Consider the following 49,654-nt stretch of genomic DNA (forward strand, 5'->3'; position numbering starts at 1 on the left):
GTGCGCGCTATGACTTCGACACCGTCGTCGACCGCCGGGGCACCTGGTGCGTCCAGTGGGACGGGGTGGCGGACCGGTTCGGGGTGGACGGGCTCGAGATCGTCGAGGGCCTCTGGTACATCGCCCATCTGTTCGGCGAGGAGCGACGGGCGATGGCCGAGCTGGAGGCGCTGCTGCCGGGCACCACGAAGCCGTACGTCGGCTCCGCGGGCTTCCGCGAACTGACCGGGCCGGACGGCGAGTCGCTGCCCACCCGCGACCGGGCGAGCTGCTGCCTCTTCTACACGCTGCGCCCCGAGGACACCTGCGTCACCTGTCCGCGCACCTGCGATGCAGACCGGGTACGGAAGCTGACACCCGCTCACTGATCGACACCGCCCGCACAAGCGGTAAGATTCGAACGCAACTCGGCGGTCACGTGCGGACATTCGAGCGGATCCCCGTCATCCGTGCGCCCTGCCGACCCAATGGCGTTCTCTTGCCCCGAAACCCCCCTGCGCGCGACGGGGTTTCGGCAATCATGGCGCCCGAAATGCCCTACGCGATGCAAGGGACCGCGCATGAGACTGACCGACATATCGCTTAATTGGCTGCTTCCGGGCGCCGTGCTGCTCGTGGGAGTCCTGGCGGCGGTGGCGGTGGTCGCACGCGGCAAGCGCGCCGCTGAGACATCCCCGGCCGACGACAGCTGGGAACGCAGCGAGGAGCGTCGCAGACGCAAGGAGGCCCTGTACGCCACCGCCTCGTACGTCCTGCTGTTCTGCTGTGCGGCGGTGGCCGCCGCGCTCTCCTTCCATGGGCTCGTCGGCTTCGGCGAGCAGAACCTCGGCCTCTCCGGCGGCTGGGAATACCTCGTCCCCTTCGGCCTCGACGGGGCGGCCATGTTCTGCTCCGTGCTCGCGGTGCGCGAGGCCAGCCACGGTGACGCGGCGCTCGGCTCACGACTGCTCGTGTGGACCTTCGCCGGTGCCGCCGCCTGGTTCAACTGGGTGCACGCGCCGCGCGGGATCGACCACGCGGGCGCCCCGCACTTCTTCGCGGGGATGTCGCTCTCGGCGGCCGTACTGTTCGACCGGGCACTGAAGCAGACCCGCCGGGCCGCGCTGCGCGAGCAGGGTCTGGTGCCCCGCCCGCTGCCGCAGATCCGGATCGTACGGTGGCTGCGCGCCCCCCGGGAGACCTTCGGCGCCTGGTCGCTGATGCTGCTGGAGGGCGTACGCACCCTGGACGAGGCGGTCGACGAGGTACGTGAGGACAGGCGGGAGAAGGAGCAGAACCGGCTCCGCAGGAAGGACCAGGAGAAGCTGGACCGGGCCCACATCAAGGCGTTGAACCGGCAGAACCGGGCCTGGCACCGGGTCGGCCGCGGCGGCACCCAGGTGGACATCCAGGCCATCACCGCCACGGCGGGCGCCGCCCAGTCCGTCGCGGAGCCCGCCATATCCGAGCCGGGACAACTGCCGTTGCGCCCCCGGCCATCCCTGCAAGCCGTGACGGGACCGAGCGCCGGCACCCCGGACCGGCGCCCGGATGAACCCATCACCGTCGACCTCACCGCCGAGGACGACACCCAGGCACTGCCCCGGCTCGATTCGCTGGAGCAGAAGCTGAAGGATCTGGAGCAGCAGTTCGGCTGACGCCGCACGGATCGGCCGGGCGACCTCGCCCGGCCGGTCCGCGGCGGCCCCGCCGGTCCGCGGCGGCCCCGCCGGTCCGCGGCGAGAGGCCCTGACGGCCCGGTCACCTCCGGTGCGTCAGGGCCTCTCGCCGTCCAGCTCGAACCAGACGACCTTGCCCAGCGCATGGGCGCTGACTCCCCAGGCGTCCGCGAGACTCTGCACCAGGAGCAGCCCTCGGCCATGCGTACCGTCGTCGGCGTTCGGTACGTACGACAGGGGCAGTCCGGACACGAAGTCCCGTACTTCCACCCGCAGTTTGGCGGGCGCCACACTCACCGTGACGACCGCGCCGTGTCGCGTGTGGATCAGCGCGTTGGTCACCAGCTCGCTGAGCAGGAGCTCCGCCACCCGGGCCGGCTCGGCCCGCCACCGGTAGCGCAGGAACTCCCGTAAGTCACCTCTCACTTCACCCACCGCCGCCAGATCGGTGTGGGCCAGTCTGCGGTGCAGCCGGACCGGCTGCCGCCCTTGCGCCCCCGGCTCGTGCGAGGCCTCGCCTTTCATGGAATCGGCATCTCCCTGACGCTCCATCGTTTCCCCCGCCCGCACAGTCAATCGCCCCCTGCTCGTCGTCCCGTTTTCCCGTGGTGCCTGCTTCTCGCCGAACTCCTTCGCGGAACACGTTCACCGGATGCATGCCCCGCAGACGGGCCGCCACGCTTGTCGACTCATCAATAAGTGAACGGAGAACCGGAACCGGTCCGCGGGCTGCCGGACATCTGCCCGTCACATTTCCGCGCCTCGGGTTAACTTCCAAAAAATTCACATCGGTTGGCGTTGACGGGACCGTATCTACGCGCGTCATCATGGTGGCTATGCGAATCCCCCCACGGATCACCACGCTCGGTGGCGCAGCCGCCCTCCTGTCCGTTCTCCTCGTCGGCGGCCCGGTCACCACGGCCACCGCCTCCCCCGCGTCCATCGACTCGGTCGGCAGCATCTGCTATTCGGCGCTGCCCTCCCAGGCGCACGACACCCTCGACCTGATCGATGCGGGCGGCCCGTTCCCGTACTCGCAGGACGGCTCCGTCTTCCAGAACCGTGAAGGCGTCCTGCCCGGCCAGAGCACCGGCTACTACCACGAGTACACGGTCATCACCCCCAACTCCCCGACCCGCGGCGCGCGTCGGATCGTCACCGGTGAGCAGGCGCAGGAGGACTACTACACCAGCGACCACTACGCCACCTTCGACCTGATCGACCAGGGCTGCTGAAGCCCGGCCCCTCCGGACCGATCCGCGCCGTAGCCCCCCACCTGCGGCGCGGATCACGGACCGGGGGAAGCGAACGGACTTGTACGCTCCACCCATGACCGTGACCTATGTGATCGACGGCTCCCGGGTCACCGGCCTGGAGCGGTTCTGGCAAGTGATCGGCGAGGCGGTGAACGGGCCGGGCGGGTATTTCGGCCGCAACCTCGACGCCCTCGCGGACTGTCTCGGCGGCGGGATGGGCACTCCTGACGACGGCGATTTCGTCTTCGAGTGGCGGGACCACGCGTCTTCCGCACAGGCCCTGGGCCATGAGGAGACGGCGCGCTGTCTCCGGGAGAGCCTGAGCCGGGTGCATCCCACCAACCGGGCGGCCGTCCAGCAGCGGCTGGAGGAGGCCCTGGCGGGGCGTGGGCCGACACTCTTCGAGCTGATCGTGGAGATCCTGACGAGCGGCACGGCGCCCGGCGGGCTGCGGCTGCTGTGAGCCGGTGAGGTTCGGCTGGGCCGGCCTGCGGAGGGGCATCCCCTCCGCAGGCCGGCCGTTGTCGTGTGTGGTGCTCAGTACTTGGTGGAGACGGTCACACCGTCGAATCCCTCAACGGCGTGCAGGCTGATGAAGCGGTCTCCGGCTTCCGGGTGGTCGATGGTCAGCGTGTGCTCGTTCCCGGCACCGACGGCCCGGCTGGTGTAGGCGTCGGTGGTCGCCCACTTTTCCGCGTTGTAGTAGAGGTCGGCGTCGCCCGAGCCGCCCGTCACGGTGATCTGCAGCTGAGCGGTCCCCGCCGGAATGCGCACGTACAGATAGGCGTAGTCGTCCTTGACCGCCTTCAGCCCGCTGCGCTTGCAGTCCTTGCCCAGCTCCCTGGTGTCCTTCCCGGGGCACTCGCCCCCGGGCTCGGTGGGCGTGCCGCCGCCGCAACTGCCGGCCGCGCAGGCGGTCAGCCAGGTGTTCCAGTCGGTTTCGTAACGGTCGCCGATGGTCGATGTGAGCAGGGTGCGGGCACCGTCCCAGTCACCCTTGCGGTAGAGGCCGAGGAGCGTGTCGATGTCCCCGCGGTGGGACTCCAGCATGTAACGGACTGCCAGATAACCCCAGTTGTAGACACGGGTCTGGTCGGCGTTCTCGTAGGTGGTGTCGAACAGGGTCCGCAGGGTGTAGGTGCGGTTCGCGGCCTGGGCGATGGCGGCCTCGTAGTCGAGCTTGCGGTACGAGTAGGAGACGAACTCCGCGAAGCCCTCGACCCACCAGACGGTCGGCGTGGTCATTCCTGCGGCGAAGTCGCCGTACATGTTGTAGCGGCCGTCGAGGTAGTGCGTGTACTCGTGGTTGAGGTTCCAGATCTGGAAGTCGGGGCGGGCCCACTCTGCCTCGTAGGCTATGAACCGGGGCTGGTTGCCCTCGGCCTTGGGGTCGCCCTCCAGGTACATGCCGCCGTTGTTGGTGTCGATGCCGAAGATCACTCCGGCGTAGGTCTGGTAGTCGGTGCTGGAGTCGAAGGCCACGACCTCGATGGTCTTGTTGTTGTCGTCGGCGACCGCGCCGTTGTCCCGGGCCACCTCGTGGAAGTAGGCGTCCTGGTCGCGCAGGCTGGTGCAGCTGGCTTCGAGCTCCTCCGCGGTCATGTCCTGCGCCCGGATGGTGATGCTGTCGCTACAGGTGTGCTTCACCGGCAGGACGGCCTTCTCGAGACGCTCCGCGAGGTCACAGGCGCCGTACTCCGCGCAGTTGTCCTTGTCGTAGGCGTCGACCATCTTGGCCAGATTGACCCAGAGCGGGGCGGTGGGGCCGTCGATGGAGCTCTTGCCCATCAGGTCGACCGCGAGCGGGCTCGCCTTGGCGCGCAGCGAGTCCTCCTTGAGGAAGCGGCCGAGCTCGAGTCCCGCGTTGGAGACAAGGAACGACTGCTTGGTGTCCAGCAGGTCGAGGTGGTTCGCGGCGAAGTCGTGCAGGGAGTTCAGCACGCTGGAATCGGCCTCGATGGCGCTGATGAACTCGGGCACCTGGTGACCGCGGAACATGATCGTGTACACGCTGTTCACGGCGTTGAGCATGTACCAGGAGCTGTTGTACGACTCGTCGTAGTCGGTCAGCATCCGCTTGACGATGCTCAGGTAGCGGGCGTTCTCCTGGGCGCTGTCGACCAGGATGATCGCCTCGGACAGGCTCTCGCCGTTGGCGTCGGTGACGTCGAAGGCGTGCGAGGAGCCGAAGAAGCCGTCGAGCGCGCCCTGGATGGCCGTGCGCAGGCGCGGCCCGTACTCTCCGACGGTGTCGGGGTCGTAGTACTGCACGTAGTAGCCGGCCCGGAGGAAGAGGACCAGCTGGGGCATGCCGGTGCTGCTGTCACCGGGGTAGGAGGCCGATGCGTCGCGCATGGCATCGGCGATGGTGACCATCTGGTCCTCGCGGAAGGCGTGGTAGCCGTCCTGGCCCTGGAGACGGAACAGCGTGTTGACGCAGTCGGTGGTCGCCGCCTTGACCTTCTCGACCAGGGCGCCTCCGGTGTTGTTGGTGAAGTCGGTGATGTTGCACTCGGCCGCAGCCTTGCCGGACTTCTTGGCGCGGGCCCGCTTCTCGGCCTTCATCGAAGGTGCCAGGTGGCTCGGGAGCGCGGTGGCCGGGTCGTCGTAATCCCGCTTGAGCGCGTCCTTGGATGCGGACAGCGGCGGCCGGTAGGCGGCCTTGAGCGACTTGCGTTCGACGTGAGTGGCATCGTCGGCGGGTGCCGTCAGCGCCTCGGCGGTGGGGCCGCCGGGGTCCTCGGTCCGGGGTTCCACCCGCTTCTGGGCGGCGTCCGAGAGGTGGGGGGTCACGGTCGACGCGGCGGGGCGTTGCTCGACGGCCTGGCTCGGTGCCGTGAACAGGCCCACGCTCAGGCATGCTGCCAGGACCGCAGTGGACAGTCCGGTAAATCTCTGATGAACCGTTCGGTTCTTCACTTGCCGCCTCCCAGCGGAGTGGTGACCGCGCAACGATGCGCGGCTGTGGGGGAATGCGCGGGGTCGGTGCCGGACCGGGTCTGAACTCCACTCACGTTGTGACATGAGCACGGCTCCTTCCCGCTGCGGGCTGTACAATGGCACATGTCACATGTCCTTCGGAAGCCCTCTCACGCACATTCATCTGCGCGACAACTTCCCGTCAGCACCCGGGATTTGTGATGCGGCCCGCACGTACCGGCCGCCACCACCGTCTTTCCGGCCGCCGCCGCCGCCGCGTCCGACAGAGCCCGGAGCCCCGCGCCCGGACGCCGACAGACCCTGAGGAGCAATGCCCGTGCCCCATTCCTTCTCCGCGCCCCGTACCAGCAGTCACGACCTGCCGGTGTCGCCCGCCCTGGACGCCTTCATGAGCACGGCGTGGGCGAAAACCCCGCTGTCGGCGGACACCCGTGTCCCGTCCTACGACGTCACCCCCGCCCGCCGGGCCCGGCTGGCCGCCCGATTCCCGGGCGAGCGTCTGGTCATCCCGGCCGGCGCGCTCTCCGTCCGCTCCAACGACACCGACCACCGCTTCCGGCCGCACACCGGCTACGCCTGGCTCACCGGCCTCACCGGCGAGGACCAGGCCGGTCACGTCCTCGTCCTGGAGCCGGACGGCGACGAGCGGCACGAAGCGGTGCTGTATCTGCGGCCGCGGTCACCACGCACCGGCCAGGAGTTCTACCGTGACCGCAGATACGGGGAGTTCTGGGTCGGGCGCAGGCCCGACCTGGCGGAGGCCGCCCGGCTGACCGGCATCCGCTGCGCGCACCTGGACGCCTGGGAGAAGCTGCTCACCGGGCCGCAGCCCCCGGTACGGGTGCTGTCCGGGGTGGACCCGTCCGTCGATGAACTCCTGCGCTCCTGCCGTGCGTTCCCGCTCGGGCGCTCGGCGCCGGCCGGGCTCGAAGCAGTGCTCAGCGAGCTCCGGCTCATCAAGGACCCCTGGGAGGCCGGACAGTTGCAGCAGGCCGTCGACGCGACGACGGCGGGGTTCGAGGATGTGGTGCGAAGCCTGCCGCAGGCACTGCGGCACCCGCGCGGCGAGCGCTGGATCGAGGGCGTCTTCGATCTGCGCGCCCGGGCGGAGGGGAACGGTCCGGGCTACTCCACGATCGCCGCGGCCGGGGCACACGCCTGTGTCCTGCACTGGATCCGCAACGACGGCCCGCTGGACCGCGACCAGTTGTTGCTCCTGGACGCAGGGGTGGAGACCGACTCGCTCTATACGGCCGACATCACCCGCACCCTGCCTCTGTCCGGCCGCTTCTCCCCCGTGCAGCGCACCGTCTACGAACTGGTGCTGGCCGCGCAGGACGCGGGCATCGCGGCCCTGCGTCCTGGGGCGCGATTCCGTGACTTCCATCTGACGGCCATGCGGGTCATCGCCGAGGGGCTGCACGAGTGGGGCGTGCTGCCGATGTCCGCGGACGAGGCGCTCGATCCGGACAACGGCTTCTACCGCCGGTACACGCTCTGCAGCAGCGGCCACATGCTCGGCATGGACGTGCACGACTGTGCGCAGGCTCGTGCCGACACGTATCTGGACGGGCGTCTGGAAGCCGGTCAGGTGCTGACCGTGGAACCCGGGCTCTACCTCCAGCCCGACGACGAGACGCTGCCCCGGTCGCTGCGCGGGATCGGGGTGCGGATCGAGGACGACCTCGTGATCACGGCCGACGGCGCCCGTCTCATGTCGTCCGAGCTGCCGCGCACCGCCGACGGAATCGAGGAGTGGATGGGCTCGCTGCTGGAGACCGGGGCCTGACGACCCGCTTCAACGGCCGCCCGGCCGCCCGGGCGGGCGGCCGTTGAAGGACGGGGGCCGGGGCGGGCCTGCGGAGCCCGCGGGAGAGAGCGCCCGGGCAGCGGTGCGGTCGGTCCGAGGACTCCGGGCGGAACCGGTGGATCAGGCCTCTGCGGCCGGCAGTGACACCCTTCTGACCCGCATGCCTCCCGTGCCCGTGTCGTTGGGCTCCTCCTCGGCCCAGAGATTCCTGACATGTGACATATGAGCCAGCATGCACCTCTCTGCGCGCTCCGCGTTGCCCGCGATCAGGAGGTCGAGCAGTTGACCGTGCTCCTCGGCCGACTGGACCAACAGCCCGGTTTCGTCGAGCCGGTTCAGTCCGAAGAGGCGCGATCGCTTGCGCAGATTGCCGACTTCCTCCACCAGGCGGCGGTTTCCCGCCAGGCCGAGCAGTTCGAGATGGAAGCGGCGATCGGCCTCCAGATAGCCGAGGATGTCGTGCTCGGCGGCGGCTGCGACGATCGCCTGGGCCAGTGGCCGCATCGCCTCCAGCTCCCTGGTCCTGCCCATCCGGGCGATGCGGCCGATGGTGGGGACCTCGATCATGACCCGCAGCTCGGTGAAGTCGTCGAGATCCTGTTCGGTCAACTCCGTTATGCGGAAGCCCTTGTTGCGTACCGCTTCGACCAGGCCCTCGCGAGCCAGGTCGAGCATGGCCTCGCGGACCGGGGTCGCGGACACTCCGAAATCGGCGGCGAGCGTGGGAGCGGAGTAGATGACACCCGGGCGGAGGTCCCCTGCGATCAGGGCCGCCCTGAGGGCGTTTGCCACCCGGTCACGCAAGTGCTCCTGCGCGGAGATGGCGTTGAGCGTCGTCAGGCGGGCCATATTTGTTCCTCCAGCGCCGTGCGGGGCCTCAGAATACAATGTCACGTTTCCGTCAGGGCCCGTCGCTCCGGAGCTGTGGACAACTCGCTCAGAGCGCCGAATTCCGGTGCACCGCGGCGGCGACAGCGAGGTCCTCCCATCCCATTCCGACGCTCTTGAAGAACCGGGGGCCCTCGAAGTCGGCCAATTTCCCGCCGGGGTTGCGCCCGGTCACCAGCTCGGCGAGGTTGCCGTGGATGTCCTCGGCATCGAAGGCTCCCTCCCTCATCGGGATCAGCAGATCGCCCGCCTCCGACAGTGCCGCCGCCCGCGATTCGACGAAGACGGCGGAGCGGGACACCAGAGCGCTGTCGACCTCCCGGGCATCGTGGGTGTGCGAGCCGACCGCGACGACCGTCGCCCCGTCCGGTACGAGGTCACCGTCGAACAGCGGGGTGGCGGAGGTGGTGCAGCAGAGCACCAGATCGGCCGTGCCGACCTCCCCGGCGCCGTCGGCCCGCGCAACGCCGGCGTCCGCACCGAGCCGACGGGCGTGCTCGGCCAGTGCGTCGGCCCGGTGCGGGGTACGGCCGACCACGGTTACCCGTTCGACCCGGCGTTCCGCGAGCACCGCGGCAAGGTGCCCGTACGCCTGCGGGCCCGTTCCGAAGAGCACCAGATGGTGCACGACGGGCCCGGTGAGGTGGCGGATCGCGAGTGCGGACACGGCCGGTGTGCGCAGGGTCGTGAGCGCGGCCCCGTCCAGCAGGGCCAGCGGCAGCAGGGTGGGGGCGTCGAGCAGCAGATAGCTTCCGGTGATCCGGGGCAGGTCGCGCGCCGGGTTGGCCGGGGCCACCCCGGCGATCTTCACTCCGGTCACCTGCTGCGTGGTGGCGGGCATGATCAGCAGTTCCCCGCCCGGCACGGTGAGATGGTGCCGGGCAGGTGCTGTCTCCGGATCCAGTCCCCCGCGCAGCGCCACCTCCAGTGCGTCCACGGCTCCGGTCGGTCCCAGGGCCTCGATGTCATCGGCGCCGAGCAGGGGCAGCTTCACAGCAGGAATCCTTCGGGGAAGGGGTCGGACGGGTTCAGGAAGAATTGTGCGGTACCGGTGATCCAGGCGCGGCCGGTGACGGTGGGGACCACGGCCGGCAGCCCGCCCACGGTGGTTTCCTGGACGAGGCGTCCGGTGAACGAGGTGCCGATGAACGACTCGTTCACGAAGTCGGTGTCCAGGGGGAGTTCACCCCGTGCGTGCAGTTGCGCCATGCGTGCCGAGGTGCCGGTCCCGCAGGGCGAGCGGTCGAACCAGCCGGGATGGATGGCCATCGCGTGCCGGGAGTGGCGGGCGTCGGACCCGGGTGCGATGAACTGCACGTGCTTGAGGCCGTGAATGTCCGGGTCCTCGGGGTGGACGGGCCGGTCGGTGCCGTTGACCACGTCCATCAGGGCGAGTCCGGCGGCCAGGATGTCGTCCTTGCGCGCCCGGTCGAAGGGCAGCCCGAGGTCGGACAGCCGCACCATCGCGTAGAAGTTGCCGCCGTAGGCGAGGTCGTAGCGCACCGTTCCGTGGCCCGGTACGTCCGCCGTCCGGTCGAGCGCGACGCTGAACGCCGGAACGTTGGTCAGCGTCACGGCGGTGGCCGCGCCGTCCCGCACCGCCACGTCGACGCTGACGAGCCCGGCCGGGGTGTCCAGTCGTACGGTGGTGACGGGTTCGGTGACCTCCACCATGCCGGTCTCCACCAGGACGGTCGCCACCCCGATGGTCCCGTGCCCGCACATCGGCAGAAAGCCGGAGACCTCTATGTAGAGGACGCCGAAGTCGGCGTCCGGCCGGGTGGGTGGCTGGAGGATCGCGCCGCTCATGGCCGCGTGACCGCGCGGTTCGTACATGAGCAGGGTGCGCACGGCGTCCCGGTGCTGCTGGAAGTAGCTGCGCCGTTCGGCCATCGTCGCACCGGGGATGGTGCCGATGCCTCCGGTGATGACGCGGGTGGGCATGCCCTCGGTGTGTGAGTCGACGGCATGGAAGATGTGACGTGTCTGCAAGGCTCCCCCTGGTTCGTCACGACGGACACGAAGAACACGAGAAACGGGACGGAACGCTACGGCCGGGCTGGGCCGGGCGTTCCGTCCCGGCGTACGGCGGCGGGGCGCCGCTCTCAGTGAAGGCCCCCGGCGAGTGCCTTCTCTGTCGCGGCACGTACGGCGGCCGCGTCGTCGGCGGGGAGCGGGAACCGCGGCGGCCGCGTGCGGCCCCCATGGCGTCCGGCGACGTCCATGGACGCCTTGATGGCCTGGACGAACTCCGGCTTCGAGTCCCATCTCAGCAGCTCGTGCAGCTCCCGGTACAGCGGCAGGGCAGTTGCCATGTCACCGGTGACAGCGGCCCGGTACAGATCGACGCAGCAGGACGGCAACATGTTCGGGCAACCCGCGATCCACCCGACGGCGCCGGCGAGTGCCAGTTCCAGCAGTACGTCGTCGGCGCCCACGAGCAGGTCGAGGCCGGGCGCCCGTTCGGCGATCTCGTACGCCCTGCGGACGTCGCCGGTGAACTCCTTGACGGCCACGATGCTGCCGTCCTGGTGGAGGCGGGCGAGCAGGTCCGGTGTCAGATCCACCTTGGTGTCGTACGGGTTGTTGTACGCGACGACCGGCACCCCGACTTCGGCCACATCGGCGTAGTGGGCGCGCACCGCCGCCTCGTCGCAGCGGTATCCATTGGGCGGCAGCAGCAGTACGGAGCCGGCCCCGGCCTCGGCGGCCCGTTCCGCCCAGCGCCGTGACTCCGCGCTGCCGTAGGCGGCGACGCCCGGCATGACGCGGCTGCCGTCACCCGCGGCTTCGACGGCGACCCGGACGACCTCGTCGCGTTCGCTGTCGGTCAGGGTCTGGTACTCCCCCAGTGAGCCGTTGGGCACCACTCCGTCGCAGCCCGCCTCGATGAGCTGCCGCACGTGGGTGGCGTAGGCGTCGTAGTCGATGGTGCAGTCGTCGCGCAGGGTGAGCGGGGTGGCGACCATGACCCCGTGCCAGGGGCGGGTGCGCGAGTCGGTGTTCGTCTGCATCGTGACTCCTTGAGAGGTGTGACATGTCATGGTGTGGCAGAAACATGGACAAGGGTTGGCGAACGTTGCGCTCAGTTGCGCGCGGGAACCCGTCGCGGCGTGCCGTCGGGCTCCGAGTGGAGAACCGGCTGCGGGCCTACCCGGGGCCGGACAGGTCGGCGAGCGTGGACAGCTTCACGGGGCAGGCCAACGGGCGCCGGTCGGGTCCGCCCGGCTCGTGTCCGGCGCCGTGCGCGGCGGCGAGTTCACGGACGGCGAATCCGCACGTCCGGCCCTGGCACCACCCCATTCCGGCCCGGGTGAGCAGTTTGACCGTCCTGGTGTCACCGGCTCCCAGCTCCTCGCACGCCGTACGGATTCGGCCCGCGGTCACCTCTTCGCAGCGGCAGACCTCCGTATCGCCGGTCAGCCACCGGCTCCACCCGGTGCCCGGCCGGTGCACGGTCCCCATCAGCGCGGCGAAGGCCCGCAGGCGGCGCCGGGAGCGTCGCAGCCCGGCCGCTCTGCGCGCTTCCCCCTTCCGCACCCCGCCCCGCACCTCATGAATGACGGACAGTGCCGCCAGCTCACCTTCGCAGAGCGCGAGTTCGACGCCGCCGACGCCACCGGCCTCACCGGCCGCCCAGACCCCGGGGACGGTGGTCCTGAGCTGTTCGTCCAGGGTGACCGCGTGCGTTCCGTCGAGGCCCGGACGCGTACCGCAGCCGGCTGCCACGGCGAGCTCCAGCTGCGGCACGAGCCCGTGTCCCACGGCGAGCGCGTCGCAGGCGATCCGGTGGCCGGTCCCCTCGACGGGACGCCACTGACGGTCCACCCTGCTGACGGTCACCGCCTCCACCCGCTCGTCGCCGTGCACCTCGGTGACCGCCCGGTGGCTCAGCACCGGGACCCGGGCACGGGCCAGCCCCGCCGCGAACCGGGCCCCTTCCACCGCCTTTCCGGGGTTGACTGCCAGCACCCGGGGAGCACGGGCGTACGCTCCGTAGCCGGCGGCTTCGACCAGCGCCGGGACGCGGGCCCCCGCACGCGTCAGCGAGAGGGCGACCGCCTGCAGGAGCGGCCCGCTCCCCGCGACCACGATCCGGCGCCCCGGCAGCACCAGCCCCGACTTGAGCATGGCCTGGGCCCCCGCCGCGCCCACCACTCCCGGAAGTGTCCAGCCCGGGAAAGGCAGTTGACGCTCATGGGCGCCCGTCGCCAGAAGCATCCGGCGGGCCCGGACGGCGCTGCGGGCCTCCTCGTCGGCCCCGGAGACCGCGTGCAGGATCCACTCCCCGTCACCGGTTCGTTCGACCGTCCACACCTGGTGGCCGGTGAGATGGCGGATCGCTCCGCTGTCGCGGTGCGCGGCCAGCCGCGCGGAGAGTTCCGCGAAGGCGCGCCAGCCGTGGTGAAGGGCCCCGGGCCGGGTGGCGCCGAGTCCGTCGGCCGGGCTGCGGTAGTACTGCCCGCCGGGCGCGGCGGCCGCGTCCAGCAGAACCACGTCGAGCCCGTGGTCGGCAGCGGTGACGGCAGCGGCCAGACCCGCCGGTCCCGCGCCCACCACCGCGATTTCGGCGCGGTCGGTCTCCCGCGCCAGGGGCTCATCCGTCGAGTGCGGCATGCCCGTCACCCTCCTGCGTGGTGATGGCGTCGCCCGGCTTCGCGGGCAGCAGGCACGCACGCTGGTTGGGCCGGCCGTTGACGGTGGCCAGGCAGTCGTAGCAGGCACCGATGCCGCAGAAGGCGCCCCGCGGACGGCCGTGGACCCGGGTGGTGCGCCAGGTCAGGATGCCCGCCGACCAGAGTGCGGCGGCGACGGTCTGGCCCGGCAGTCCGCGGATCGGGCGGCCGTCGAAGGTCAGCTGGAACTCCGGTTCGGGCGTGGCCCCGACGAGTTCGGCGGGGGTACGTGCACGGGTGCGTCTCACTGGGTCCTCTCCTGGGGCGTGGTCGCCCCGCTCTCCACCGTCACGTGACATGGCTTGTGGCATCGAACCGCTCGGGTGCGAACGGGGCCAGATCGAGTGCGGGCCGCTTTCCCCCGATCGCGTCGGCGATCAGCAGTCCGGTCGCGGGCGCCAGCCCGATCCCGGCCCCCTCATGACCGCAGGCGTGGAAGAGCCCCGGCACCCGGGGGTCCGGCCCGATCGCGGGCAGATGATCGGGCAGGTAGGGGCGGAATCCGTGGTAGGCGCGCATCACCCGTACGTCGGCGAGTACGGGGAAGAGCGCGGCGGCCCGGGCCGCCAGCCGGGCGACCACCGGAACGGACAACGTCCGGTCGAAGCCGACCCGTTCGCGGCTCGCTCCGATGAGTACCGGCCCCGACGGCGTGCCCTCCACCACGGGCGAGGTCTGCAACGCGGCGGACCCGCTCGACACATCGGCCACGTACTCCGCGGCGTAGACCTTGTGCCGGATCAGCCACGGCAGTGGTTCGGTGACCAGCACGAACCCTCGGCGCGGCAGGACCGGCAGGTTCACCCCGGCCAGTGCGGCCAGGTCACCGCCCCAGGTGCCCGCCGCGTTGACCACGACGGGGGCGCGCAGTTCGCCCCGTGCCGTGCGCACCCCGGATACGGCGCCCTCCCGGTCCCTGAGTATCCCGACCACCTCCTCCCCCGGGCGGACGAGCGCGCCGGCCCGGGCGGCCGAACGCAGCAACTCGGCTGCGGCCAGGGCTGGTTGGACCTGTGCATCCTGTGGGTAGTGGCAGCCGCCGGCCAGCCCCGGTGCGAGGTGGGGCTCGATGTCGCGGAGCCGGTCGGATGTGACATGGTGCGCCGCGACGCCTGCCGCCCGCTGACCGGCGGCCGTCGCGGACAGGGTGGCCAGGGAGTCCTCGGACGCCGCGACGACCACACCACCCTTCATTTCGTACTCGATGTCCGGGGGCAGTTCCTCGGACAGTTGTTGCCACAACGTTGCGGAGAGCAGGGCGAGTTCAAGCTCCGGACCCGGCACTTTGTCGGAGACCAGGAGGTTGCCCTCGCCTGCTCCGGTGGTGCCGCCGCCCACCGGCCCGCGGTCGACGACGGCTACGGACAGTCCGGACCGGGAGGTGTAGTAGGCGCAGGCCGCACCGACCACTCCGGCCCCGACGATGACGACATCCAAGGGGTGTCTCGTGAGCACGGCAGTAATATGTCACATTGCTCAAGGGTCGCCAAGGGTGCGCACAGGGCCGGTTGATCAACCGTCACCCCGTCGCACGGCTCGCAGGGGTGCCGGGCCGGTCGCCGGGGAAGTGGAGCCATGGACACCCGCAGGCGCCGACCCCTTGGAGCCGTGATGCACGACGACCGCACCCTGGTGGAGGACCGCCTCGAACGCGCCCTTCACCAGTTCATCCGCCCCGCCCAGTACCCGGCCCGCACCCCGCTCGCACTCTCCGTGCGGCACCTCCCCGGCGAACCCGTTCCGGTGGCCCAGGTCCTCGGGGAGTCGTTCGAGCCGTTCAGCACGGGAACCGAGTGGGGGAAGCCCTGGTCCACCAGCTGGTTCCGGCTTGAGGGGACCGTTCCCGAGGAGTGGGCGGGGCGGCGGGTCGAGGTGGTCGTCGATCCCGGGTTCTCCGGTCAGGGGCCGGGCTTCCAGGCCGAGGGCATGCTCTATGACGCCGCGGGCGTCCCCATCAAGGGCATCCATCCGCGCAATCGCCATCTGACGCTGGCCTCCCCGGCCACGGGCGGTGAGCCGGTCTCGCTGCTGCTGGAGGCGGCGGCCAACCCGGCCGTCCTGGAGCACGGCTTCGCGCCGACGCCGCTCGGGGACGTGACGACGGCCGGTGACCGACCGCTCCACCGGTTCGCCTCCGCGGACCTGGCGGTGCTGGACGAGGAGGTCTGGCATCTGGTCCTGGACACCGAGGTGCTCTCCGAGCTGATGCGGGAACTCCCCGTCGAACGCTCTCGACGGCACGAGATCCTGCGGTCGCTGGAGCGCATGCTCGACGCGCTGGATCTGCACGACGTGGCGGGCACGGCGCGGGCCGGCCGGGACGAGCTGGCCGAAGCGCTGTCCCGCCCGGCTGCGGCGAGCGCGCACCGGATCTCGGCCGCGGGCCATGCGCACATCGACTCGGCGTGGCTGTGGCCGCTGCGCGAGACGGTGCGCAAGGCCTCGCGCACCTTCGCCAATGTCACCGCGCTGGCCCAGGACTATCCGGAGCTGGTCTTCGCGGCTTCGCAGGCCCAGCAGTACGCCTGGGTGAAGGAACACCAGCCGCACATCTGGGAGCGGATCAAGCAGGCCGTGGCGGACGGGCAGTGGGCGCCGGTGGGGTCGATGTGGGTGGAGTCCGATTCCAATATGCCCGGGGGCGAAGCGCTGGCCCGGCAACTCGTGCACGGCAAGCGGTTCTTCGAACGGGAGCTGGGGGTGGAGACCGAGGAGATCTGGCTGCCGGACTCCTTCGGCTACACGGCCGCCTTCCCGCAGCTGGCCCGGCTGGCGGGGGTGAAATGGTTCCTGACCCAGAAGCTTTCCTGGAACCAGAGCAACAAAATGCCCCATCACACCTTCTGGTGGGAGGGCATCGACGGGACCAGGGTCTTCACGCACTTCCCGCCCGTGGACACCTACAACGCCCAGTTCCACGGCAGCGAACTCGCCCATGCCGAACGGAACTTCGCGGAGAAGGGGCTGGCGACCCGCTCCCTCGTCCCGTTCGGCTGGGGTGACGGCGGGGGCGGCCCCACCCGCGAGATGCTGGAGAAGGCGCGCAGACTAAGGGACCTGGAGGGTTCGCCGCGGGTCGACATCGAGCGCCCGGCCGCGTTCTTCGCGGCGGCCGAGGAGGAGTACGGGGCACAGGCCCCGGTCTGGTCGGGCGAAATGTATCTGGAGCTGCACCGGGCCACGTACACCACCCAGGCCAAGACCAAACAGGGCAACCGCCGCAGCGAACACCTTCTCCGCGAGGCCGAGTTGTGGGCCACGGCGGCGGCCCTGCGCAACCCGTCCGACCGCTACGGCTATCCGTACGGGGCGCTGGACCGGCTGTGGAAGACGGTCCTGCTGCATCAGTTCCATGACATCCTGCCCGGCTCGTCGATCGCCTGGGTGCACCGGGAGGCCCGCGAGACCTACGAGCGGGTGCGGGCGGAACTGGCGGATCTGGTGGCGGACGCGGTGGCCGCACTGGGCGCGGCCGATGGCCTGGTGGCGCTCAACTCCTCCCCGTACCAACGCCGTCAGGTGATGGAGCTGGACGCAGAAGCGGGCGCGGTGCTGCCCTCCGGCGCGCGGGTGCAGCGCCTGGGCGACGGTCGTACGGTGGTGCTGGCCGACAGCCCCGGGCTCGGCGCGGGCCCGCTGAACGGCTCGGCGGTGCCGGAGCACCCGGTCACCGCGACCGACGCGGCGGGCGAGGGCCTCGTACTCGACAACGGGCTGCTGCGGGTGGTGGTCGACGGCGACGGGCTGATCGCCGCCGTCCGCGATCTCGGCGCGGGGCGGGACGTCCTCGCCCCCGGCCACCGGGCCAACCTCCTCCAGCTGCACCCGGATCACCCCAGTCACTGGGACGCCTGGGACATCGACCGGCACTACCGCCGCACCTGGACCGACCTCACCGACGCCGACTCCGTCGAGCTGGTGGAGGAAGGGCCGCTGCGGGCCGCGGTCCGCGTCCAGCGGTCCTTCGGGCACTCACATGTCACACAGGAGATCCGGCTGACCGCGGGCAGCCGGCGGATCGACATCGACACCGAGGTCGACTGGCGGGAGTCGGAGAAGGTCCTCAAGGCGGCGTTCCCGCTCGATGTGCACGCCGAACGGTCCACGTCCGAGATCCAGTTCGGCCACGTCCACCGCCCCACGCACGAGAACACCGGCTGGGACGCGGCCCGCTTCGAGATCTGCGCCCATCGCTGGCTGCGGGTCGCCGAACCGGGGTACGGCGTCACCCTGCTCAACGACTCGACGTACGGGCACGAGGTGACCCGGACCCCGCACGGTTCGGGCCTCGGCACGACCGTACGGCTGACGCTGCTTCGCGCCCCGCACAGCCCCGACCCGGAGGCCGACCTCGGCCGCCACCGGTTCGGCTACGCGCTGGCGCCGGGCGGCGGGATCACGGACTCGGTACGGGAAGGGCTCGCGCTCAACCTGCCGTTGCGGGCGGCGGTGGCGCCCGTTCTGCCGTCACTGGTGGACACGGGGCATCCGGCGGTCACGGTGGAGTCGGTGAAGCTCGCGGAGGACCGGAGCGGCGATGTGATCGTGCGGCTGTACGAGTCTGCGGGCGGCCGCGCCGGCACCACGCTGCGGGTCGGGTTCCCCGTCGTACGGGCCCAGGTCACCGATCTGCTGGAACGGCCGCTGCGCGAGGCGGACACCGACGAGCGGGGTCTCGTACTGTCGCTCCGGCCGTTCCAGATCCTGACGCTGCGGCTGACCCCGGCGTGACGGCCCGGCGACGGGCCCCGTTCAGGGGCGGGGCACGTTGCGCAGATTGGAGCGGGCCATCTGGACCATCCGGCCCACTCCCCCGTCCAGCACGATCTTGCTTGCGGAGAGCGCGAAGCCGGTCACCATCTCGGCGCTGATCTTCGGCGGGATGGAGAGGGCGTTGGGGTCGGTGACGACATCGACGAGCGCCGGGCCCTTGTGCTTGAAGGCATCCTTGAGGGCGCCTTCGAGCTGCTTGGGCTTCTCCACCCGCACGCCGTACGCCCCGGCGGCTCGGGCGATCGCCGCGAAGTCGGGGTTCTTGTTGGTCGTACCGAACGACGGCAGACCCGCGACCAGCATCTCCAGCTCGACCATGCTGAGCGAGGAGTTGTTGAACAGCACGACCTTCACCGGCAGGTCGTACTGCACCAGGGTCAGGAAGTCGCCCATCAGCATGGTGAATCCGCCGTCGCCGGACATCGAGACGACCTGCCGGTTCCGGTCGGTGAACTGGGCGCCGATGGCCTGCGGGAGCGCGTTGGCCATCGAGCCGTGACTGAACGATCCGATGACGCGGCGCTTGCCGTTGGGAGAGAGATAGCGTGCGGCCCACACATTGCACATACCGGTGTCGACGGTGAACACGGCGTCGTCGTCTGCCAGTTCGTCCAGGACCGAGGCGACGTACTCCGGATGGATCGGGACGTGCTTCTCTACCTTGCGGGTGTACGCCTTGACCACGCCCTCCAGCGCGTCGGCGTGCTTCTTCAGCATCCGGTCGAGGAACTTGCGGTCGGTCTTGACCTGCACCTGCGGGGTCAGACAGCGCAGGGTCTCGCGGACATCGCCCCAGACCGCCAGATCCAGCTTGGAACGACGGCCCAGGTGCTCGGGGCGCACATCGACCTGGACGATCTTCACATCGGACGGGAGGAAGGCGTTGTACGGGAAGTCGGTGCCGAGCAGGATGAGGAGATCGCACTCGTTGGTCGCCTCGTAGGCGGCGCCGTAGCCGAGCAGACCGCTCATGCCGACGTCGTACGGGTTGTCGTACTGGATCCACTCCTTGCCGCGCAGCGCGTGCCCGACCGGGGCCTTCACCCGTTCGGCGAACTCCATCACCTCGGCGTGGGCGCCCGCCGTGCCGCTGCCGCAGAACAATGTCACACGTTTCGCCCCGTCGACCATCCGGCGGAGCTTGTCGATCTCCTCGTCACCGGGCCGGACCGTCGGCCGCGAGGTGACCAGCGCGTGCTCGATGGACTTCTCCGGTGCGGGCTGCGATGCGATGTCACCGGGCATGGTGACGACGCTGACCCCACCCCGGCCGATCGCGTGCTGAATGGCCGTCTGGAGCAGCCGCGGCATCTGCTGCGGGTTGGAGATCATCTCGTTGTAGTGGCTGCACTCCTGGAAGATCAGCTCCGGGTGGGTCTCCTGGAAGTAGCCGAGACCGATCTCGCTCGACGGGATGTGCGAGGCGAGGGCGAGCACGGGGGCCATGGAGCGGTGGGCGTCGTAGAGGCCGTTGATGAGGTGCAGATTGCCGGGGCCGCACGATCCGGCGCAGGCCGTCAGCGAGCCCGTGATCTGGGCCTCCGCGCCGGCGGCGAAAGCGGCGGTCTCCTCGTGCCTGACCTGGATCCAGTCGATGGCCCGGTTGCGGCGGATGGCGTCGACGACGGGGTTGAGGCTGTCGCCGACGACGCCGTACATACGCTTGACGCCCGCCCGTACGAGGATGTCGACGAACTGCTCCGACACGTTCTGCTTGGCCATGGGTGCGTACCCTTTCCGCGCTTCGGCTTCCGGATTCCGCATCCATCAACCCATGGCGCGCGCGGTTACGCCTCCCAGACGCCGACGCCCGTACGGTCGTCGGAGTACCCCTTCACGCGGAGCTGGGTGTCCGCGAGGAAGGCCACGAGCCCGGGTGCGTCGTCGGGCGCCCAGCGTCCGGCGAGCTCCCGGGCCAGGGCGGGTTCGCCGCGCAGCGGTTCGGCCAGTCCGGGACTGCACAGCAGCAGGGTGTCTCCCGGCCGGGCCACCGAGCCCCGGAACCGGAACGGTTCTGCCGGTGGGCCGGGCGGGGGCTCCGCATACGGGGCCGCGGGCGTGGCGATGGCCGGATCCTTGGTGAGGCGGTCACCGTCGGCGCCGCTCTCGGGGGACGCGGCCCCGGAGCCGGGACCGGCTCCGGGTTCCGTGCCGATGTCGTCGGCTGCCGGAACCACCGGTTCGAGGTCCTGCCAGATGCCGTCGCGCAGCCGGAAGAGACCACCGGCGCCGATGCCGAAGAAGACCCGCGTACGGCAGTCGGGGTCCGCCGACAGCAGGAGGCAGCGCAGACCCGCCGTGTACTGCTGCGGCTCCGTCCCCAGCTCGGCGGCGCGGGCGCGCAGCTTGCCATATGTGCGGTCGGTGAGCCGGTTCAGACCGGATTTGAGGTTTCCCCGGCGGCCCGCCCTTATGTCCTCGGAGAGCCGGACATGACTGCGGCCGACCGCTGCGCCGATCCAGCGGCAGGCGTCGGCCGCCGCAAGGTGTGCCGAGTCGGAGGCGCGGGCCCCGGTGGCGACGGCGACCAGGACCAGCGCGCGCTCGTCGGTGCCGAAGCGCGCGGTGAGCAGCGCGTCGCGGCGGGGCTCGCCGCGAAACCGTGCGGAGTCCCCGCGCACGGAGGCGGCGCGCAGGGTGTACGTGCCGTAGCGGGCGCCGTCGAGCACCGTGTCGGCGACGAGGCCGTCCAGCTCCTGCGGGACGGTGGCGGGCAGCGCGGTGGGCTCGGCGTCGTAGGTGGGCGGCCGGTCACCCACATGGCCGATCACCGGGCGGAGTACGGGGTCGGCTTCGCGCCCGGCCCCCGGTGCGGGTTCGACGGGTGTGTCAGATGTGACGGGTGCGATGACCGGGGCGACGGGGGCCTGCGCAGCCACGGCTCTCTCGGCGACCGGCCGTCTGGGCAGGGGCGGCGCGGGCGGCGCGGCCACCGGGTCGCGGACCGGCGGCACGGGCGGCGGCTCCGGCGCGCCTCGTTCCTCCCGGGCCGGCGGCCGGTCGGGCGCGGGCGGGGGATCGGCGGGAACGGGCGGGGCGGCGAAGGTACGCGGCTGCGGCGGACCGGCCGGGTACGCCCCCGACGCACGTATGGTCGCGACGGGCGGCTCCCACGGAGCACGCTCCCGCACCGGCCGCTCCACCGTCACCGCCTGGGGCGTCGCCCCCGCCGCCCCGTCGGATCCCCCGGGTCCAACCGGACCCACCGCGTCCGACGCCGAGTCGAAGCGGTCGTCGAGACTGTCGGCCGCGTCGCTCGTCCCGGTGTCCAGGGCGTCCTCGTCGTACAGCCTGTGCCACCAGTCGTCCTCGTGGGCGGCGGGCCTCTCCCCCTGCTGACTCATGCCCTTATTGTCGACCGCGAGGGCCGTACGAAAACGGGTCATCCGGAAAAGTGGCCGCGAACACGGGTCCGCCGGGCGGCCCCACCCCCCACGGGAAGGACGCCCGGCGGACCGGTCGGGGCGTGATCAGCGCACGGCGTACGCGTCGTTCACGGTCTGGATGACGGAGTTGCCGTTGGCGTCCGTCAGTTCGGTCTTCAGGGTGACCGGCTTTCCGGCCGCGCCCGCGTGGTTCACGGTCGCGGTCCACCGGCCGCCCTGCTGTGCGGTGGTGGCGTCGTGCCAGGTCTCCCCACCGTCGTACGAGTACGAGACCTTGGCCGCGACCAGCTTGCCGGGCGTGTAGCCGGCGTGACCGGTGACGCTCAGGCCGATCGTCCGACCGTCCTTGGCCGCGAGGGTCTTGAGCCCGTCCGTGTCCAGGTCGTAGCCCGGGAAGAGCAGCGGAAGCCCCTGGGAGTACACGTTCTCGTCCCGCTTCGAACGGAACTTCCAGGTGGTCTCGGTCCGGGTGGACCGCTTCCACACGGCGGCGGGCTGACCGATCCTCGTGGTCATCATGGTGAGCTCGTACGCGGCGTCCTCGGCCGGGACGGTGAACACCCCCGACGGCCAGCCGGACTCGCCGATCAGCTTGCCGCCGCTGCTCAGGCGCATGTTGCCCAGGTCACCGAAGGAACCCTGGAGACCGGCGTGCTCGCTGTCGCTCCAGAAGCCCGGGGCGACACCGATCAGGTTGTCCTGGCGCTCGGCGGCGAGCTGGAGCTTGCCGGCGTCGTCGCGCGGGGCAGCGGGAACCGGGATGCCCCGGTACCAGTTCTCGGTGCGCTTCGAGCCCGCCGTGTAGGTGCGCGGCTGGTCGACCATCAGCTCGCCCCAGGGGAAGCTGGAGGAGAGGTACCGCACCCAGGCGGTGTCGCCCGCCGAGTAGTACTCGGTGCGCTTGCCGGGGGCGGCGACGACATCGCTGGCCGCGGAGAACGCCCCGCCGTACGGCCGGTTGATGATCACCGTGTCGACGTAGTCGGCCGCGACGCCCATCGCCTCGTAGTTGGCGGTGACCGTGCCGAGCTTGGTGTCGCGGACCTTGTAGGTGCGGTCCGAGGTGATCGGGCCGGTCTCGGGGAAGGCGAGGTTGTAGACGAACGGGCTGACGGCGGTGGCCTTCCAGCGCAGCTCCACCGGGCCGTCGGCCAGGGCGGCCTTCAGCGCGGCGGCCTCGCCGGCCTCGATCCCGAGTGCGGGCACCGGCGCCTGGGCGTAGCCGACGGACGGGCGCCAGGGACCCGCGGCGGGGCGGTGGGCGATGACGGCCTTCGCGCCCGCGGCCTTGGCGTCGCGCGCCTGGACACTCACGGAACCGCCGTCGCCGACCTCGATCAGGGCGATCTTCCCGGCCACGCCGGCGGCCTTCAGCTCATCGGGGGTACCCGTACCGGCGTCGACCAGTGCGGCCTCGCCCGTGCCGTCGAGGTTGACGGAGCCGGTGCTCGCCACCTGCGGGTGCAGTTCGGCGCCGCCGACCACCGACAGCTTCTCGATCTGCGGGGCGTACGCGCGCCAGAAGCTGGCGAACTCGAAGTCGCCGTCGCTCGCCCTGCCCTGCACATCGGCCAGGTAGTTCTTGATGGCGGAGCCGGCGGTGATGGCGCCCGAGTGCAGCCAGACGTCGTCCCAGCTGCGGCCGAACGCGAGTGTCGTGGAACGGTTCTCGGAGGCGCGGTCCTCGGTCTTCACCTGGATGCGGTGGGCCTTGCGGGCGTCCAGGACCACGGTGGTGTCCTTGGTGACGTTCAGCTGCGGCCGCGCGAGGTAGGCGACGGACTCGTCCAGGTTGCCGGTGGCGTCCTTCGGGTCGGGCGTGGTGACGAAGCTGGACACGAAGTACGCGCCGGGGCGCACCTGGTAGACCTGGTCGGTGGCGCCGTCGTTGAAGCGGCGTTCGCCGCTGGAGGTGTCGGTGCCGATGACGTCCAGCGAGGAGGAGCCGGTGGCGGGCTTGCCGGTGCGGTCGACGAGCTTGACCCGCAGGGTGACGGTCTCGGCTCCGACGTACAGCGAGAACGGGGTGGAGACCTTGACGCCGCCGGGGCCGGTGGCCAGCACGCGTCCGGTGACGTCGCCGTACTGGGCGGCCTTCAGCTTCGCCGTCGGGTCGATCTCCAGCGGGACCTTGACGGCGGCCCCGGCCGGCACGGTGACGGTGTGCGTGTGGAGCTTCGCGACCGAGGAGCGGACGGCCGAGCCGTCGTTCCCCGTGACGCCCTCGACGCTCAGCGCCAGCTTCACCGGCTTGGTGCCGGAGTTGGTGTACGGGACGTCGACCGTGGTGCGGTCGGTCCGGTCCTGCGGCCAGTTGAAGGTGCCGCCCTGGACGGCGGGGGCGCCGACGACGGTGGTGTCGATGGCGGCCTTGACATCGAGGCGGCCGCCGCCGGTCTCACGGACGTCGCCCGGGATGTCGCTCTCCGCGGACGAGACGAGCGCCGCCTTGATCTGCTGGGCGGTCCAGTCCGGGTGACGCTGCTTCACGATGGCCGCGGCGCCCGCGACATGCGGGGTGGCCATCGACGTACCGGACATCGACCGGTAGGCGTAAATGCCGCGGCCACCGGCGGCGGCGGCCGAGATACCGACACCGGGGGCGGAGATCTCGGGCTTGAGGGTGTGCGAGCCGATCACGGGTCCGCGGCTGGAGAACTGGGCCGTGGAGTCGTCGCGGTCGACGGCGCCGACGGTCAGCACGCTCGGGGCGCAGCCGGGGGAGGAGACGGTGTTCAGCGTCGGGCCCGAGTTGCCGGCCGCGATCACGAACAGGGTGCCCTTGTTCTGGGCGAGTTCCTCGGCGGCGACACTCATCGGGTCGGTGCAGTCGGTCGGCTCCGGGCTGCCGAGGCTCATGGAGACGACGTCGGCCTTCTGGTCGACGGCCCACTGCATGCCGGCGATGATCCAGGACTCGGCGCCGGATCCGCTGTCGTTGAGGACCTTGCCCGCGAGCAGGTCGGCGCCGGGGGCGACGCCCTTCTTCTTGCCGTCGCTGGCCGCTCCGGACCCGCCGACGGTGGAGATGGTGTGGGTGCCGTGGCCCTGCCGGTCGTCGGTGGTGCCGGAGTCGGTGAAGTTCTCCGAGGCGGCGACCCGGCCCTTGAGGTCGGGGTGTTCGGCGTCGACACCGGTGTCGAGCACGGCGACCTTGGTGCCCTTGCCGTCGTATCCGGCGGCCCAGGCGAGGTCGGCGCCGACCTGCTTGGTCGACTTGTCGAGGGTGGCCTGAACCTTGCGGTCGAGCCAGAGCTTCTTCAGACCGGAAGCCGAGCGGGAACGGGTGTTGGTGACGTCCGACCAGAAGTCGGCGGCCTTCGTCTTCTCGGCCTTGAGCGCGACACCGTCGATGGCGTCGAGCGCGAGTCCGCGCTTCGCGCCGCGCGGGGTGGCGAACGCGGCGGTGGCCGGGCTCCTGTCGTAGACCGCGATCAGCGGCAGCGCCTTGTTGTGCGCGTCGTCGTAGCCCTGCCGGATGAGGCCGGTGACGTTGAAGAGCTCCTCGTCGACCTTGCCCGCGGCCAGCGCGGCGACGGCGGTGTCGGGGTAGACGTAGAGGTCCTTGCCGGACTGCCTGGTCTGGACGAGGGGGACGGTTCCGTCTTCCCGGGGCAGCGCGGTGACCGAGGCGGTCCCCGAACTGTCCGTGCTCACCAGCATCTTGTCACCGGTGACCAGCGTCACGGTGACCGGCTTGCCCTTCTTGGCGTCGGCGGCGACGCTGCCGGTCAGTGGTCTCTTCCCCGTCGCGTCGTCCTGCGGCGCTGCCGTGGACGGTGCGATCGCGGTGACGGCCAGGACGGCGGCGGTGGCCGCTCCCAGTGCCGTGCGCGATATCGGACGCATCGCTCTCCCCAAGTGAATCCGGAACCAACTGCGCAAACCGCAGCCTTCCGGAGGTTGTTGGTACTGCGGTGGCGCCACATTGGCAGAGCGACAGGCGATAAGGGGATGATGTACACGGCGGGTTTACGCCGTGGCCGTTTTCCGCCATGGCCGAACGCCCAACGACAGCGACAACGTGCGGAATCAATGCGTCCGGGAGGGGTCCGGGGATGCTGGGAGCCATAGGTCTCGACGAGATACAGGAGTCGGCGTACCGCGCGCTCGTGGCGGTGGGAGCTGCGGAGGTCGCCGATCTCGCGCACCGGCTGACGCTTCCCGAGCCGGACACCGAACGGGCCCTGCGCAGGCTGGAACAGCACGGGCTCGCCGCCCAGTCCTCGGCGCGCACGGGGCGTTGGGTGGCGGCCCCGCCGGGCGTGGCGCTCGGGGCGCTGTTGACCCAGCAGCGTCATGAGCTGGAGCAGGCGGAGCTGGCGGCGGCGCTGCTCGCCGAGGAGTACCGGGCGGAGGCCGCCGAACCGGCCGTGCACGACCTGGTCGAGGTGGTCACGGGGGCGAGCGCGGTGTCGCACCGCTTCCACCAGTTGCAGCTGGGTGCGACGAGCGAGGTGTGTGCCCTGGTCACCGGGAAGCCGATCGCGGTCAGCGGAATGGAGAACGAGGCCGAGGAGCGGGCGGCGACGCGCGGAGTGTCGTACCGGGTGGTGGTCGAGCGCGAGCTGCTCTCGCTGCCGTTCGGGATTCTGGAGCTGTCGGCGGCGCTGAGCCGGGACGAGCAGTGCCGGGTCATCGACCGGGTGCCGACCAAGCTGGTCGTCGCCGACGGCGCCCTGGCGATGGTGCCGCTGACCGGGCGCGGCGCCGAGCCGGCCGCGCTGGTGGTCCATGCCTCCGGGCTGCTGGAGTCACTGATGGGACTCTTCGAGGCGGTGTGGCGCGAGGCCATGCCGCTCAGGCTGGGCGAGGCCGACCGGCCGCAGGAGGACGACACGGGTCCCGATCCGACGGACCTGGAGATTCTGTCGCTGCTGCTGGCCGGGCTGACGGACGCGAGCGTGGCGAAACAGCTGGAGCTGGGGCTGCGGACCGTGCAGCGGCGGGTGAAGGGCCTGATGGAGCTGACGGGCGTTTCGACCCGGCTGCAACTGGGCTGGCACGCGTACGAACGGGGCTGGGTGTCCCGCACACCACGGGCCTGAGCTGCGCCGACGGCCGCCGCCCCCGCGAGCGCTGACGGGCGGGACCGCCCGGACTCCGGCAGGCTGGTCAGATGAGTGTGTGGCAACTCGTCGCGGTCGGCCTCGTCATGCTCCTCGGCCTGTTGGGCGTGCTGGTGCCGGGAGTGCCGGGGCAGGCGATCGTCTGGGCCGCCGTGCTGTGGTGGGCGCTGACCGACATGACACCGGTCGCCTGGGGCGTGCTCATGGGCGCGACAGCGCTGCTGCTGCTGAACCAGGCGCTGAAGCCGCTGCTGCCACCGCGCCGCCCTCGTGAGACGGGGGCGCCGCGCAAGACGCTGATGCTGGGCGGGATCGCCGCGATCGTGGGCTTCTTCGTGGTGCCGGTGGTCGGTGCGGTCGCCGGATACGTGGGGGCCATCTACGGCGCGGAGCGGTTGCGGCTGGGCAGCCGCGGGGCGGGCTGGGCCTCGGTGCGCTCGGTGATGCGGGCGACCGGCTATTCGGTACTCGTCGAGCTCTTCGCCTGCCTCCTGGTGACGGGAGCCTGGCTGGGCGCGGTGATCTGGGGCTGACCAGCCTGTATCCCGTTGAACTCGGTCCAGGTACACGAAAATACATCGGATCTCTTCCGCTCCATTGACGCAGCAATGCCCCGCGTTTACCTTCCCTCAAGGAATAGCTCGGATGAATTGACGCGCCTGCGTACGAGTCGCCAGGAGACGCCTTGCCCACAGCACCGGACCCCTCCCGCACGCCCCGGACCGAAGCCTCGTCACCGTCCCCTTCCCGGCCGTCCCCCTCCCGGAGAACGGTTCTCGCCACCGGCACCGCGATCGGCGGCGCACTCGTGGCGGGCGGTGCCGCCGTCCCGGCCCTGGCAGCCGCCCCGGCCGCCCCGGTGCCCACCACCGTGCGCTCCCCCGACGACAGCTGGCGCACGGTCCTCGACGACGCCGACCTGCTCTGGCAGAAGCTGCCGAAGACCTGGTACGAGGGCCCGTATCTGGGCAACGGCCGCCTCGGCTCCGGCATCTACGCGGAACCCGGCGCCACCACCCGGGCCGTACGCTTCAACGTCCAGCACTCCGAGGTCCAGGACCACCGCCCCGAGTTCGGTTCGCTCTTCGGCCTCGCCCGCCTCCCCATCGGCCACTTCACTCTGGAACCGGTCGGCACCATCACGGGCATCGAGTGGTGGATGCGGCTGCGCACCGCCCAACTCGAAGGCACGATCACCACGACCGCCGGCACCCTGGAGTTCCGCGCCTTCGTCCACTCCACCAGCGATCTGCTCGCCGTGGAAGTCACCCCGAGCGCGGGCGAACAGGACTTCCGCTGGGTCTTCCACCCGGCCGAGGCGATCAGCCCGCGTGCCGCCTTCAAGCCCCTGCCGAACGGCTACACCGGCAACCCTCCGGCGTTGATCGAACAGCACGACGGGACCACCGCCGCCGTCCAGCCGCTGCTCGCGGGCGGTCAGCACGTCACCGCCTGGCGCGAACGCGCCAGGGCCACGACCCGCACCCTGTACGTCACGGTCGCGCACTCGCACCCCACCACAACGGCCCGGGACCGTGCGCTGCGTACCGTGAAGACCGCTTCCGCGCTCCCGTACGGTCCGCTCGCCACACCCCACCGCACCTGGTGGGACCGGTTCTACCGGAAGAGCTTCCTGTCCCTGCCCGACGCCCGGCTCCAGCGCTTCTACTGGATCCAGCTCTACAAGACCGCGTCTGCGGCCCGCAAGGACGCCCCGGTGATGGCCACCTCCGGCCCCTGGCTGGAGCCCACCCCCTGGCCCAACACCTGGTGGAACCTCAACGTCCAGCTGGAGTACTGGCTGATCCACGGCTCCAACCACCTGGAACTGGACGCCGTCACCCGCGCCCTGAGCGAATTCCGGGACCAGCTCTCCCGCGAGGTCGCCGCCCCCTACCGGGCCGACTCGGCCGGCATGCCCCGTACCACCGACCCCCAACTGGTCAACGGCGCTCCGGTGACCGACGCCGGCTTCGGGGTCGGCATCCCCGGCCAGGACCCGCCCACCCCCGAGGTCGGCAATCTGACCTGGGCACTGCACAACGTCTGGCTCTCCTACCGCCACACCATGGACGAGTCGATCCTGCGCGACACGCTCTTCCCGCTGCTGCGCAAGGCCGTCAACTACTACCTGCACTTCCTCACGCCCGACGCGGACGGAAAGCTGCATCTCCCGGCGACGTTCTCCCCCGAGTACGGCGTCAACGCCCCCGACTGCAACTACGACCTCATGCTGCTGCGCTGGGGCTGCCGCACCCTGTTGGACTCGGCGGAGCAACTCGGCATCCACGACCCGCTGACCGCCCGCTGGCAGGAGGTCCTCGCCAGGCTGACCCCGTACCCGGTCGATGCCAACGGGTTCATGATCGGCGCCGGGGTGCCGTTCGCGAAGTCGCACCGTCACTACTCGCACATGCTCGCGGTGTACCCGCTGTACGAGCTGACGGGGGCGACGGCCGGCGAACGCGCCCTGATCGAGAAGTCCCTCGCCCACTGGGTGGGCTTCGAAGGCGCCCTGCAGGGCTATACGTTCACCGGCGCCGCGTCGATGTCCGCGCTGCTCGGCAAGGGCGAGGACGCGCTGAAATACCTCGGGCAGCTGATGAGCCGCTTCATCCAGGCGAACACCATGTACAAGGAGTCGGGCCCGGTCATCGAGACCCCGCTCTCGGCGGCCCAGTCCGTGCACGACATGGTCTGCCAGTCGTGGGGCGACACGATCAGGGTCTTCCCGGCACTGCCCGCCGCCTGGCGTGAACTGACCGTGCACGACTTCCGGACGCAGGGCGCGTTCCTGCTCAGTGCGGTACGCGAGGAGGGCCGGACCCGTTGGGTGCGGCTGACCAGCGAGGCCGGCGCACCCTGCGTCGTACACCATGGCATCGACGGCCCGGTGGAGGTCCGCGACGGGCACGGACGGCCGCTGGATCACGAGGAGTCGGCCGACGGCACGGTACGCATCCGGCTCCGCAAGGGCGACTCGGCGCTGATCACGGCGAGGGGCGACCGACCGGATCTGACCATCCGCCCGGTGCCGGCGAACGAACCCGCGCCGCGCTGGGGCCTGCCGGCATAGGCCCACTCACAACAGCCCCAGGTGACGCACCCCGTACGAACGCCAGGGCCGCCACCGGTCCGCCCCGGGCCGTCCGTCCGGATCCACATCCGGGTCACCCAGCGCACGCATCCTGATGAGCGCCGCGGCTGCCGGGCCGATCCCCGGCAGCCGCAGCAGTGCCTGCTCGGCCTCGTCGCGGTCGGCCCCGGCGTCCAGCCGTACGTCCCCGTCGGCGAGCGCGGCCGCCAGCGCCCGCAGCTCCGGGCCGTCCGCCGCACCGGCCAGCACACCCGGCTCGGGGAACACATGAGTCAGCCCGCCGCAGGGCACATCCAGAACCTTCCCGTACGCCTCCACGAGCCGCTCCGCCGCGTCCCGGCCCACCACCGTCCGTACGGCGAACTCCTCGGGATCCGCGGCCCCCGGCGAACGCAGCCCGGGGCGGGTGGCAACGCCCGGAGCGAGTCGCGGGTCGGCACCGAGCCGCTCGTCGACGGCGTACGGATCGGCGTCCAGATCGAAGAGCCGCCGCAGCCGCTGGACGGCCGTCGTCAGATCCCGCAGGTCGGTGAGGTGGATCCGGGCGTCGAGCCAGGCCCCGGCGGACCGCTCGTCGACGGCCACGATGCCCGTGCCGTACGGAAGCCGCAGGGTGCGCCGGTAGGTACGGGCACCGGTCTCGCCGCTGACCTCCTCGATCCGGGCGACCGTCTCACCTGCCAGCAGATCGAAGACCTCGCGGGCCGCGTACGGCCCCCGGTGGGCGAGCCGCAGCGGGATCCCGGTGGTCCGCGCCTCCCGGACCGACGCTCCCAGCCCCGTCCCGGCCTCGGCCCTCAGCGCGCTCGGCGTACGGGCGTAGATCTGCCGGATCGTGTCGTTGAACTGGCGCACACTGGCGAAGCCGGACGCGAAGGCGATCTCCGTCACGGGCAGCCCGGTGGTCTGGAGCAGTACGCGTGCGGTGTGGGCCCGCTGGGCACGGGCGAGCGCGACCGGGCCGGCGCCCAGCTCGGCGTTGAGCTGCCGCTGCACCTGGCGTGAGCTGTAGCCGAGCCGGTGGGCGAGGCCGGGCACGCCCTCCCGGTCGACCACCCCGTCGCCGATCATTCGCATGGCGCGGCCCACGACATCGGCCCGGACGTTCCAGTCCGCCGAGCCGGGCACGGCGTCCGGACGGCAGCGCCGGCAGGCCCGGAAGCCGTGGCCCTGCGCGGCGGCCGCGGTCGGGTAGAAGCGGACGTTCTTCCGCTTGGGCGTGACGGCGGGGCAGCTCGGCCGGCAGTAGATGCCGGTCGTTTCGACGGCGAAGAAGAACTCCCCGTCGAAACGGGCGTCGCGGCTGCTCACCGCCTCGTACCTGGTCCGTTCATCCATCACACCGTCCAGTCTGCGGCACCCTCCGGTGCCGCACTGGCGGTTTTCGGACGCGGACCCAGCGGCCCGCGGCCATGAAGCCGCGGACCCGGGGGCCACGGTCTACCGCACCCGGCCCCGCTTCGCGTTCATGGCGGCCCGGCCCTCGGCGCCCTTGCGCTTCCATTCGCGCAGGATTTCCGACCGCACCCGGGCGTCGGTCTTGGCGACGATGCGCTGGTTCTCGCGCAGCAGTTTGCGGAAGCTGTCGAGGCGCCGTTCGTGCAGCGAACCGTCCTCGATCGCGGCGAGCACCGCGCAGCCGGGCTCCGAGTCATGGGCGCAGTCGTGGAACCGGCACTGCTCGGCCAGCTCCTCGATCTCGGAGAAGACCTGGCCGACGCCGGCCTCCGCGTCCCAGAGGCCGACCCCGCGCAGTCCGGGGGTGTCGATCAGCACGCCCCCGGAGGGCAGGACCAGCAGGTTGCGGGTGGTGGTGGTGTGCCGGCCCTTGCCGTCGACGTCACGTGCGGCCTGCACCTCCATCACATCGCGGCCGAGGAGGGTGTTGGCGAGGGTCGACTTGCCCGCGCCGGACGCCCCGAGCAGCACGCTCGTACCGCCCGAGACAATGGCGGCGAAGACATCGACCCCCTCCCCCGTGGCGGAGCTGACGGGCAGCACCTGCACCCCGGGCGCGACGCCCTCGATGTCCTGGACGAGGTACGACAGCGTGGTGGCGTCCGGTACGAGGTCGGCCTTGGTCAGCACCACGATCGGCTCGGCGGCGCCGTCCCCGGCCGGCCCCCCGTCCCGCAGCAGCGCGTCACCGCTTGAGCTGGACATGGCAAGCGCCAGGAAGCGTTCCACCCTCCCCAGGTCGAAGTCGACCGCGAGGGAGAGACAGATGACGATGTGGTCCACGTTGGTGGCGAGCACCTGCCCCTCGGAGCGCTGCGACGACGTCGAGCGGACGAAGGCGGTACGCCGCGGCAGCAGCGTCCGTACGAATTGCGGATCGCCGTCGGGGTCGACCGCGACCCAGTCGCCCGTGCAGACGATCCGCATCGGATCGCGCGGGACGACGAAGGCGGTGTCGGCCCGGAGGGTGCCGTGCGGGGTGACGACATCGCACTGGCCACGATCCACCCGCACCACGCGTCCGGGCAGCAGACCCTGCTCGGCGTACGGTGCGAATTCGGCCGCCCACGCGTCGTCCCAGCCGTACGGGGTCAGCGGATGCGACGCGGGCGAGCCCTGAAGAGAAGAAGCAGAGGACGGAAAAGACGGGAAAGACAAGGGAAACCCTTCAAAGGGGTGGCCCCGGCAACGCGCGCACAGGCGCGGAAAGTTACGGAGTAGGTCAGCCGGCGACCACGGGGGTGGGAACGATGCTCTTCTGGTTGTGGGCAGCGCCCACCGCAGTGACAGTCATCACGATCCTCACCTCCTGGTTCAAGCACGGGACCGACAGCGGTAGTTGATCTCCGCCGTCCGGAACTCCGAACACCATAGCCCGCGCGCATCGAGCGGCTCAACACATTTGATCGCAGCCGTCGGGAGCCGTCCATCGCGTCCTCCGCACCCTTCGAACGGAGACGATCCGGGCGGCATTCACCGGAGATATCCGGCTATATCGCTCGATCAGGTGATACTCATGCACAACGACCGGTCCGGGGCCGTTATGGTGCCGAGCATGACCTCACCCCAGACCGCCACCGGCACGTTCACCCAAGCCCAGTTGGGCACGATCACCCTGATCGGCTGGAGCGGCGAACACCCCGCCGACGGCCGCGATGTCGCCTTCCTTCTCGTCTACTCGCTGGGAGACGGTACGGACGGCCCCGCCGCCGGCGAGGCCGCCATGCGCGTGGCCCTGGAACGCAGCGGACTGCAGATCGGCACCGGTCCGGTGTACGCCGCCGAGAACCCGGGTCTCCCGGTGAAGCTGCTCGTCCAGGCCGGCCAGGCGGTCCTCACGCTGCCCCACTTCACGGCGCAGTACCCCGCACCGCCCGAGTGGCTGGCCGCGGCCGGCCAACGGGGCGAGGTGCACACGATGTTCGCCACCCGCCTGTGGCCCCAGGGCGCACCGGGTCGGCCGGTGAGCGAGGAGCTTCTGCGGTCCTTCGCGGCCGACGCGGAGGTCATCACGACCTCCGCCCACTGCGTCGTCCCGGTACGCAGCCTGGGCTGACCCGCCCCGGTACGCCAGATGCCCACCGCCCCCGTGGCGCGGTGGGCATCCTCATGTGTGGAGCCCTGGGACAGTGCCCCGGATCCTGCTGTGCGGCGCGGTGCGGGCAGCCGCGGGGCGGAACCCCGGGCAGCCCGCACGTCAGGTGCGTCAGTCGTTGGCGATCCCGTTGCCCGAGAGCACCGGGATGTCGTCGACGAGGTGCGACAGCGGCTCGTCGCCCTTGGCCTGGGTGGAGTTCTCGGCGCACTGCTGGTTCTGCGGCGAGGACAGCACGTTGACGTCCTGGACCGAGACCGGCACCGGTACGCCGACGATCGAACCGGCATTGGCCTTGAGCGGCAGACCGACACAGGCCTTGTTCAGCGTGCCCTGGACGAGCTGGAACTGCGGGCTGCCGTCGCCCTGGGTCACGCTGTTGCCGAACTCGTCCACGGCGCCGTTGCCGTTGACCGACGTGGTGCCCCCGTCATTGCCGATCGCCATGGCCGCGGGGGCCGCGGCGGCGGACAGGCCGACCAGGGACACGGCCACTGCCGCGCCGGCCATCATCTTCTTCATCACGCTTCACCTTTCGGAGCGTTCCGTTCTGGAACGTACTGACCAACCCGCTGCGGAAGCGTCAGTTCCGCAGTACCACTCAAAAGGGTTCGATCCGGCATGAGTTCGACGGCCCGCCGTTACCCGTCGACGGCCTCGCCAGAGGTGCGGGCCGCCGGAACCCGGCTGCCCGCGCACGGCCGGTCCGGCCCGGTCGGCGGCGGGGGCTCCGGACTGCCGTGGGCCGCCTGCCACTCGGCGAGCAGCCGGTCGTAGATGGGTGTGCCGTCCTGTGCGTGCCGCTGCCGGCCGCGGGAGTGTTGACTGTCGTACTGGTCCATGTGTGGCCCCTACCCGGTGCGGCGGGTGACGTCTGCCGGCACTACGGCAACCGGCCCAGTCCACCCGCCCCTTCGAGGGGCCGTGATGCCCGGACACACGAGTGGGGCCGGCACATCCGGCGGCCGGAGAACGGCTGCCAGGTGTACCGGCCCCACAGGTGTTTCACGTACTGCGTGCAGGCGGGCTCGAAGCTGCCCGCGGCACGCTCCCCATACCGGTCGAAGAACCGGCGAGGAGCGCCCGGAGCGGTACGGCCTTAGTTGTTGCCGGCGCCGTCGCCGGACAGGATCGGGATGTCGTCCAGGATGTGCGAGAGAGCCTCGTCACCCTTGGCCTGGGTGGAGTTCTCGGTGCACTGCTGGTTCTGCGGCGAGGCCAGGACGTTGATGTCCTGGACCGAGACCGGGACGGCCCCGAGGACCGAACCGACGTTGGCCTTGGCCGGCAGCGCGACGCAGGGCTTGTTGAGCGAGCCCTGGATGAGCGCGAACTGCGGGCTCATGTCGCCGTGGGTGGCGGAGTTGCCGTACGACTGAACGGCGTCGTTGCCGTTGACCGACATCGTGCCACCGTCGTTGCCGATGGCCATGGCCTGCGGGGCGATCGCGGCGGAGACGCCGACGATCGAAGCAGCGACTGCTGCCGAGGCCATAATCTTCTTGATCATGAAATAGCCCTTCTGGTTTCTCTGTTGCCCGCCTGTCCGGAGGGCCCTGATCAACTCACGACGACGGGAATGGTTGTGCCCATTCACTCGAACGGTTCTTTTACGTTCAGTTGTTCGCCGAATGCACAGCACCGGAGGAATTCGAATGGCCGGGGGTCGGCGGGGAACTTCCTGTGGCGCGAGCGATCAGCCGCCGATCGGCAGGCCACCCATGAGCGGGGCCGCGCCCTTGGCCGCACCGGTGGCCTGATCGGCCAGCTTGGTGACGGTGCCGTTCTTCTGCACCGACTCCGCAGCGCCGCCGACCGTGTCGACGATCGGGTCGACGGCCTGCGGGGCGCTCTCCGCCACCTGGTTCACGCCGCCGTTGAGGCTGAAGTTGGGGGCCGTGGCGTTGGTAACGGCGAAGGCGGGAGCAGCCGTTCCGAGAGCAACCACGGAACCGGCAACGAACGCAGCAGTCTTCGCGTACTTCACTTTCGGGTTCCCTTCTGCAGCGGCATCTTTTCCGGGCGCGCACCCGCGCCGCACGCACCTTCTTTGGCCGTGCCTTCTGCCGCTTTCGCCCTGGGTAACGATGCGGTTGCGACACGGCAACTGGACGGAGTCGCATTTCTGCCGGACCACCCGATCGAATGCCAAAAAAAGGGGAAGGCCCCGGAACGCATCGAATGCGTTCCGGGGCCTTCCGATCACGAGCGTTCGGCCCGTCCGACCGAAGGTCAGGAGTTGCCGCAAGTGTTGCCGAAGGCGGGGTTGAGCAGACCGATCACGTCCACGGTGTTGCCGCACAGGTTGAGCGGGACGTGGACCGGGGCCTGGACGCTGTTACCGGACAGCACGCCCGGGGAGTAGGAAGCTCCGCCCTCGGCACCGGAGTCGGCGAAGGCCGGCGCGGCGGCACCCATCGCCATCAGGGTTCCGGCGGCGATGGCAGCAACCTTGGTGTACTTCACTTTGTTCCCTTTCTTTGACGGAGTCCGAGGCGGCCACGTCTTTCGTGCCGCACGAGCGCGGTCCTGATCGCTCGTAACTCCGCCGCTGCAATTCATAACGATTTAAGACCGGAGACGAAACTCTTCAGGCCGAAAATTCTCGGAAAATCGCCCGAATGACGCAGTATCGATCACTCGATGCCATCGGAGGGATGTTCCGACAATCCGACGCCCCCGCCCAATCCGGGGAATGGCAGCAACAGGCCCGGGCAGCGCGGAGGAGGAGCGCCGGCGGCCCGGGCCTGTCGTTGCGGCTGGATCAGTGGCGGATCAGTTACGGATCAGCTGTTGCCGGCGCCGTTGCCGGAGAGCACCGGGATGTTGTCCAGGATGTGCGACAGCGGCTCGTCACCCTTGGCCTGGGTGGAGTTCTCGGTGCACTGCTGGTTCTGCGGCGAGGACAGCACGTTGACGTCCTGGACCGCGACCGGGACCAGGCCGACGAGCGAGCCGGCGTTGGCCTTGGCCGGCAGGCCGATGCAGGGCTTGTTCAGGCTGCCCTGGACCAGACCGAACTGCGGGCTGCCGTCACCGTGGGTCTCGGCGTTGCCGAACGACTGCGAGGCTCCGTTGCCGTTGACCGACGTCGTACCGCCGTCGTCGCCGATTGCCATGGCCTGCGTCGCGCCCAGACCGAGGACGGAGGCGGCGACGGCACCCGTAGCCAGAACCTTCTTGATCACGATTAACCCTTCTCGTACTGGATGCCCCGTACCGGAGCCCCCTGCCCAACTCACGTCCGGGCGTTTGGTTCTCTCCATTCACCCGAATGCCCAGGGACACGTACAGCAGTACGAAGCGGTGCTCCAGGAATCCGCGGGAGAAATCGATCCGCCCCGCCGCTTCCCCGCCACCAGCAGCCTTTTCCGCCCGTCGGGTTGAGCACGCCTACGCACCGGACGGGGTCGACGTCGACCGACCCGCGTGGGTACTCCATTCGTGTAGTCACAAAATTTCCATGATCTTGCGAGTTTCCTCAACAATTCCTCCTCGTTATGCCTGACACAGGCGTGCAGGTTCGGGCGCTTGACCGGCAGAAGCACGGATCCTTCACATGAAGCACGCGTCTTCGTGGTCTCCGCGCTTTCCGTAACCGCCGCTTGCCGAGTCATGCACGGGCGCCGCCGGGGTGGCCTCCCGGTGGTCTCCGCACCGGCCTGATGAATGAACAGCGAGCGTTCTGCTCGCACGGAATGGCCTAAGAAGGGGCAACCAATGCGAAAAGCCTTGAGTAAGAGCGTGCTGGTGATGGCGGCGGCGTCAGGGATCCTGACCGCAGTCGGTGGATACGCGTTCGCGGATGCCTCCGCCGACGGCGCGGCCGTCGGCTCCCCCGGAGTCGGTTCGGGCAACAACGTGCAGGTGCCGGTGCATGTGCCGGTCAATGTGTGTGGCAACACGGTGAATGTGATCGGCCTGCTGAACCCCGCGTTCGGCAACGAGTGCGAGAACAAGGGCGGCTCCGGCAGCGGGGGCCGGGGGGCGAGCGCCGAGGGCGTCGCGGCCCAGTCCCCCGGTGTGCTGTCCGGCAACTCCATCCAGGCCCCCGTGGACGTTCCGATCAACGCGTGCGGCAACACCGTCAACGTCGTCGGCGCGCTGAACCCGGCGTCCGGGAACAAGTGCGGCAACGAGTCCGGTGGGAACGAGACCCCGCCTCCGCCGACCACCCCGCCGACCACCCCGCCGACCACCCCGCCGGTCACCCCGCCAACCACCCCGCCAACCACCCCGCCGGTCAACCCGCCAACCACCCCGCCGACCACTCCGCCGGTCAACCCCCCGACCACCCCGCCGGTCAACCCCCCTACCACCCCGCCGGTGGCCCCCCCGACGAAGCACAAGCCTCCGACGACGCAGACGCCGCCGAACCAGCCCCCGAACGAGCCCACCCCGGCCACGCACAACGAGCCGCCGCAGCTGGCGCGCACCGGTGCCGACGCCAACCTGGGGATGGCGGGCGGGGCCGCCGCGGCCCTGGTGCTCGGTGGAACCCTGCTGGTCCGCCGTACCCGCGCCTCCAAGGGCTGACCGGCACGGTCACTGGGTAGCGAACCGGAAATAAGCGGTCCGTCGTCACAGCCGGCGCTGTGACGACGGGCCGCTGTCTTTCCGTTCGGGCCGGCTCACACCCGGGCGAACCCCGCGCGGTCCAGGCAGGCCGCGATTTCGGCGGTCTCGGCCGCGTCCAGGCGGCGCATCGGCGGGCTCATCGCATTCGTCTCGGTGCTCCCGCGCAGCATGAGTACCCTCGTGAAGGCGCCGAGGCCCGCGGCGGTGACGGACGCCGTGCCGGGGCGGGCCGCGCGGACGATGTCGAAGAGCGCGACCAGGCGGTCCTGTTCGGCCCTGGCGGCGGCCCGGTCGCCCCGTACCGCGGCCTCGTGGAGACGTACGTACCCGTGCGGGTCCACATTGCCGAGCCCGGGAAACGAACCGTCCGCGCCCGCCAGCATCGGGCGCGCCCTTCTCAGTCACGACATAAGACGTCAGATGTCTGATGCCTTGATAGCGTGGGATGTGGCTGGACGATCGAGAGGGGTCAAGAGGTGGGGAGTCCACATATGTCCGGTGCGAAGCCTGGCCGACAGCTGCTCCGGCAGGAAGTCGTCGAGGGCATCAAGCGCTACATCCTGGAGGAACGACTCCGCCCCGGGGACCCGCTGCCCACCGAACCGGCCCTGTGCGAGGCGCTCGGCGCCAGCCGCTCCAGCGTCCGCGAGGCGGTCAAGATCCTCAACGCGCTGGACATCGTGGAGGTGCGGCACGGGCACGGCACCTACGTGGGCCGGCTCAGCCTGTCGGCCCTGGTGGAGAGCCTGACCTTCCGCGGACTGCTCTCCCCCGACGACGACTTCCAGGTCATGGCCGATCTCGTCGACGTGCGCGAGCTCTTCGAGCGCGGGACGGCCGAGCGGATCGTCTCCATGCTCGGCACGGACCAGCTCGACAAGCTGGACGGCCTGGTCGCCACCATGCGCGAGACCGGCGCCCAGGACGGGCACGGTTTCGTGGAAGCCGACCGGGCGTTCCACGCGCAGCTGGTGGCGCCGCTCGGCAATGACCTGATCGGCCAGCTCTCGATGGCCTTCTGGGACGTGTACACGATCGTCGCGCCGCATCTCGACGGATTCACGCACGCCGACGAGATGGAGACGATCGCGGCCCACCAGAACATCGTGGACTCCGCGCGGGCCGGGGACATCACCGGCTTCATGAAGGCACTGGGCGAGCACTACGCCCCGGTCAGGCGCCGGATCACCGAGGCCCGTGCCCGTGACCACGCCCGGGACTGACCCTGCCGTCCCCCCTTCCGAGGGGGACGGGACCGGACCCCTCCGGGACGACTCCTGGTCCGGTGGGGCCCTTGACGGCCTCGGGCAGTGTCACGCTCACCGCCACGTACCGGGCGAGCGGCAGGCAGGTGAGCGGCAGTGCGACGGTGGCCGTGACTCCGTAGCGCGCCGGGCCTCCGGGAGCTGCCGCGCGTACCCGTCCCGCCCCGCGCACGGGTGCGACGATGAGGGCGTCCAGCACCTCCCGGAGCGTGAGAACAGGTGGTAGCGCGGTGGCAGTGACGGGCTTACGCATCGGGGTGGTCGGCGGCAGCATCGCCGGCTGCGCCATGGCGATCGCGGGGACGCGGGCGGGGGCGGACGTCACCGTCCACGAGCGCAGCGACGGCGAGTTGCAGGACCGGGGGTTCGGCATCGTCATCCCGCCGCCGCTCCACCAGGACCTGGTCGCGGGCGGATATCTGGGCGCGGACATGCCGACGGCTTCGGTCGCCACCCGGGTCTGGCTCGCACAGGCGCCGGGGCGGCGGTCGGCGCGTGAGCTGGCGCGGCAGCAGGCCCCGGTGACTCCCTGCAACTGGGGCCTGCTGTGGCGGGCGTTGCGCGAGAACACCGGGGGCAGCACGTATCACCGCGGGCGGCCCGTCGACTCCGTCGGCCGTGCGGACTCCGGCGGCGCCCTGATCCGTACCGCGGACGGCGAGCGGGAGTACGACATCGTGGTCGGGGCGGACGGGCACCGATCCGTCACACGCGAACTGATCGCCCCCGAGGTGCGGCCGGTCCCCGCCGGGTATCTGGTCTGGCGGGGCACGATCCCGGCGAGCGCGCTCCGTGAGCATCCGAAGCAGCTGGAACTGCTGGAGACCGCCTGGGTCACCCTGGGCTTCCCCGGCGGGCACGGGGTCTTCTATCTGATCCCGGGGGCGGCCAGGGGTTCGCGGCTGCTGGCGTACGCCATCTACGCCTCTCCCCCGGCGCCGTCCCCGGCCGGGGGCGCGGCCACCGGCCCGGCGCCGGATGTCCCGGTCTCCGCCGCGTACGTGCGGCACATCGCCGCAGAGCGCTTCCCCACCGAGTGGGCGGACATCGTCGCCCGGGGCGAACACAGCTCCCAGGCGCTCCACCCGGGTCGCCGACTTCGCCGTGCCCCGGGCGGCGGAACCCCCCTTCCTGCTGGCCGGCGACGCGGCGAGCGTGACCCGGCCGCACACCGCGAGCGGAGCGGTCAAGGCGCTCCAGGACGCGTTGTGTCTGGAAAGGTCACTGCAAGCGTCCTCCTCGGCGGCCGAGGCCCTGCACCGGTACGCGGACGAGCGCTCCCCCGAGGGGGCCCGCCTGGTCGGCCTCGGCCGCAGGCTGGGGCGTGAGCTGGTCGAGAACACGCCCGACTGGCCGGCGATGGGGCCCGCCGAGGTGGACGCGTTGAGCCGCGCCGCGCTGAACGGCACCCGCAGCTATCTCTACGGCAGCGTCCAGCGGTAGTGACGGGCCCGGTCGCCGGGCGGGTTCAGCGGCCGGGCAGTACGGACACCGCCACGTCGGCGGTCAGTGCGGCCATCTCCACGACCCGGTCGGCGGCCTCCGCCACGGCCGGATCGTGCGTGGCCACGACCGTGACACAGTCGTCCTGGCGGGTGCGTTCGGCGAGGAGCGCGGCCAGCTCGCCGGCCTGCCAACGGTCCACGGCCGCCGTCGGTTCGTCGATCAGCAGCAGTTTCGGGGAGAGGAAGAGCGCACGGGCCAGGGCGACGCGCTGGCGTTCACCGCCGGAGAGCTGATCGGGGCGGTGACGCAGGCGATGGCCGAGGCCCACCCGGGTCAGCGCCTCCTCGGCGCGGGAGCGGTGCGCGCGGGGGCGCCCGCCGCCGATGTACACGGCGGCGAGCAGCTGGTCGGTGGCGGCCAGGCCGGAGAGCAGATTGCCGCTCTGGAACATGTAGCCGATCCGTTCCCGGCGGGCCTTGGCGCGCTGGGCGTCGGAGAGCCCGGCGAGGTCCTCGCCGTCCAGCAGGACCTGCCCTGCGGTGGGACGCAGCAGCGCGCCCGCGACGGCGAGCAGCGTCGACTTGCCGGAGCCCGACGGGCCGACGAGGGCCGTCATGCGGCCGGGTGCGAAGGTGACGTCGAGTCCGTCGAGAACGGTGGTACGGGCATCGGTGCGGCCGAACTCGACGGTGACACCGGTCAGTTCGAGGCTCATCGGTTGGCTCCCAGCATGGTCAGCGGGTCGGCATGGGTGACCCGGCGCAGGGTCAGGGCGGTGCCCGCGAGGCCGACGGCCGCGACGGTGCACATGGTGATGGCGAGGGTGGCGGCGGGCAGGCTGAACGGCACCTGTTCACCGACCAGCAGCCCGACCGCTCCGGCGAGCACGGCGCCCGCCGCGGTGCCGAGGACGACGACCAGGGCCGCCTGGAGCACGGTGTGGGCGAGCAGCCGCCGGCGGGAGGCGCCCAGTGCGCGCAGCAGGGCGAGTTCGGGCTGTCGCTGCACGGTCCATACGGCGAAGAAGGCGCCGACCACGAGTGGGGCGATCAGGTAGAGGAAGACCTGGATCGAGCTCATGGTGACGCGTTCGCCGGTGTAGCCGGGGGCCGCCTCGTACGCCTTCTCCTTGGTGAGGGTGGTGGTGGAGTGCCGCGCGTCGAGGGTGGCGGGCGAGGTCCCGGCCGGCGGGGTGCGCAGGGCCAGGGCGCTGAACTGGTCGGGGATCGCGGCGGTTGCGGACGGCGGGGCTCCGGGGGTGCTGAAGCGGATGCGCTGCCAGGTCTTCAGCGGGACGTAGGCGACGGGCACATGGCCGTAACTGGAGCGTTCGGTCAACCCGGTGACGCGCAGTTCGATGCCGAGCCGGTCGATGACGAGGGTGTCGCCGACGCGTACGCCCTCGTCGGCGAGCTTGGCGGACATCACGATGCTGTCCGCCTTCCCTCCCGCGAGGCCGTCGCCCTCGGTGACCGGGGGGTTGAGGAAGGAGTCGGGCTCGACGCCGAAGGCGGCGAGATCGACCTCGGCGCCACGGTTCGTCGTGCCGCGGGTGATGGAGACGCCCAGCGCGGTCATGTCGGTGTCCGCGTCCCGGCGCCAGGCGGCAGCGGTCTTCCTGTCGAGGAGGCTGCGGGCGAACTGGTCGGACCGGGCGTCCGAGGAGAAGACCAGTTGCGAGGCCGGAAGGCGGCGCAGCGCGGAGATGGTGTCGTCACCCAGGCCGGTGGTGAAGCCGGAGACGATGCCGACGAGTGCGGCGACGAGCACCACGACGGACCCCATGAGCAGGAAGCGCCCTCGGGCGGCGCGCAGCTCCAGCAGAGCGAGGAACACGGCGGTTCCCTTCGGTGGATCGATGTTAGGGACGGTGTGTCGCCAACATAGATGATGGGGACGCGGCGTCCCTAAGTGGGGGTCGGTAGTGCGCCGGGGCTTCTAGACTGGGCCGGTGCCCAGGATCAGAGCCGCCACCGTCGCCGAGCACCACGCCCAGCAGCGGCTGGCCCTGGTGCGGGCGGCGCGTGAGCTGTTGGAGGGCGGCGACGCCGAGGCCGTGACCTTCACCGCGGTCGCCAGGGCCACCGGCCTCGCCCGCAACAGCCTGTACAAGTACTTCCCCGGGCGCCCCGAGCTGCTCGCCGCGGTCGTCGAGGACGCGATGCCCCGCTGGACGGACGCCATCCGGGCCGGCATGTCGGCGGCCGGTACGCCCGAGGCGAAGATCGCCGCCTATGTGTCGTCCCAGCTGGAGCTGGTGCGCGGCGGGGAACACCGGATCGCCCAGGCACTGGCCGGGGTCCGGGACGCGGCGGTGGTACGGGAGAGCGCGGTGCGGGCGCACCGGGAGCTGCTCACCCCGCTGATCGACGCGCTGACCGAGCTGGGCGAGGAGGACCCGCGGCGCACGGCCCTGCTCCTCCAGGGAATCGTCAACGCGGCCACGACGGCGATCGAGAACGGCGACGACCACCTGGCAGTGACGGACCGCGCGGTACGGATGGCCGTCACCGCCATCACCGGGGCGACGCCGGGGCGGTGAGGGACCGGCCGGGCGCGCCCCGCTTCGGGTGCGGGCGCTACGGAACCGGCGCCGGTTCGAGGCGGTTGCGGATGCCGTCGAAGTGGGTGCGCATGGCGCGCACCGCGCGTTCGCCGTCGGCCGCCGCGACCGCCTCGACGATCTCGCGGTGCTGGGCACAGGTGACCACCGGGTCCTGATGGTCGTCGTCGAGGTCTTCGCGCACCCGGTCCATGGCCGCCCAGAACGCGTCGAGCACCTCACTGAGCAGGTGATTGTCGAGCGAGGCGTAGAGCGCGAGATGGAAGGCGCGGTCGGTGCCGCGCGCCACCCGGCCGCCGTCCCGGGCCTCGGCCTCCATCTTCGCGACGAGACCGCGCAGCACATCGAGATCCTCGTCAGGAATACCGACCGTGACGGCACCGACCAGGCCGGCCTCCAGCGCCTCCCGCACCTTCATCAGCTCGTAGAGGCCCGGTTCGCCCTGCCGGTGACGGACCGCGGCGCGGAAGGCGAGTCCCTCGGCGAAGCGTGACAGTGAGAGCGAGCCGACGAAGGTGCCGAAGCCGCGGCGGATCTCCACGACGTTGACGGCCTGGAGTGCCTTGAGGGCCTCGCGCACCGACACCCGGCCGGCCCCGAACAGCTCCATCAGCTCGGTCTCGGTGGGCAGTGTGTCGCCGGGGGCGAGTCCTCGTTCCAGGATCAGTTCCTTGAGCCGGCGCTCTATGTCCTGAGCCATGGTGGGGCGCGCCACAACATCCTCCCGAGGTGTGTTTGCCCCTTGACCGTCCGCAGGAGCTTCTGTTTAAGGTGAGCCGGACATAGGACATCTTACGTCTCATGTCTCGATCCGTGCAGCCGCCTCGGGCCACGGATCGGTGCACCGACCGAGCTGGAGCCTTCACCATGTCCCTGACCTCACCGCTGCACGGCGTCGTACCCCCGGTCTGCACCCCGCTCGACCCCCGGGGGGAGGTCGACACCGCGTCCCTCACCCGGCTCGTCGAACACCTCATCGACGGTGGTGTGCACGGGCTGTTCGCGCTCGGGTCCACCAGCGAGGTCGCGTACCTCACCGACGAGCAGCGCGCCACGGCGCTGGAGACCGTGGTCAACACGACCGACGGAAGGGTGCCGGTGCTGGCCGGTGTCATCGACACCACCACCGCGCGCGTCGTCGAGCACGCCCGGGCCGCCGCCGAACTGGGCGCGGACGCCCTGGTCGCCACCGCGCCGTTCTACACCCGCACCCATGACAAGGAGATCGCCCAGCACTTCCGGCGGCTGCGCGCGGCGGTCGACCTGCCGCTGTTCGCGTACGACATCCCGGTCGCCGTGCACAGCAAGCTCTCCCCCGCGCTGGTGCGCGAACTCGCCGAGGACGGCACCCTGGCCGGTCTCAAGGACAGCAGCGGCGACGAGGGCGGACTGCGCCGCCTGATCGTCGGGCTGGGGGGCCGCGGCGGGCGCACGGACGGTCCGGCGCCGCGCTTCAGCATCCTCACCGGCTCCGAACTCTCCGTGGACGCCGCCCTGTTGGCCGGGGCCGACGGTGTGGTGCCGGGCATCGGCAATGTCGACCCGGCCGGTTACGTACGGCTCTACGACGCCGCACGGGCCGGGAACTGGGAGCTGGCCGCGAAGGAGCAGGAGCGGCTCGTCGAGCTGTTCGCCATGGTCGGCGTCGGCCCGGAGGCGGACATGGGCCGCAGCTCCTCGGCGCTCGGCTCGTTCAAGGCGGCGCTCCAGCTGCTCGGCGTCATCGCCTGCGGTGACACCGCCTTCCCGCAGATCCAGCTGAGTGCCGAGTCCGTCGCCCTGGTCGCCCAGCGCCTGCGCGCCGCCGGTCTGCCGCCGGTCCGATGAGCGACCGCTCCCGGCCGTCCGCCGACGGAACAGGTGCCGCGGTGATCGGTACCGGTCTCGGTGGCCCGCCGGACTGGCGCTCACAGCGTTCACCGTGCAGATGGGCGGGAAGCGCGGCTGGGTGCTGTACCTGTCGGTGATCGTGACGCTGTTCTTCGCATTCCTGTACTCGTGGCCGATCCAGGCACTGCTGCCCACGTATCTGAAGACCGAACTCGGCTACTCCACCGACCAGGTCACCGATGTCCTGTACTTCGGGTTCGACGTACCGGGAACCGGCTGACCGACCCGGATGCCGAGCCGGACCATCTCGCGGTGCCGCCGGCGACGGAGCGGGGCGGGGCCTCGCGCGCGACGGCGGCCTGCTGACCCAATGGGAGCGCTGGCGGGCCGGGGCGCTGGCCTTCCAGCGCCCCGGCCCGCCCCGCGCTTCCGCTCGTCCTACGGGTAGCAGTGCGTCAGCGATTCGGCCACGCAGGCCGGCTCCCCGGACCCTTCGAGTTCGAAGGTGAAGGCCCGGGTCATCTCCACGCCGCCGCGCGGGACCTAGAACGATCGAATACTGAATTACTGGTGCAGTGAGATGTCACGGGTCTCATTGCACCCGCGGGGGCCCGGTATCAAACCGCGATCCGCTCGAAGACGGCGGCGAGACCCTGTCCGCCGCCGACGCACATGGTCTCCAGGCCGTACCGGGCCTCGCGGCGGTGCAGTTCACGGGTGAGCGTGGCGAGGATACGGGCGCCGGTGGCGCCGACCGGGTGGCCGAGGGAGACACCGGAGCCGTTGACGTTGATGCGCTGCTCGTGGTCCTTCTCGCCGAGGCCCAGCTCGCGGGTGCAGGCCAGCACCTGGGCGGCGAAAGCCTCGTTGAGCTCGATCAGGTCGAGGTCGGCGAGCGTGAGTCCGGCACGGTCGAGCGCGGCCCGGGTCGCCGGGACGGGGCCGATGCCCATCGTCGCGGCGGGCACCCCCGCACGGGCGAAGGAGACCAGCCGGACCAGCGGGGTGAGGCCGAGCCGTTCGGCGGTGGCCGCGCCGGTGACCAGGCAGGCGGCGGCCGCGTCGTTCTGACCGCTGGCGTTGCCCGCGGTGACGGTCGCCTCCGGGTCGGACTTGGCCATGATCGGGCGCAGCGCGGCGAGTTGCTCGGCAGTGGTGTCGGGGCGGGGGTGCTCGTCGGCGGTGACGACGGTCTCGCCCTTGCGGGTGCGTACGGTGACGGGGACGGTCTCCGCGTCGTACCGGCCCTCCGCCACGGCCCGGCCGGCGCGCTGCTGCGAGCGCAGGGCGAGGGCGTCCTGGTCGGCGCGGCTGATGCCGTACGCGCGCCGGAGGTTCTCGGCGGTCTCGATCATGCCGCCCGGCACGGGGTGGTTGACGCCGCCCGCGGTGACCCTGCCCCGGGCCAGCGAGTCGTGGAGCTGGAGACCGGGGCCCTTGATGCCCCAGCGGCCCTCGTGCGTGTAGTAGGGGGCGGCGCTCATCACGTCGACGCCGCCCGCGATCACGACCTCGCTGAAGCCGGCCCGGATCTGCATCGCCGCGTCGAGCACGGCCTGGAGGCCCGAGCCGCAGCGGCGGTCGACCTGGGAGCCGGTGACGGTCTGGGGCAGTCCGGCGTCGAGCGCGGCGACCCGGCCGATGGCGGGGGCCTCGGCGGACGGGTAGGAGTGTCCGAGGATCACCTCGTCGACGGCGGCGGGGTCGATCCCGGTACGGGCCACGACCTCGGCGATGACGCGTGCGGCGAGTGCGGCCGGCGTCTGCTGTGCGAACACTCCGCCGAAACGGCCGATGGGGGTACGCAGTGGTTCACAGATGACGACATCGAGCTGCTGGTCGGGCACGGCGTGACCTTTCGGTGGCGAGGGCCGGTCCGGCCCTGATCCGCCGGACAGCCCCAGGGGCGTGTGCCGCCGACCCTTGCACCCGGCGACTGAGTCGGTCCAATATCCAGTTCGCCCTGGTTCAAGACGTGGAGCGTCTCAATGCCGGCTCGCGGTGGTCCGGCCCCCGGCCGGGCCCGGCGGCGTGGGCAGGGCCTGCTCCGCCACGGCGAGGACCGACCCCAGCGCGGCGGAGGGGTTGTCGGCCCGCCAGGCCAGTGCCGCCTGGAGCCGGATCGGCGGGCCGGACAGGGGCCGGTAGACGAGGCCGTTCTGCTGGATGTGCTGGACGGAGGTGACGGTGAGCGTGACTCCGACACCCGCGGCGACCAGCGCCAGGATGGTGTACGAGTCCGGCGCCTCCTGGACGACGCGGGGGTTGAACCCGGCGGCCTCGCAGGCCCCGACCATCGCGTCGCGCACGGTGGAGCCGGTGTTGGCGGGGAAGGAGACGAAGGGCTCCCCGGCCAGGACGTCGATGGGGACGCTCTCCAGCCGGGCGAGCCGGTGGTCGAAGGGCAGCGCGCACACCAGCTCCTCCTCGTCGATCACCCGGTACGCCACTCCCGGCCGGGTCACCGGCAGCCGGACGAATCCCAGGTCGAGCGAGCCGTCGGCGACCCGGTCGAGGGCGACGTTGGCGTAGGTCTGCCCCTTCATGACCAGTTCGAGGGCGGGGTGGGCGGCGCGCACCGCCCTGGTGAGGAGCGGCAGCGTGTCGTGGCTGGAGGCGCCCGCGAAGCCGATGGTGACCCGCCCGTACTCGCCGCGGCCCGCCGCCTTCGCGGCGCGCACCGCGGTGTCGAGACCGTCGAGGACGGTGCGTACCGGCCGGAGGAAGGACTCCCCCGCGCTGGTGAGCCGCACCGACCGGGTGTTGCGTTCGAAGAGCTGGACGCCCAGTTCCTTCTCCAGCCGGCGGATCTGCTGGCTCAGCGGCGGCTGGGCCATCTGCAGCCGTTTCGCGGCCCGCCCGAAGTGCAGCTCCTCGGCCACGGCGACGAACGCGGACAGATGACGCAGCTCCATGCACGCCCCTTCGGCCGCCGGCCGTCGCCGACCGGGCGCACCGATCCGTTTCATTGATCAGACGTCTTGATGCGACCTTAATTTGGTATTGAACAGCAATCAATAGCCGCTGACACGGTGGGCGACGCGCATACCAGGACGCGCCGGCAGAGCCGGAGGAGCACGTGGCCACGACGGACCGGAAAGACAAGACACGGTCGCCCCGGAGATCGAGGTCGTGTACGAGTCCGGGGTCTGCGGCGCGCACCCCTCGCACCTGCCGGAAACCATCGCCGACGCGGTCCTGATCACCGGCGCCGAGGCGGTGCTGTCGATGCCCGCACTCTTCGGCTGCGTCCTCCAGGGCGGCCATATCGACGTGGGGTTCCTGGGCGCCGCGCAGATCGACCGGTGGGGCAATCTCAACACGTCCGTGATCGGTGACTGGGACAGCCCCTCGGTCCGGCTGCCGGGCTCCGGCGGCGGCATCGAGGTGATGGCCAACTCCCGCGAGGTCTTCGTGGTGATGCGCCGCCACAATCCGCGTTCCTTCACCGGGACCCTTGACTTCTGCACCACCCCCGGCCCGGACCGGGCACTGGCCGAAGGCATCCGGCCGCTGGGCGCCGGTGTCACCCGGGTCGTCACCGAGCTGGGCATCCTGGCCCGCGCGGGCGTCGGCGAGGAGCTGCGGCTGGTCGCCGTCCACCCCGGCGTCACCGTCGAGCAGGTACGGGCGGCCACCGGCTGGGACCTGAAGGTGGCCGACGAGGTGGGGACCGTACCGCCGCCGACCGCGGCCGAACTGCGGCTGCTGCGTGAGGACGTGGACCCTGACCGCGTCTATCTTCGCTGAGACGGATCACATGTCACACCCGCTCGCTTGGACGGATCACATGTCACACCCGTTTGCCTGGACGGATCACATGTGACAGCCGTTTGCTTGGGCGGATCACATGTCACACCCCGAGAGGACCGCAACCGCCATGCGTATCAGGATCGTCGGCGCCGGGGCCATGGGCCGCGGCATCGCCCAGTGGGCGGCGACCGCCGGACACACCGTCGAGCTGTGCGACGTGCGCACGGAGGCCGTGACGGCCGCCGTGGACTTCGTACGGTCCATGCTCGAACGGGCCGTTCAGAAGGGCCGGATGTCCGACGAGGACCGCGCCGCCGCCCTGGAGCGGCTGATCCCGCTCGACGACCCATGGGCAAAGGGCCCGGACGTCGAGCTGGTCATCGAGGCCGTGCGGGAGGACCTCGGCACCAAGACGGAGGTCTTCGGCAGGCTGGAGCAGGCGCTGCCCGCGACGGCCGTCTTCGCGACCAACACCTCGTCCCTGTCCGTCACTCGGATCGCCGCCGCGCTGAAGGACCCGACGCGGCTGGCCGGGCTCCACTTCTTCAACCCCGTTCCGCTGATGAGGATCGTCGAGATCGTGCCCGGCGCGGCCACCCGCACGGAGATCCCGCCGGCCCTCACCGAGTTCGTCGAGAGCTGCGGCCACCGTGCGGTCACCGTCGCCGACACCCCCGGCTTCCTGGTCAATCACGCCGGGCGCGGGCTGGTGACCGAGGCGCTCGCACTGCTGGAGGAGGCAGTCGGCGAACCGGTGGACATCGACCGGATCGCCCGCGACGTACTGGGCCTGCGGATGGGCCCGTTCGAGCTGATGGATCTCACCGGGCTGGATGTGACGGCCGCGGTGATCGACTCGATCTGGCAGGGCTTCCGCCACGCGGACCGGCTCCGTCCCTCCTACCTCACCCCGAACCGGGTGGCGGCCGGGCTGCACGGCCGCAAGACCGGGCGCGGCTGGTACGCGTACGGCCCCGAGGCGCCCGCCCCCGCTCCGGAGCCGCCGGTCACCGGCGACGCGGGCCGCTCGGTGTTCGTCCACGGCATCGAGGGGCAGGACCGGGAGGCGGCCGCGCTGCGTGCGGCGCTGACCGCCGCGGGTGCCGTCGTCGG

42 protein-coding genes and 4 pseudogenes are annotated in these 49,654 nt (G+C 71.0%); 18 read left to right on the top strand and 28 right to left on the bottom strand.

Annotation, left to right across the window (positions count from 1 at the left end; translation table 11 throughout):
• Positions 1 to 368, top strand: a 368-nt coding sequence (locus tag ABZY11_RS15800) for a (2Fe-2S)-binding protein (RefSeq protein WP_356479681.1), incomplete at its 5' end; no start/stop codon positions are given.
• 192 nt (positions 369 to 560) lie between these two features.
• Positions 561 to 1,637: a DUF2637 domain-containing protein gene (locus ABZY11_RS15805; RefSeq protein ID WP_356479682.1), complete on the top strand. Its 1,077-nt coding sequence runs from the start codon at positions 561 to 563 to the stop codon at positions 1,635 to 1,637.
• A 117-nt stretch (positions 1,638 to 1,754) separates the two neighbouring features.
• Here the strand turns inward: ABZY11_RS15805 and ABZY11_RS15810 are convergent, their stop codons facing one another.
• Positions 1,755 to 2,117, bottom strand: a complete 363-nt coding sequence (locus tag ABZY11_RS15810; protein WP_356479721.1) for an ATP-binding protein — start codon at positions 2,115 to 2,117, stop codon at positions 1,755 to 1,757.
• A gap of 377 nt (positions 2,118 to 2,494) precedes the next feature.
• Between ABZY11_RS15810 and ABZY11_RS15815 the strand changes: the two genes are divergently transcribed.
• On the top strand, positions 2,495 to 2,893 hold the full coding sequence (locus ABZY11_RS15815) for a ribonuclease domain-containing protein (RefSeq protein WP_356479683.1): 399 nt from the start codon (positions 2,495 to 2,497) through the stop codon (positions 2,891 to 2,893).
• Positions 2,894 to 2,987: 94 nt separating this feature from the next.
• A complete protein-coding gene (locus ABZY11_RS15820; RefSeq protein ID WP_356479684.1) occupies positions 2,988 to 3,377 on the top strand; it encodes a barstar family protein in 390 nt (129 codons plus the stop codon).
• A gap of 74 nt (positions 3,378 to 3,451) precedes the next feature.
• Here ABZY11_RS15820 and ABZY11_RS15825 read toward each other — a convergent pair whose 3' ends face one another.
• The gene (locus tag ABZY11_RS15825; protein ID WP_356479685.1) at positions 3,452 to 5,833 is read right to left on the bottom strand and encodes a M9 family metallopeptidase; all 2,382 of its coding nucleotides are present in this window, start codon (positions 5,831 to 5,833) and stop codon (positions 3,452 to 3,454) included.
• Between the two features lie 331 nt (positions 5,834 to 6,164).
• Between ABZY11_RS15825 and ABZY11_RS15830 the strand changes: the two genes are divergently transcribed.
• Complete coding sequence (locus tag ABZY11_RS15830; protein WP_356479686.1) at positions 6,165 to 7,643, top strand: aminopeptidase P family protein; 1,479 nt, start codon at positions 6,165 to 6,167, stop codon at positions 7,641 to 7,643.
• Positions 7,644 to 7,784: 141 nt separating this feature from the next.
• Here ABZY11_RS15830 and ABZY11_RS15835 read toward each other — a convergent pair whose 3' ends face one another.
• The 7 genes from ABZY11_RS15835 to ABZY11_RS15865 all read right to left on the bottom strand — a co-directional run bounded on the left by ABZY11_RS15835 (position 7,785) and on the right by ABZY11_RS15865 (position 14,683).
• Positions 7,785 to 8,513: a GntR family transcriptional regulator gene (locus ABZY11_RS15835; protein ID WP_356479687.1), complete on the bottom strand. Its 729-nt coding sequence runs from the start codon at positions 8,511 to 8,513 to the stop codon at positions 7,785 to 7,787.
• A gap of 88 nt (positions 8,514 to 8,601) precedes the next feature.
• The gene (locus ABZY11_RS15840; protein WP_356479688.1) at positions 8,602 to 9,546 is read right to left on the bottom strand and encodes an ornithine cyclodeaminase family protein; all 945 of its coding nucleotides are present in this window, start codon (positions 9,544 to 9,546) and stop codon (positions 8,602 to 8,604) included.
• Complete coding sequence (locus ABZY11_RS15845; protein ID WP_356479689.1) at positions 9,543 to 10,544, bottom strand: proline racemase family protein; 1,002 nt, start codon at positions 10,542 to 10,544, stop codon at positions 9,543 to 9,545. Before ABZY11_RS15845 ends, ABZY11_RS15840 begins: the two co-directional genes overlap by 4 nt.
• 113 nt (positions 10,545 to 10,657) lie before the next feature.
• Entirely contained in the window at positions 10,658 to 11,566 is a 909-nt protein-coding gene (locus ABZY11_RS15850; protein WP_356479690.1) for a dihydrodipicolinate synthase family protein, read from the bottom strand.
• Positions 11,567 to 11,702: 136 nt separating this feature from the next.
• Positions 11,703 to 13,169: an NAD(P)/FAD-dependent oxidoreductase gene (locus ABZY11_RS15855; protein WP_356479691.1), complete on the bottom strand. Its 1,467-nt coding sequence runs from the start codon at positions 13,167 to 13,169 to the stop codon at positions 11,703 to 11,705.
• Positions 13,150 to 13,476 (bottom strand): (2Fe-2S)-binding protein, encoded by a 327-nt coding sequence (locus ABZY11_RS15860; RefSeq protein ID WP_356479692.1) that lies wholly within the window; start codon positions 13,474 to 13,476, stop codon positions 13,150 to 13,152. The genes ABZY11_RS15855 and ABZY11_RS15860 overlap by 20 nt, the downstream gene beginning before the upstream one ends.
• A 40-nt stretch (positions 13,477 to 13,516) precedes the next feature.
• Complete coding sequence (locus ABZY11_RS15865; RefSeq protein WP_356479693.1) at positions 13,517 to 14,683, bottom strand: FAD-binding oxidoreductase; 1,167 nt, start codon at positions 14,681 to 14,683, stop codon at positions 13,517 to 13,519.
• Positions 14,684 to 14,839: 156 nt separating this feature from the next.
• On the opposite strand from ABZY11_RS15865, the gene ABZY11_RS15870 reads away from it, so the two are divergent.
• Complete coding sequence (locus tag ABZY11_RS15870; RefSeq protein ID WP_356479694.1) at positions 14,840 to 17,959, top strand: glycoside hydrolase family 38 C-terminal domain-containing protein; 3,120 nt, start codon at positions 14,840 to 14,842, stop codon at positions 17,957 to 17,959.
• 21 nt (positions 17,960 to 17,980) lie between these two features.
• Here the strand turns inward: ABZY11_RS15870 and ABZY11_RS15875 are convergent, their stop codons facing one another.
• The 3 genes from ABZY11_RS15875 to ABZY11_RS15885 form a co-directional block, all read right to left on the bottom strand.
• On the bottom strand, positions 17,981 to 19,723 hold the full coding sequence (locus tag ABZY11_RS15875; protein ID WP_356479695.1) for a pyruvate dehydrogenase: 1,743 nt from the start codon (positions 19,721 to 19,723) through the stop codon (positions 17,981 to 17,983).
• A 65-nt stretch (positions 19,724 to 19,788) separates the two neighbouring features.
• On the bottom strand, positions 19,789 to 21,345 hold the full coding sequence (locus ABZY11_RS15880; protein WP_356479696.1) for a protein phosphatase 2C domain-containing protein: 1,557 nt from the start codon (positions 21,343 to 21,345) through the stop codon (positions 19,789 to 19,791).
• A gap of 126 nt (positions 21,346 to 21,471) precedes the next feature.
• Complete coding sequence (locus tag ABZY11_RS15885) at positions 21,472 to 25,236, bottom strand: S8 family serine peptidase (RefSeq protein ID WP_356479697.1); 3,765 nt, start codon at positions 25,234 to 25,236, stop codon at positions 21,472 to 21,474.
• 209 nt (positions 25,237 to 25,445) lie between these two features.
• Between ABZY11_RS15885 and ABZY11_RS15890 the strand changes: the two genes are divergently transcribed.
• The 3 genes from ABZY11_RS15890 to ABZY11_RS15900 all read left to right on the top strand — a co-directional run bounded on the left by ABZY11_RS15890 (position 25,446) and on the right by ABZY11_RS15900 (position 29,532).
• Entirely contained in the window at positions 25,446 to 26,435 is a 990-nt protein-coding gene (locus ABZY11_RS15890) for a helix-turn-helix transcriptional regulator (protein WP_356479698.1), read from the top strand.
• Positions 26,436 to 26,506: 71 nt separating this feature from the next.
• Positions 26,507 to 26,989, top strand: coding sequence for a DUF456 domain-containing protein (locus tag ABZY11_RS15895; protein WP_356479699.1), 483 nt, complete (start codon positions 26,507 to 26,509; stop codon positions 26,987 to 26,989).
• 152 nt (positions 26,990 to 27,141) lie between these two features.
• A complete protein-coding gene (locus ABZY11_RS15900) occupies positions 27,142 to 29,532 on the top strand; it encodes a glycoside hydrolase family 95-like protein (RefSeq protein ID WP_356479700.1) in 2,391 nt (796 codons plus the stop codon).
• Between the two features lie 6 nt (positions 29,533 to 29,538).
• On the opposite strand, the gene ABZY11_RS15905 is transcribed toward ABZY11_RS15900, so the two are convergent.
• Together ABZY11_RS15905 and rsgA are read right to left on the bottom strand one after the other, a co-directional pair.
• The gene (locus ABZY11_RS15905) at positions 29,539 to 30,891 is read right to left on the bottom strand and encodes an AlkA N-terminal domain-containing protein (RefSeq protein ID WP_356479722.1); all 1,353 of its coding nucleotides are present in this window, start codon (positions 30,889 to 30,891) and stop codon (positions 29,539 to 29,541) included.
• Between the two features lie 102 nt (positions 30,892 to 30,993).
• Complete coding sequence (rsgA, locus tag ABZY11_RS15910) at positions 30,994 to 32,169, bottom strand: ribosome small subunit-dependent GTPase A (protein ID WP_356479701.1); 1,176 nt, start codon at positions 32,167 to 32,169, stop codon at positions 30,994 to 30,996.
• A gap of 397 nt (positions 32,170 to 32,566) precedes the next feature.
• Between rsgA and ABZY11_RS15915 the strand changes: the two genes are divergently transcribed.
• On the top strand, positions 32,567 to 33,067 hold the full coding sequence (locus tag ABZY11_RS15915) for a DUF5949 family protein (RefSeq protein ID WP_356479702.1): 501 nt from the start codon (positions 32,567 to 32,569) through the stop codon (positions 33,065 to 33,067).
• Between the two features lie 150 nt (positions 33,068 to 33,217).
• Here ABZY11_RS15915 and ABZY11_RS15920 read toward each other — a convergent pair whose 3' ends face one another.
• The 6 genes from ABZY11_RS15920 to ABZY11_RS15945 all read right to left on the bottom strand — a co-directional run bounded on the left by ABZY11_RS15920 (position 33,218) and on the right by ABZY11_RS15945 (position 36,294).
• Positions 33,218 to 33,628: a rodlin gene (locus ABZY11_RS15920; protein WP_356479703.1), complete on the bottom strand. Its 411-nt coding sequence runs from the start codon at positions 33,626 to 33,628 to the stop codon at positions 33,218 to 33,220.
• A 119-nt stretch (positions 33,629 to 33,747) separates the two neighbouring features.
• Entirely contained in the window at positions 33,748 to 33,948 is a 201-nt protein-coding gene (locus ABZY11_RS15925) for a hypothetical protein (protein ID WP_356479704.1), read from the bottom strand.
• 257 nt (positions 33,949 to 34,205) lie between these two features.
• Positions 34,206 to 34,616 carry a rodlin gene (locus ABZY11_RS15930; protein ID WP_356479705.1) on the bottom strand — a complete coding sequence of 137 codons (411 nt, stop codon included), beginning with the start codon at positions 34,614 to 34,616 and terminating at the stop codon, positions 34,206 to 34,208.
• Positions 34,617 to 34,802: 186 nt separating this feature from the next.
• Complete coding sequence (locus ABZY11_RS15935; RefSeq protein WP_356479706.1) at positions 34,803 to 35,093, bottom strand: hypothetical protein; 291 nt, start codon at positions 35,091 to 35,093, stop codon at positions 34,803 to 34,805.
• 245 nt (positions 35,094 to 35,338) lie between these two features.
• A complete protein-coding gene (locus ABZY11_RS15940) occupies positions 35,339 to 35,572 on the bottom strand; it encodes a chaplin (RefSeq protein ID WP_356479707.1) in 234 nt (77 codons plus the stop codon).
• Between the two features lie 320 nt (positions 35,573 to 35,892).
• Positions 35,893 to 36,294, bottom strand: a complete 402-nt coding sequence (locus ABZY11_RS15945) for a rodlin (protein ID WP_356479708.1) — start codon at positions 36,292 to 36,294, stop codon at positions 35,893 to 35,895.
• A 532-nt stretch (positions 36,295 to 36,826) separates the two neighbouring features.
• Here ABZY11_RS15945 and ABZY11_RS15950 point away from each other — a divergent pair.
• Positions 36,827 to 37,642 (top strand): chaplin, encoded by an 816-nt coding sequence (locus ABZY11_RS15950; protein ID WP_356479709.1) that lies wholly within the window; start codon positions 36,827 to 36,829, stop codon positions 37,640 to 37,642.
• A 95-nt stretch (positions 37,643 to 37,737) separates the two neighbouring features.
• Here the strand turns inward: ABZY11_RS15950 and ABZY11_RS15955 are convergent.
• Positions 37,738 to 38,067: pseudogene (locus ABZY11_RS15955) on the bottom strand (dihydrodipicolinate synthase family protein); the annotation flags it as partial.
• A gap of 108 nt (positions 38,068 to 38,175) precedes the next feature.
• On the opposite strand from ABZY11_RS15955, the gene ABZY11_RS15960 reads away from it, so the two are divergent.
• Entirely contained in the window at positions 38,176 to 38,907 is a 732-nt protein-coding gene (locus ABZY11_RS15960; RefSeq protein WP_356479710.1) for an FCD domain-containing protein, read from the top strand.
• Here the strand turns inward: ABZY11_RS15960 and ABZY11_RS15965 are convergent.
• On the bottom strand, positions 38,870 to 39,382 hold the full coding sequence (locus ABZY11_RS15965) for a hypothetical protein (protein ID WP_356479711.1): 513 nt from the start codon (positions 39,380 to 39,382) through the stop codon (positions 38,870 to 38,872). The two genes, ABZY11_RS15960 and ABZY11_RS15965, sit on opposite strands and share 38 nt — an antisense overlap.
• Positions 39,383 to 39,927: 545 nt before the next feature.
• Here ABZY11_RS15965 and ABZY11_RS15970 point away from each other — a divergent pair.
• Entirely contained in the window at positions 39,928 to 40,392 is a 465-nt protein-coding gene (locus ABZY11_RS15970; RefSeq protein ID WP_356479712.1) for an FAD-dependent monooxygenase, read from the top strand.
• A 25-nt stretch (positions 40,393 to 40,417) separates the two neighbouring features.
• Here ABZY11_RS15970 and ABZY11_RS15975 read toward each other — a convergent pair whose 3' ends face one another.
• Positions 40,418 to 41,110 (bottom strand): ABC transporter ATP-binding protein, encoded by a 693-nt coding sequence (locus ABZY11_RS15975; RefSeq protein WP_356479713.1) that lies wholly within the window; start codon positions 41,108 to 41,110, stop codon positions 40,418 to 40,420.
• A complete protein-coding gene (locus tag ABZY11_RS15980; RefSeq protein WP_356479714.1) occupies positions 41,107 to 42,231 on the bottom strand; it encodes an ABC transporter permease in 1,125 nt (374 codons plus the stop codon). Before ABZY11_RS15980 ends, ABZY11_RS15975 begins: the two co-directional genes overlap by 4 nt.
• Before the next feature lie 115 nt (positions 42,232 to 42,346).
• On the opposite strand from ABZY11_RS15980, the gene ABZY11_RS15985 reads away from it, so the two are divergent.
• Entirely contained in the window at positions 42,347 to 42,937 is a 591-nt protein-coding gene (locus ABZY11_RS15985) for a helix-turn-helix domain-containing protein (protein ID WP_356479715.1), read from the top strand.
• A gap of 37 nt (positions 42,938 to 42,974) precedes the next feature.
• Here the strand turns inward: ABZY11_RS15985 and ABZY11_RS15990 are convergent, their stop codons facing one another.
• Positions 42,975 to 43,673 carry a FadR/GntR family transcriptional regulator gene (locus tag ABZY11_RS15990; protein WP_356479716.1) on the bottom strand — a complete coding sequence of 233 codons (699 nt, stop codon included), beginning with the start codon at positions 43,671 to 43,673 and terminating at the stop codon, positions 42,975 to 42,977.
• Between the two features lie 152 nt (positions 43,674 to 43,825).
• Between ABZY11_RS15990 and ABZY11_RS15995 the strand changes: the two genes are divergently transcribed.
• Both ABZY11_RS15995 and ABZY11_RS16000 read left to right on the top strand, forming a co-directional pair.
• Positions 43,826 to 44,785: a dihydrodipicolinate synthase family protein gene (locus ABZY11_RS15995; protein ID WP_356479717.1), complete on the top strand. Its 960-nt coding sequence runs from the start codon at positions 43,826 to 43,828 to the stop codon at positions 44,783 to 44,785.
• Between the two features lie 67 nt (positions 44,786 to 44,852).
• Positions 44,853 to 45,041, top strand: a pseudogene (locus tag ABZY11_RS16000) (MFS transporter); the annotation flags it as partial.
• 185 nt (positions 45,042 to 45,226) lie between these two features.
• Here the strand turns inward: ABZY11_RS16000 and ABZY11_RS16005 are convergent.
• The 3 genes and pseudogenes from ABZY11_RS16005 to ABZY11_RS16015 form a co-directional block, all read right to left on the bottom strand.
• A pseudogene (locus ABZY11_RS16005) lies at positions 45,227 to 45,331 on the bottom strand (MaoC family dehydratase); the annotation flags it as partial.
• A gap of 74 nt (positions 45,332 to 45,405) precedes the next feature.
• Positions 45,406 to 46,635 carry an acetyl-CoA C-acetyltransferase gene (locus ABZY11_RS16010; RefSeq protein ID WP_356479718.1) on the bottom strand — a complete coding sequence of 410 codons (1,230 nt, stop codon included), beginning with the start codon at positions 46,633 to 46,635 and terminating at the stop codon, positions 45,406 to 45,408.
• Between the two features lie 138 nt (positions 46,636 to 46,773).
• Positions 46,774 to 47,703 (bottom strand): LysR family transcriptional regulator, encoded by a 930-nt coding sequence (locus ABZY11_RS16015; protein ID WP_356479719.1) that lies wholly within the window; start codon positions 47,701 to 47,703, stop codon positions 46,774 to 46,776.
• A 193-nt stretch (positions 47,704 to 47,896) separates the two neighbouring features.
• Between ABZY11_RS16015 and ABZY11_RS16020 the strand changes: the two are divergent.
• Positions 47,897 to 48,538, top strand: a pseudogene (locus ABZY11_RS16020) (CoA-transferase); the annotation flags it as partial.
• A 130-nt stretch (positions 48,539 to 48,668) separates the two neighbouring features.
• Positions 48,669 to 49,654 (top strand): 3-hydroxyacyl-CoA dehydrogenase NAD-binding domain-containing protein (locus tag ABZY11_RS16025; RefSeq protein ID WP_356479720.1); only part of this gene is annotated, 986 nt, incomplete at its 3' end.

It is taken from the genome of Streptomyces sp. NPDC006510 (genome assembly GCF_040611955.1).
Taxonomy (GTDB): Bacteria; Actinomycetota; Actinomycetes; order Streptomycetales; family Streptomycetaceae; genus Streptomyces.

Excerpts from the sequence above, each read along its gene's own strand:
- ABZY11_RS15805 (WP_356479682.1), top strand. The coding sequence starts at position 561 with ATGAGACTGACCGACATATCGCTTAATTGGCTGCTTCCGGGCGCCGTG.
- ABZY11_RS15815 (WP_356479683.1), top strand. The coding sequence starts at position 2,495 with ATGCGAATCCCCCCACGGATCACCACGCTCGGTGGCGCAGCCGCCCTC.
- ABZY11_RS15820 (WP_356479684.1), top strand. The coding sequence starts at position 2,988 with ATGACCGTGACCTATGTGATCGACGGCTCCCGGGTCACCGGCCTGGAG.
- ABZY11_RS15830 (WP_356479686.1), top strand. The coding sequence starts at position 6,165 with ATGCCCGTGCCCCATTCCTTCTCCGCGCCCCGTACCAGCAGTCACGAC.
- ABZY11_RS15835 (WP_356479687.1), bottom strand. The coding sequence starts at position 8,513 with ATGGCCCGCCTGACGACGCTCAACGCCATCTCCGCGCAGGAGCACTTG.
- ABZY11_RS15850 (WP_356479690.1), bottom strand. The coding sequence starts at position 11,566 with ATGCAGACGAACACCGACTCGCGCACCCGCCCCTGGCACGGGGTCATG.
- ABZY11_RS15855 (WP_356479691.1), bottom strand. The coding sequence starts at position 13,169 with ATGCCGCACTCGACGGATGAGCCCCTGGCGCGGGAGACCGACCGCGCC.
- ABZY11_RS15870 (WP_356479694.1), top strand. The coding sequence starts at position 14,840 with ATGCACGACGACCGCACCCTGGTGGAGGACCGCCTCGAACGCGCCCTT.
- ABZY11_RS15875 (WP_356479695.1), bottom strand. The coding sequence starts at position 19,723 with ATGGCCAAGCAGAACGTGTCGGAGCAGTTCGTCGACATCCTCGTACGG.
- ABZY11_RS15880 (WP_356479696.1), bottom strand. The coding sequence starts at position 21,345 with ATGAGTCAGCAGGGGGAGAGGCCCGCCGCCCACGAGGACGACTGGTGG.
- ABZY11_RS15885 (WP_356479697.1), bottom strand. The coding sequence starts at position 25,236 with ATGCGTCCGATATCGCGCACGGCACTGGGAGCGGCCACCGCCGCCGTC.
- ABZY11_RS15890 (WP_356479698.1), top strand. The coding sequence starts at position 25,446 with ATGCTGGGAGCCATAGGTCTCGACGAGATACAGGAGTCGGCGTACCGC.
- ABZY11_RS15895 (WP_356479699.1), top strand. The coding sequence starts at position 26,507 with ATGAGTGTGTGGCAACTCGTCGCGGTCGGCCTCGTCATGCTCCTCGGC.
- ABZY11_RS15905 (WP_356479722.1), bottom strand. The coding sequence starts at position 30,891 with ATGGATGAACGGACCAGGTACGAGGCGGTGAGCAGCCGCGACGCCCGT.
- ABZY11_RS15915 (WP_356479702.1), top strand. The coding sequence starts at position 32,567 with ATGACCTCACCCCAGACCGCCACCGGCACGTTCACCCAAGCCCAGTTG.
- ABZY11_RS15920 (WP_356479703.1), bottom strand. The coding sequence starts at position 33,628 with ATGAAGAAGATGATGGCCGGCGCGGCAGTGGCCGTGTCCCTGGTCGGC.
- ABZY11_RS15925 (WP_356479704.1), bottom strand. The coding sequence starts at position 33,948 with ATGGACCAGTACGACAGTCAACACTCCCGCGGCCGGCAGCGGCACGCA.
- ABZY11_RS15930 (WP_356479705.1), bottom strand. The coding sequence starts at position 34,616 with ATGATCAAGAAGATTATGGCCTCGGCAGCAGTCGCTGCTTCGATCGTC.
- ABZY11_RS15950 (WP_356479709.1), top strand. The coding sequence starts at position 36,827 with ATGCGAAAAGCCTTGAGTAAGAGCGTGCTGGTGATGGCGGCGGCGTCA.
- ABZY11_RS15960 (WP_356479710.1), top strand. The coding sequence starts at position 38,176 with ATGTCCGGTGCGAAGCCTGGCCGACAGCTGCTCCGGCAGGAAGTCGTC.
- ABZY11_RS15965 (WP_356479711.1), bottom strand. The coding sequence starts at position 39,382 with ATGTCCGCGCCCAGATATCCGCCCGCGACCAGGTCCTGGTGGAGCGGC.
- ABZY11_RS15970 (WP_356479712.1), top strand. The coding sequence starts at position 39,928 with ATGTCCCGGTCTCCGCCGCGTACGTGCGGCACATCGCCGCAGAGCGCT.
- ABZY11_RS15975 (WP_356479713.1), bottom strand. The coding sequence starts at position 41,110 with ATGAGCCTCGAACTGACCGGTGTCACCGTCGAGTTCGGCCGCACCGAT.
- ABZY11_RS15995 (WP_356479717.1), top strand. The coding sequence starts at position 43,826 with ATGTCCCTGACCTCACCGCTGCACGGCGTCGTACCCCCGGTCTGCACC.
- ABZY11_RS16015 (WP_356479719.1), bottom strand. The coding sequence starts at position 47,703 with ATGGAGCTGCGTCATCTGTCCGCGTTCGTCGCCGTGGCCGAGGAGCTG.